Below are 55345 nucleotides of genomic sequence, written 5' to 3'. Positions count from 1 at the left end.
ACCATGGTGCGATGGGATGTGATGAACGATTGGACTCGTCCTATTTACGGCACGCCGCCGAGCACCTTGAGGCATCGCGCATTCGATTCCGTATCGGGACGAAACGCAGGCCCATGACGCCCGCTTCTCACCGCATCTGCATCGATCCGGATCAAGCCGAAACCGGTCGCACCGGGCTTCCGGCTTGGCGATGCGCCGAATAATGCGCCATACTGGTCGGCATACGATCCGATGACCGGCTCGCAGCCGGGACAAGAGACAAGGCCCATGCAAATCGCACCGAAACCGGCCAACGAGGCGGCCCGGCTCGATACGCTTCATTCGCTCTCGATCCTCGACACGCCGCCCGAAGAGCGTTTCGACCGCCTGACGCGCCTCGCGCGCCGACTGTTCGACGTACCGATCGCACTCGTCAGCCTCGTCGACGAGAATCGCCAGTGGTTCAAGAGCCATGCGGGAATCGACGTCACGCAGACGTCGCGCGACGTATCGTTCTGCGCCCATGCACTGCTCGCGGGCAATACGATGGTGATCCAGGACGCGCTGAACGACAGCCGCTTCCACGACAACCCGCTTGTCACCGGCGCACCCGGCATCCGCTTCTACGCCGGCCGGCCGCTTGCGGCGCCGAACGGCGCACCCATCGGCACACTGTGCCTGATCGATACGCGGCCGCGTTCGCTCGAGCCCGACGAACTCGCGCTGCTCGGCGATCTCGCCCACATGACCGAACGCGAGATCGCCGCGCTGCATTTCGCGACCACCGACGAGCTTACGCAGCTGACGAACCGGCGCGGCTTCGAGATCCTGGCCCGCCACGTGCTGAGCCTGTGCGATCGCCTGGGCCGTCACGCCACGCTGCTGTTCTTCGACCTGAACGATTTCAAGACCATCAACGACCGCTTCGGCCATGCCGAAGGCGACCGCGCGCTCAAGGCATTCGCCGATACGCTGACGGGCGCGCTGCGCGACGGCGACGTGATCGCACGGCTCGGCGGCGACGAGTTCGTCGTGCTGCTGAGCGCCACCGATCCGGCCGACGCCGTCGAGCCGGTCGAACGCGTGACGCACGCGCTCGCGTTGCGCAACGCGGCCGACGCGCGCGGCTACGCGATCCGGTTCAGCGTCGGGCACGTCGCATACGATCCCGCGCGCCATCACGCGGTGGCCGACCTGCTCGCATCGGCCGATCGCCGGATGTACGAGGACAAGCAGCGCGGCAAGACGGCCGGCACGTGACCGCGGGCGAACCGGGTGCGGGCCTGTGCCGCCACCCTGCCGTTCAACCGCGGCTACGCGGCTATGTCAGCTTCCGCACGGCGGTGCGCTGGCCATCGCCTCCGCGATCTGCTCGGGCGTCAGGTCGCGCTGATGCGTCGCCAGCGACCAGCGGTGTCCGAACGGATCCTCGACCTGTCCGTAGCGATCGCCCCAGAACATGTCGGCGGCCGGAATCGTGACCGTCGCACCGGCCGCGACGGCCTTTGCGATCGCCGCATCGGTGTCCGGCACGTACAGGTGCAGGCAGACCGACGTGCCTTTCAGCGCCTTCGGCCCGAGCGCGCCGTGCTCTGGCATTTCATCCACCAGCATCAGTGTCGAATCGCCAATCGCAAGGCACGCGTGTGCGAGCCTGCCGTCGGGCATCGCCAGGCGAAACAGTTCGTTCGCACCGAAGGCGCGCTTGTAGAAGTCGATGGCGGCGGCTGCGCCGGCGCAGATCAGGTGCGGCGTCAGCGTGCGCATCCCTTCCGGGATCGGTTTGACGGACGTGGACATGGGTGTCGCTCCTTCAGTCGGTTGTCGTATCGGAAAACGGGACGGACGCGCGATGCGCACGCCTCCGATGCTACGACGGACGAACCCGACGGAAATCGACATGGCCCCCGACATTTTTTTGTTTTCCTGAGGGGCGGGTCGCTCAGGCCGCGCTCACAAGGCGTCGTCGGCCCGCTCTTCCGGCACACCGAACTGTCGGCGGCATGCCTCCAGCAATCCGGCCACCGCGTCGAGCGGAAGATCGGCAAACCGGGAGATCGGCAGCATCACGCCGCCCGGCACCTTGGTGCGCGATGAATACGCCGAGAACTGGTAGCCGATGTAGCGATTTCCGGCGACGCTGATGATCCGGAACTCGGTGACGTCGCGCCATGGCGTAACCGGTTTTTCACGTGCCGAGCCGATCAGCCTGAAGCCCGTTTCGTCGACATGCAGCGCCATCTTGCGCCGCGACGAGACGAAGAAGGCGGCACTCGCCAGCGCCAGCAGCACGGCCAGCGCCGCAACCGGCCAGAGTGTCGGGTCCGCTGCATAACCGCAGAGGCTCGCCGCGGCCAGCACTGCGCAGACGATTGCCCTTTTCTTCAGGCTCCGGCTATCGACCGCCAGCGTGACCGGCAACTGGCCGATGACCGTTCCCGCGACGGGATCGACGTGCAAGCCCGAATCGTTTGTTTCGTGTTCGCTGTTCATCGCTCAATCAATTGCATCGACGGCAATCGGCCCATCGAGGTCGGGCGCCCTATCAACACGCCGGGAACGAACCGGAAGACAGGGATCGGCGACGAGCGCCTTGTCGACAAGAATTCGTTGCGGCCGGGAAAGTCCTGCGTCACCGCGCACTCACACGCTTTCATTCGCAGGGAACGGACACCGTTCGGTCAGCGTCGGTCAATTGCACACCTTGACGGTGCCATTGGTCGTGCATTGACCGACGGCCCAGTGACTCTGCCCCGCCAGATGAGGCGCCAGGCCGATACCGCGGATCGGTGTGGCCGGCGACGACGCCGGAACGGCTGCCGACGCGGTCTCGGGCGACGGCAGCGGAGCCGGCTCGGACGCGGTCTGGCAGGCCGAGAGCGCCAGACAAAGCGCGGATACCAACGGGGCGATGAGCGGTCTGGACATGGTCTCGGGCGCGTGTGCGATATTCGCTTCGGGTACTGGCTCGCCGACAGTCGCGCGGCGCATCAAACCGTTCGGCGCAACAGCACGACAGCATGGCGGTTGTCCGATACTACTCCTCGCGATCGGCGTTGTGCGAGCCGGCCTTTCGGCCAGCTGCCGCAATCGATGCGGCAGCACCTGCTACCGCCTGCGCTTGCCGCTCCGGTCAGATTTGCGGAAGATCCCGCAACGTGCGCGACTCGCTCGTTGCATCGATGTCAAGCTCGATGCCTTCCGATGCGTCGCGATACAGCACGCGTTTCAGCCGCGGCCCGATCGCGGTTGCGTCCGACTCCGAGAAAATCGCACGGACATCGTTGCCCGACGCGAGCGCGTGCGCCACTTCCGCCACCGGCGCCTCGCTCGGCTTGGCCGCCCACGACCGGTCGGCCGGATTCACGGCCGCCCAGCGCACGTGCGTCACGCGCGCGCTGAGCGGATCGATTCGGACACCATTCACCGCAAACATCGACATCGGATTCTCCTTCGAAATTTTTGCGGCCCGCCGCACCAACGCGCCGGGTCACGGGCAACCCCAGATCTCGCATACGTTACCCGCGGGGTCTGCCACGGAAATCGCCACCGTGCCATCGCCATAGTCCCAGTCGTTCAGGATGCCGACGCGGTGCGATTCAAGTCGTGCAACGGCCTCCGAGACGTGTGGCACTTCGATTGCCAGTGCGATTCCATGGCCGGTCGGACGAAACTCCGGATACGGAAACTCGCCGCCCCTGCCGGTATGAACGGTCAGCGTCGCGCCCTGAACGACAAAGCGATGCCACGGATTCCCCGCGGCCGACACACCGTCGGAATGCACCGGAAGCGCGAGCGCCAGACGGTAGAAATCCACCACCGCCCGATAGCGATCCTCTTCGACCGGCACCAGAATGCCCAGACTCGCGATCATGTGCGCCTCTTCGGCCAACGCGATTTTCGATGATACATTGGGACGCTTTGCAACCGTCAACAGACAATCGTGTACGGGAGAAACACATGACCGACGCCTGGGGAACCTTCCCTGCCAGAATGGGCGACCATCAGGCTTTCATCAGCTTCAACCACAGCTTTGCGGAAATCGCGGAAGGCGATCCGCGCACGTCGCTGCTCAGCGTGCGCGTTCCCTTTGCGCATCCGACGCCCGAAGGCCTGCCGACCGGCGACGAGTTCGCCGACCTCACAGCGATCGAGGATCTGCTGGACGCCACGATCACCGCGAAAGGCGGTGTGCAAGTCGGCCGCATCACCGTCGACGGCAATCGGGATTTCCTTTTCTACGTGCCGTTCGACGAAGAGGCGGCGGCGGAGATCGTCGACTCGCTGGCCGATCAGACGACCTACGCGCTTCAGTACGCGCACCAGGACGATCCGGACAAGGAAGCGTATTGGCAAACCCTCTACCCGACCGACGACGACTGGCAGATCATGCGCGACATGCGTGTGCTGGATGCGCTGCGGCAGAAAGGCGATGCCAGCGACGTGAGCCGGCGCGTGATGCACTGGGCGTACTTTCAGGACCCGAGCGACGCGCACCAGTTCGCGGACTGGGCCGAAGCGAAAGGCTATCCGGTCGAATCGGTCGCCCCGACCGAGGACGGCAAGTCGGCCGTACGGTTCTCGCACGAAGGCACCATGGCGCTGGCCGACATCACGCGACATACGATCGCGATCAATCGCGAGGTGCGTTCGCTCGGAGGGGAATACGACGGATGGGAAACCAGCGTCGAACAGACAGGCTGAGCGGGTCGACATGCGCGCAGCGCACGACGTGATGCAGCGCATTCGGTGCAAAAAACATCCCGGCAGCGTGGCTGCGCGCCGCCGGGACCAAGGCATCGCCGGCCGAAACCGGCGATGGGCCTGAGGGTTCGCTCAGGCACGAGGAAAGCGATTCGTACGGATCAGGCGAACGGATGCCGGGGCGCGATTGCGCAGCCTGCCGAACGCCTGTCCGGTTCCGCCGACGCACCTTCCGGCGTCGGACGGGCAAAAAGCCCCGCTCCTGCGCGAGCGAGCGGGGAAACGGTTGACCGGGCCGGGGAAGAACGGTCAACCTGCCAAATTGTGATCGGGGGCCGCGCAACAGTCTGTGCGGCAACTCACCATTTGGTGACAATCCCGCGGCAACCGGCAGGCTCGCGTGCCGCGCGGCCAGCATCACTGCGATGACGGGCAACAACACCACCGCCCCGCTGGTATGGAGACGCCTCAATCGATTTCCGGAAAGACCATGGAAGCACGGCGCCGAGATGCTCGGGCATGTCGAAAATGTCCCGATATTTCTTGCCGCCCTCGCTGGCGAAAAATCGGTCGACAATCCATTCATATCCGCCGCCGCTGAACAGCATTGCTGTGCAGCTTGTCAGGCGGGCATCGGTAATGAATGATCGCGCCAGCCGTCAGCAGCGTTCTTCATTTCATATCTGGAGTTCGATCTTGATTTGATTCAAGCGGATGTATTCAGATCCGGGTTCAGTTTCCGGTCAGTCGCGTGTATTGTCAAAGCAGGGATATTCTATTTTTTACCGTGACTCCGGTTTCGTTTTCTTATACGGCATTTCTCGACGCCGTAATTCACGAGCACGATAACCTGCGTCACGACACCTCGGTTTCGTCATCAAGGCGAACCGCTGGAAAACCAGTCGGCAACCATATCGATCCAGTCGAGATCGCTGGCGATTTCAATGACGGTCTCGCCGACGATTTCGGCAGTCGATGAAGTTGCCGCCACCGCGCCCGAAGCTACCACGCTCGCCTTCGCAATTTCCGCTGACGCACCCGACCTCGGATCCGCAAGCCGCTCCAGCCAGTCGACGATATTTGCGCGCGCATCTTCCTCATCGGCGAAGTCGTTCCGTTCGAGGAAGCGATCGAACACGATCCACGCAAGGGTCTTGCTTCGCGCATCGGATTCGAGCTGCCAGTCGACAACGCCGGTCCGGCCGGACTCCCTGATTTCGAGCGTCGCAGTGAAACAGTAATCGAGGTATTCGATCTCAAGTTTCGACGCCATGCTTTTCTCCGGTCAATCTGCCCTCTCGGTTCTTATGATGATCCGCGCCTGCCCGACTTCGCGATGCCATGTGAATCTTGCATGAATTTCGTGCGGCGTGTCATTCCCGCTGGCAGTATCGCGATATTCTCGTGACCCATCGATATCGACCACCGACGCATGACCGCATCCGCTTTGCCAACCATACCTTCTGCGCTGCCGCCTCCAGTCCCGCTGCGGGCCGCTCCGTTTTCCTATCCCGTGTATCAATCTGCTCCACTGTTGCAATCGCGCTGCTAAACTCCGGCCACAAAGACCGCTTGCACCACCAGAGGAAACAATGGCACTCGCCCGCGCACAACAGAACGGCGTAGATGTCTGGATTATCCAGCTTCCCGGGCACGTCCCCTATGCCTATGCGCACCTCAAGCGGGTATTCTCGTCCGACGACTCGCGACATCGGGTCGTGACGATCGACCTGAAGAAGCTGCTGGCATGTGCCGACCGCGATACCACGGACTACGTGCTTCCGTCAGTTCAGTACTGGGCCCCTGGCAAAGCCGCGGGTATTCGCGAGTTCCTCGATCCGGACCAGGACAGGATTCCGGACATGCCGTTCATCACGTTTCGCGAAACGAGAACGCGAATGCTGCTCGGCATTCCCGGCCTGTCGAAAGTCGGTGTCGCGTCATTTCGCAACGGCCAGCATCGCGCACGCTATCTTGCCCATGCAGGCGCGACGACGCTGCCCGTCGAAGTGCACGAGACGGAAGCCGATTTACTCGTGCGCTATTGCGGCGCGTAACGGCAAAGCGAATCCAGCCTTTACCCGGTGTGACTTCGGCGCGGCCGGGAGTCGCTGCATAGCGGGCGACCGTTCGTTCGGATGCGGACGAGCGCCTAGGCCTGTATCGCGTAGATCCGGTCGGTGACCTCCGTATGGCCGATGCGGCTCGTTTCGACTCCCGCCAACTGCCAGCCGTTGTGCTCGTAGAAACCGATCGCGCGTACGTTGTCCTCGAGCACCTGCAGGTGGACCTTGTCCACGCCGAGCGTTCGGGCCCACGCGCGAACGGCTTCGATCATGCGCTTGCCTGTACCGCTGCCGTGATGCGACGGATGAACATGAAGGCAGTCCAGCAGCACGCCGAGCGCCGGATCGACCGGGCGTTCGGCACTGACGAAACCAACGGGCTCGCCATCCGACTTGGCGATCAGCACGAGGCCCCACTCCTTTTCGTTGCGATCGAGATATTTCCGCCACCGGACCGCGTGTTCCGTCGGCACCTCGTCGGACAGATAGGCGGCCGGAAGGATATGGCTGTATGCGGTTTGCCAGCTCAGCGTGTGCAGGCGAGCGATGTCGTTTGCGTCGTGCGCTGTCGCGGCTCGAAGCGTGGTCCGGGTTTCCGGCATCGGCGGTAACTCCTTCTGCTTGCTCTATTGATCGGAATGTCTTGTCGCAAAATATACCGTGCTTTGCGGTATGCGAAGGTCGCCACGGGGCCGATGCCTTGGCGTGGCGTGAGTGCGGTGCAGTTGTGGAAGCCCCTGCGTCGATGCGTCTTCGTCAGACTCCGCGACGGCATTGCATTCCGTGGCGGCTTGTCGTCGGGACATCGGCGCGCGCGGGCAAAAAAAATCCCGACACCGTCACTGGTCGTCGGGATCGAACGGCCCTTCAAAGCATGAGGGCACGAGGAAGCCGACACATTACACGAATGAAAGACTGTTGAGCGTTGTCGGTTCGCGCCAAGTCCCTGCTCAATTCCGCCAAGTTGCCGGTTTGAAGCCGCCGTAAACGAAAAAAGCCTGCTCGCGCAGTACGCGAGCAGGCAAGAAAACGGATCAGCATTCGAGGCACGAGGGCTGTCCAGGAAAGATAACGGCACGGGGCACACAAACCTTAGCGAGAAAGGCAACGACGAACGGACCGCCCCTGAAACGGGCTGCTGCACATAATGTCGCTACCGGAAAGGCCTGAGTCGCCGAATACCCGGCATCGCGCCCCAGGCCGCCGCCATTGCTTCCCGTTGCAAGGCTTCCTATTCTTCAGCGAATAGCATCACTCCGGAGACTGCAAATGAACCGACCGAACTACCGGATACTGGATGTGCCGCTCGTCGGTCAGCGAAAGAATTCCGACGGCACGTGGCTGATGCTGGAGAAGGGAAACGAAGGTCTGCAGCCACATGGAGATATGGCGTGCTGGTATGCGGCCGCGTGCATGGTTTCGTATTACCGTCGTCCCGGACCGCGCCGTGGCCTGCCGAAGATATGGCTCAAGGATCAGGGGCTCCCTCCAACTTCGATCACTGACCTCGCCAAAGCCGAAGGTCTCATACCCCTCGAGCGGCCAGAGCACGACGAAGATACAGCGGAATGGTTAGCAACCAATCTGAAAACGTACGGCCCCATCTGGGCGAGCGGTGCTTTCCGTGGTGTCGCTCACGTCATCGTTGTCACGGGCGTTCAGGACGCGGTCGTCTTTTACAACGACCCATGGGAACCTGCCGCCAAATTCATGGACGCAAAAACGTTTCGCCGACTGCTTGGGGTCTATAAGAATTGCCTGTTGGTGAAAGGGCCGCTCGAAAAACACTATTGAATTTCGATTCGATCCACAAAGGTTGCCTGGATCCTGAATCGGGTTCACGGATAGTGCGTGCCGAACTTCGTCGTGATGACGTAGAGGCATTCCTTGTCGCCGCGAATCGCTTCCAGGCGATCGAGAAACGCGGCAAGCAGCGCAGACGCGCGGGCTTGAACGCGTCAATCCCGCGCATCACCGCACGCTCCAGCGTTCCATCGAGCGCTCCGCAAACGAAAGAACCCGGCTCGAAGCCGGGTTCAGTACACGCTGCCACTAGGTCATCAGTAGCAGCGCTGAGGGTGTGCTATCCTCATATGAAAGAATTTCGTAAAGAGAAAAATCGTTTTATGAACCGGACGGAACTCGGCAACCTGCTGACGGCTAGACTCAAGAACCGCCTATTTGCATGTAAGCAGCAATGGGAGTCATCGGCACCGATCAACTATTTCCACGTCGACGATCTGCTGCCTGTCGAAATTGCGAATAAGATTCACGCGGCATTCCCAGACTCGTCTGCACTCATGCTTCGCAAGAGCATAAGAGAGCTCAAGTACGTCTCATCTCAGATGAACGAGCACTCGCCGATACTCGAAGAAATCACGTTCGCGTTCCAGCAACCCGATGTCGTCAACATCGTCGCCGAAATTACAGGCATAAGCTTGCTCCAGCCCGACGAGCACCTATACGCAGGTGGCATTTCCGTAATGGGACCTGGGCATTTCCTCAATCCACATCTTGATAATTCTCACGATAAAGATCGGGAACGTTACAGGACATTGAATCTCCTTTACTACGTAACTCCCGAATGGAAAGTGGAAAACGGCGGCAACCTGGAACTCTGGCCATCCGGAACGAAAGCTGCCCCCACAACGATTGCCAGCAGTTTCAATCGCTTGGTCGTGATGGTAACGAATCAGCATTCGTGGCACTCGGTTTCGACGAACATCAGCAACGGAAACCGATGCTGCGTATCCAACTACTACTTCTCGTCCAGGCCGATAGGCGGCGAAGATTACTTCCACCCCACGTCCTTTCGCGGCCGCCCCGACGAACCGATCCGCGACGTTGTGTTGAGAGCGGACGCGGCCGTACGAGGACTGGTTCGAGCAGTTCGCCCGAGTGGAATCGCTAAAACAAAGCACATCTACAAGAAGGACTAAGTTCGCACTTCGGGCTGAGCAGAACGAAATCCTTCGATTTCAGCGCTCAGCTCGGGAACCGCTCTGACAAGATGCGCGACGATCGGCAAACGCCCGGCACGCTCTTTGGATAATCCATCCCTATACCTCGCAATCAAAAATCGCCAACGTATGCGCCGGCGCATGCCGCCGGATGTAGCACTCGATACCGACGTTCGGATTGCGGCCGAACCGCTCGCCCCAAACCGTCACCCGCAACGCCGGCCATCCGTTCGTCGCCGCCCCATATGCGTCGTCCAAATGAACTGCTGTCCCCATGTGCCGAAGCGCGCGACATCAAATCGCGATCGCCGAAACCGCGGCGCGCGATGTTCCTCGACCCAAGCATCGGGGTAGCCGTTCTCATGCGCAAGCGACTCAAAAAACGAAACGCGTTGACCGCCACCGCCCAACAGTCGCTTACGCACCTCGCGCTGTCGCTCTTCGAACGATTGGGCCGACCCAAGGCATTCATCGGGTAGATCACACACACGCTCCGAATCCGGCACCAGCTCGCGCGCCGTCGCCGCGTCAATCTCGTCGAGCAGAACGCGTGCACGCGCGTCGATGCGAGAAAATTCCGGTGCCAGTCCGGCAAGCACACGATGTACTTGCGGCGCGAGTTCGGCACTCCATGCCGGACCAGGCGGGAGCAGTACGCGGAGCATTCCCAGATAATCCGCCTCATCCTTCACCGCCATTTCACTGCCCCCATCACGGGAATCTCATTGGGCTGTAACCCAACGTCGTCGACTGGTTGCAGCAGCTTGTGGTCGTGCTCACCTCGCGCCCCGCTGATCGCCTGTCTGAGGTGCGATTCGAGAATGGCTACGCCGAGCGCGCCCTTGCGCTCCAGCAGATCCGACAGACTTCCCATGACGGCTTCACGTGTTGCGTCGTCGTCGGGCGAAAGCCGAATCTCGAAATCGATCCCTCGCGGCTTCGGCGCAAGCACGTACAACTCCGCCGTCACCGGCCGCTGCCTTTCATGTATGCCTTCACTGTCGTGCACGCCTGATCATTGGGAACGGAATTAGGATCGTCGTCTCGCATGAAGACAACGCCGACCGTGCCAAGCCCCATATAACGCGGCCGGCACCACGCACGCGTTACCCCGGGAACCTCAAGCGCCCACGTGCCGTAGTCGTCGCCATTTCCGCCGTCCGGCACGACGCGATAGGACCGGATGACCCGTTGGCGGAGACGCTCGATCGACTCCTGATCCGCACCGCACGATGGGCGTCGCCGCCATGTTCTGCTACCTCACCGGATTCCGCGCCGTAGAGGTACGCCCGTACCACACCTCCGGTCTGACGGATGCCGGCGTGCGCGTGGTCAGGGCAAAGCGAAAGAAAGGCGAAGCGCGGACGGAAGGTCGACAGCCTGCTCCTCTTCGCCAACCGCAAAGGGCAAATGTATTCGAAGAGCGGATGGGCGTCCGTCTGGTAAGACGCGATGTACAGCTACATCGGATCGTACGATACCGAGATCGCAAAAGAGTTTGCGGTAAAGAAGATGCGAGAAGCAGCCCAACGAATCGCAAATCGAATCAATCGACCGGTCAAGGGCGGCATGGAATTAATGCTGACGAAGCATCCAGACTACTTCTCGTTACAGGACATTCGGCCCGCCGCGATTACGACGAAACTCGCTAACCGCGATGCTGACGCATATGACTTCGCGGCGCACGCGAATCCGGGCACGACACATCGGCACTATGATCGACGGAAGGTGAAAGCCGCTGACGCGACGGAGTGAATTCCGAAATTACGTTTTCCGTTCCGAAATTCATAGCGTGGAAAGCAAAACAGGCGCCGAAGCGCCTGTTTTGTTCAAGAATTTTGGGGTGGCTGATGGGACTCGAACCCACGACGACAGGAATCACAATCCTGGACTCTACCAACTGAGCTACAGCCACCACTGGTACCGCTTTGTTTCTCCGCTGTTTTTGTTTCAGCAGCGAAGAAGCAAGATTATACGAAGTCTTTTGAATCTTGCAAAGCCTTTTTTTCAAAAAATTCTTCGGCTTCGTTCAGATGCGCGCGCGCCTCGTCGAACACGGCCAGATCGCCGCGAGCGAGCTTCTTGTTGTCGGACAGCACACGACGCCAGCCGCGTGCGCCCGGCATGCCGCGATACAGTCCGAGCGCGTGCCGCACGATCGCGCCGAGGTAGGTCCCGCGCTTCAGTTCGGCCGCACAATATTCGATCAGTTGAGCCTCGGCCTCTTCGCGCGTCGGCACCGCTGCGGTCGACCCATAGAAGCGCGCATCGACATCCGCAAGCACGTACGGATTGTGATACGCCTCGCGGCCGAGCATCACGCCATCGACATGCTCGAGATGCAGCGCGACCTCGTCGAGCGTCTTGATGCCGCCGTTGATGACGATCTCCAGCGACGGAAAATCGCGCTTCAACTGATATGCATAGTCGTACTTGAGCGGCGGGATCTCGCGATTCTCCTTCGGCGACAGCCCCTTCAGGATCGCGTTGCGGGCATGCACGACGAACGTCTCGCAACCGGCCTCGGCCACCGTGCCGACGAAGTCGCGCACGAACGCGTAGTCCTCGACCGCATCGACACCGATGCGGTGCTTGACCGTGACCGGCACCGACACCGCATCGCGCATCGCCTTCACGCAGTCGGCGACGAGCTGCGGCTCGTTCATCAGGCACGCGCCGAACGCACCGCGCTGCACGCGCTCGGACGGACACCCGCAATTCAGGTTGATTTCGTCGTAACCCCACTGCTCGCCGAGCTTCGCGGCGCGCGCAAGATCGTCACGCTCGCTGCCGCCCAGTTGCAGCGCGACCGGCGATTCGTTCGGCGTGAACGCGAGATGCCGCTGGGCATCGCCGAACAGCAGCGCGCCCGTCGTGATCATCTCCGTATACAGCCAGGTATCGCGCGTCAGCGTACGGTGGAACGACCGGCAATGGCGATCGGTCCAGTCGAGCATGGGCGCGACGGATACGCGGCGGGGAGGAAGCGAGGACGGAACAGACATGGAATTCGGGCAACAGGCCAGGCGGCGCGGACACAACCCGCTATTTTACCGCAACACGGGCCGTGCCGGCCCGACACCCGCTCTACCCGTCACCCAGCTCCGCATCGACCGCCCGCCGCGCCTCGTCCAGCACACGCTCGATCACCCGCCGTTCGGTCAGCAGCACGCCGTCGACCTTGACGAGCCGCCAGTCGATCCGCACGGCATCGCCCTGCAGCACGCGGTAGTGCGCATGCTCGCCGTCCCAGACCTGCTCGGTCTTCACCTCGATCTCGAAGCCGCGGTACGGCTCGCTGAAATCGCCGAGGTCGCTGCCTCTCGGTTCCATCGCACGCTCCGTGGCAACACGGCGCCGGCCGCCCTTGCAGCCGGCGCCGTGCGCTCAATCGTATTCGTCAGACAAAAAGGATTTACCATCCGCGGTCAGGTCGACCCTGTCGGCCGTCGCCTGATAGATCAGCCCCTCGTTCAGCAACGCATAAACGACGTCGTCGAACGCGGCGGGAACCGGCCGGCTTTCGCCGAACTGGTCGATCCATTTCAGCGCCTCGATGGCTTCCGGGGAAAGGATGGGGGTCATTCGTTGGCCTCCGGCGTAGGTGTCGTTCCATCCTAGCACTTCGTCCGGACGCCGAATATCGAGGCAAACGCGCTGCGGGAATGCCGCGCGGCGGGCGCCAACGGGCAAGGCTGCCCGCCAGCGCCGCACCGGCGCGGGAAACGCGCGCTCAGAGACGCGCGATCGATACTTCGGTCGACTTCACGAGCGCGACGACTTCCGCGCCGACCTTCAGTTCAAGCTCGTCGACCGAACGGGTCGTGATCACCGACGTGACGATGCCGAACGGCGTCTCGACGTCGACCTCGGACACCACCGGCCCGCGAATGATCTCCTTCACCTTGCCTTTGAACTGGTTACGCACGTTGATTGCAGTGATGCTCATCGGGTTGATCGCTCCGAAGAAAAAAGTCTCAGAACGGACGGCCGAAGCCGCCCGGAATTAAACGGCCCAGCGGATCTGCCCGACCGGTCGAACGTTGTCTGTTTCATGCACCGTGCCCTGATCGGCCGCACCGGGCCCGCCGGCGAGGACGCGTTTCAGCACGCGGTCTTCCAGCGCCGCAAACGCCGCCGATGCGCGGGCGCGCGGCCGGTCGAGCGGTACGGGTTGATCCAGCGCCACACGCCCCTGCTCGATGAGCAGGATGCGGTCGCCGAGGGCGACGGCCTCCTGCACGTCGTGCGTGACGAGCAGCGCGGTGAATCGATGCTCGCGCCACAGGCGCTCGATCAGCGCATGCATTTCGATGCGGGTCAGCGCGTCGAGCGCACCGAGCGGCTCGTCGAGCAACAGCAGTTGCGGCCGGTGCACGAGCGCGCGCGCCAGTGACACACGCTGCCGCTGGCCGCCCGACAGTTGCGCGGGCCAGTCGTTCGCCCGCTCCAGCAGGCCGACTTCGTCGAGCACCGCGCGTGCGTCGTCGCGCGCACCGCGCCCGAGGCCGAGCATCACGTTCTGCAGCACGGTTTTCCAAGGCAGCAGGCGCGCATCCTGGAACATGATCCGCGTATCGAGCGCGCCACCACCTTCGCCGCGCGTCACGAGCGCACCGCTGCTCGGCTGCTCGAGTCCCGCGACGAGACGCAGCAGCGTCGATTTCCCGCAGCCGCTGCGACCGACGATCGCGACGAAGCTGCCGCGTGCAATGCCGAGCTCGACGTTGTCGAGCACGGTGCGCGCGCCATAACGCTTGCTGACGCCCGACAGCGTCACCGCATCGTCGGGTGCCGGGCTTCCCGCTCGCCGCCGCGCGAGCGGAACGACCGATGCGCCGCCGTCGCGATCGAGGATCGCCGCGTCTCGTGCATCGCCGTCCGTGACACGCGCCTGCGCAAGCTCGGCCTCGAGGTCTGCGCCGGCGAGCAAGCCATAAGCGGCCGCCGAAGTCGTCGCATTCATGCCTTTGCTCCTGATTGGTAAGCGGGGTGCCAGCGCAACGTCACGCGTTCGAGCCATTTCGCCAGCACGTCGGCCAGCTTGCCGAGCACCGCGTACAGCAGGATGCCGACCACCACCACGTCGGTTTGCAGGAATTCGCGTGCGTTCATCGTCATGTAGCCGATGCCCGACTGTGCGGAAATCGTTTCCGCGACGATCAGCATCACCCACATCAGCCCGAGCGCGAAACGCACGCCGACGAGGATCGACGGCAACGCACCGGGCAGGATCACGTCGCGGTACAGCGCAAAGCCGCGCACGCCATAGCTCTTCGCCATCTCGATCAGGTTCGCGTCGACCGAGCGGATCCCGTGATACGTGTTGATGTAGACCGGAAAGAACACGCCGAGCGCGACGAGGAACAGCTTCGCCTTCTCGTCGATGCCGAACCACAGGATCACGAGCGGAATCATCGCGAGCGCCGGGATGTTGCGGATCATCTGGATCGTCGAATCGAGCGCGACCTCGGCCGCCTTCGACAGGCCGGTCGCGAGGCCCAGCGCGAGGCCGACGCCGCCGCCGATCGCGAAGCCGAACAGCGCGCGCCACGTACTGACTTTCACATTCGCCCACATTTCGCCCGACGTCACGAGCGACCAGGCCGCGCGCACGACCGCCACCGGCTCGGGCAGCACGCGGGTCGACAGCCAGCCGACGCGCGCGCCGACCTCCCATGCGACCAGCAGCGCGAGCGGCACCAGCCATGGCGCGACGGCGCGCCATGCGCGGGCGGCCACGACGGCGCCCGTCGTCGATGTTTTCGTTGTCATCGCAGACCTCTCCTCGCTCAGCTCTGGCTCGCCTTCGGCAGATAGCTGTTGCCGACGATCTCGCCGAACGGCCCCGACAGCGGGCCGGTCGCCTTCTCCACACCCTTGCCCTTGATCAGCGGGAACACGAGCTCGGCGAAGCGGTACGATTCCTCGAGGTGCGGGTAGCCGGACAGGATGAATGTCTCGATGCCGAGGTCCGCGTATTCGCGCATGCGTTCCGCGACCTGCTCGGGATTGCCGACGAGCGCCGTGCCCGCACCGCCGCGCACGAGACCGACGCCGGCCCACAGGTTCGGATATACCTCGAGCGCATCGCGGCCGCCGCGCTTGCCGCCGTGCAGCGCGGCCATGCGGCGCTGGCCTTCCGAATCCATGTTCGCGAACGCCTGCTGCGCACGCGCGATCGTGTCGTCGTCGAGGCGGCTGATCAGCCGGTCGGCGTCACGCCATGCTTCGTCCTCGGTCTCGCGCACGATCACGTGCAGGCGGATGCCGAACTTGATCTTGCGGCCGCGCGCTTCAGCGCGTGCCCGGATGTCCGCGATCTTCTTCGCGACGGCCTCGGGCGGCTCGCCCCAGGTCAGGTAGGTATCGATGTGATCGGCGGCGATCGCGTGCGCGGCCGGCGACGAACCGCCGAACCACAGCGGCGGATGCGGACGCTGCACGGGCGGATAAAGTGCCTTGCCGCCCTTCGACTGCAGGTGCTTGCCGATGTAGTCGAAGCCGCCGTTGTCGTGCGACGCGGTAAGCAGCCCGCGCCAGATGTTCAGGAAATCGTCGGTAATCTCGTAGCGCGTATCGTGATCGGCAAACAGGCCGTCACCTTCGAGCTCGGCCGCATCGCCGCCCGTCACGACGTTGATCAGCAGGCGGCCGCCCGACAGGCGGTCGAACGTCGCGGCCATCCGCGCCGCCAGTCCCGGCGAAGCGATGCCGGGACGCACGGCGACCAGGAACTTCAGACGCTGCGTCGCCGGAATGAGGCTCGACGCGACGACCCACGCATCCTCGCAGGAACGGCCCGTCGGCAGCAGCACGCCGTCGTAGCCGAGCGTGTCGGCCGCCACGGCAACCTGCTTGAAATAGTCGTAATCCGCGGCGCGCGCGCCCTCGGCCGTACCGAGATAACGACTGTCGCCATGCGTGGGGATAAACCAGAACACATTCATCTGCTGCTCCTGCTTGACTGTCCTTGCCGGAATTTGGAAAAAACACCGCCCTGCTCGCGTCGCGGATGAGCGACGCATGCATGGTGTGCGTTCGAATCGGGATGGCTCGCCGGTCAGGCCGTGCAGCGGGCGAGGACGCGATTGCACGGCTGTTTCTGGGAAATCAGTCTAGGGATCGGTACAGGGCTTTGGAACGATTTTTTTGAGCTTAGGTTTTCCGCTTTCGTGATTAGCACGACGCTGGAGCGAATATCGCGGCGGCCGGGCCCTATAATGACGCACCTTTCCGAATAACTCCGCGCGGACGGCCCCGGCCGTGCGCGCCTGCGGTGCGCTCATCGATGCAGAAAGTCATCCTGCCATTCCTGTCCGGCTTCCTGGCCGCCCTGTTCTTCCGCGAGGCCACGCTCGCACTCCTTCACACGGCCGACCTGATCGCCGCAACCGGCTTCTCCACGCAGCCGTTCGCGCCGCTCGGCATTCCTGAATTTGTCGCGAATGCGTTGATCAGTGCGTGCTGCGCGATCCCGATGGCGTGGTTGCTGCGCGTCTCACCGGAACGCGAGGCATCGTGGATCGGCGCGCTCGTGTTCGGCGGCATCGTGCTGACGGCCGCCCGCGTGTTCGCGATCGATCCGCTGCGCGGCATCTGGCCGTCGGGCAACATGATGCCCGTGCTCGCGGCCGGCTTCGCGGCGAACGCGGTGTGGGGCTTCGGTGCGCTCGTGTTCATGCGCGCCTTCATGTCGGACGACGCGCGCGACGAGTAACGCGAGCCCGATCTCCGCGTCCTTCGACCGCGGACGAATCGACATCCATCAACGAAAAGGCCGCCTGCATGTGCAGGCGGCCTTTTCATTTCGATACCGCGCCTGACTCGGCCCGGCTCGCGTCAGTCGCGCAGATTGCGCAGCGGATGCGTATCGGGCGTCCAGGGGCTGTCGAACATCGCGAGCACGTCCGCGCGATCGATGTCGGCGGCCGACTTGAAGCGCCAGGCCGGCTGGTGATCCTTGTCGACGATCAGCGCGCGCACGCCTTCGATCACGTCCCCACGCGCGAACGTCGAGCGCGTGAGATCGAGATCGCGCCGCAGGCAATCGCCCATCGTCGCGCCGCGTGCGCGTTCGACGACTTCGAGCGACACGGCCATCGACAGCGGCGACAGTTGGCTGCGCATCGCGTGGGTCGCCTTCTCGACCCATCCGTCGACCGCCGCGCAATCCTGCTCGGCGTCGAGCGACGCGAGGATCGCGCCGATATCCGGCTGCGCGAAATGCCGGTCGATCCCGGCGTGCGCATCGGCCAGCGCCGACGTGTCGGGCGTTGGCACGACCTTGTGTTCTGCCGCCGCGGCGGCCACGCACGCGACGGCCTGCGCACCGCTGTCGATGCGCGCGCTGCGCAGCGTGTCGAGCAGCGCCGGCAGCGCGGCATCGGGCAGATAGACGTCGGCGAGCTGCGCGTACAGCGCGCCGGCCGCGTCGAGCGACGCGCCGGTCACGGCGAGATAACGGCCGATCGCGCCGGGCGTGCGTGCAAGAAACCAGCTCATCCCGACGTCCGGGAACAGGCCGATGCGCGTTTCGGGCATCGCCATCTTCGTCGAGTCGGTCACGACGCGCAGGCCGCCCGTATGCCGCGCCGCTTGCGAAATGCCCATGCCGCCACCCATCACGACGCCGTGCATCAGCGCGATGTAAGGCTTCGGGTACGTGAAGATCGCGTGGTTGAGCGTGTATTCCTCGATGAAGAACGTGTCGACCGCATCGCGGTCGCCGCGCTGCCACGCGTCGTGGAAGAAGCGCACGTCGCCGCCCGCGCAGAAGGCGCGCGGGTGCGGGCTGTGCACGACGACCGCGACAACCTCGGGATCGTCGCGCCACGCGTCGAGCGCCTGCTGCATCAGCCGGATCATGCCGACCGACAGCGCGTTCAGCGCCTTCGGCCGGTTCAGTTCGAGAAAGCCGATGCGGTTCGCGACATACGCGAGCACGTCGGGCTGGGCGGATTCGGCGGAAACGGCAGCGGAAGTGGAATCGGTCATGAGGGCCATCCGGCATACGGCAGTCGCACGTTCAGTGCGCCTGCATCTTCGAGAACAGGTTCAGCACCACGACGCCCGCGATGATCAGCCCGAGACCGATCACCGCCGGCAGGTCCGGCACCTGACGATAGAGCAGCATCGCGACGAGCGTGATCAGCACGATGCCGGCGCCCGACCAGACTGCATAGATGATGCCGACGGGCATCGTGCGCAACGTGAGCGACAGGCAGTAGAACGCGATGCCGTAACCGACGACGACGAGCGACGACGGCCAGAAGCGCGTGAAACCGTCCGCCGCGCGCAGCGCCGACGTGCCGATCACTTCCGCGACGATCGCGATCGCGAGCCATGCGTATCCCGGAAGCTGCATCGCTCAGCTCCTCGCGAGGGCCAGCACGGCGTAGTCCTGGCCGAGCTCGGCACACAGCGCTTCCACGACGAATTCGTGGTCCGCGCGCTGCGGCAGCCCCGACGCGGTGATCGAGCCGATCACGCCGGCGCCCGCGACGGTCAGCGGAAAGGCGCCGCCGTGCGGCGAATATTCGCCGATCGGCAGCCCGTGCTTGTCCGCCAGCGTCGCGCCGGCCTGCTGCATGCGCAGGCCGATTGCATACGAGCTGCGCCGGAAATGCGCGACGACGTTGCGCTTGCGGCGCACCCAGTCGGCGTTGTCGGGCGTCGCGCCGGCGAGCGCCGCGTAGAACAGCGGCTGGCCGAACGTGACGATGTCGATCGCGATCGCATGGCCGCGCGATGTCGCGAGGGCATGCATCCGGTTGCCGAGCGCCCACGCGCGGGCCGGGTCGAAATGGGGAAACACGAGCGCCTGTTCCTGCGCGCCGATCGATTGCAGATCGTGAGCGATGTCCATGAATCCGTCGATGCCGTAATGAGAATCGCAACGGCGCCGATGCGATCGCGCAAGGCGCCGTTGCCGAAGAGACGAAACAAACCGTTCGATTCTAGCGCACGCGCCCACCGTCCCGTCCCCACAAGACGCGACACGCGATTGTCAGAAAGTGCTTGCACGCGTTCGGGTAACTCCTTATAATTCATTTCTTCGACGGACGCGGGGTGGAGCAGTCTGGCAGCTCGTCGGGCTCATAACCCGAAGGTCGTAGGTTCAAATCCTACCCCCGCAACCAAACGCCCAGAATTACGCAAAAAGCCCGGCTCCGCGCCGGGCTTTTTGTTTTTCCTCGCACGATCCCCTTCCCCACTTCACGCGCGCCCTGCGCTTCGCGCAGCACCCCGCCCGCATGCGCGGGCGTTCGAGAATGCCGCGCCCCGGTGATACACTCGCATTCACCTCGTCCCTTCCACTCGACATGAAATTCTGCTCCGTCTGCGGTCACGAAGTCATCGCGCGCATTCCTCCGGGCGACAACCGCGAGCGCTTCGTCTGCGATCACTGCGGCACGATCCACTACCAGAATCCGCGCAACGTCGTCGGCACGGTCCCGGTCTGGGGCGATCAGATCCTGCTGTGCCGCCGCGCGATCGAACCGCGCTACGGGTTCTGGACGCTGCCCGCGGGCTTCATGGAAATGGGCGAGACGACGGCGGAAGCCGCCGCGCGCGAAACGCTCGAGGAAGCCGGCGCGCGCGTCGAGGTGCAGAACCTGTTCACGCTGCTCAACGTGCCGCACGTGCACCAGGTTCACCTGTTCTATCTCGCGCGGCTCACCGATCCCGCCTTCGAAGCCGGCGAGGAAAGCCTCGAGGTGAAGCTGTTCGACGAAGCCGACATCCCGTGGGACGAAATCGCGTTCCCGACCGTCAGCCAGACCCTGCGATTCTTCTTCGCCGATCGCGCCGCGGGCGACTACGGCGTGCACACCGGCGATATCTTCCGCTCGCTGCGCAACGGCTGAGCCCGCGACCCATGGTCCCCTGGCTCGGCCCGGACGATCCGTTTCCGTCCATCGAACGCGCGCTCGGTCCCGCGACCGGCGCGCCCGGGCTGCTCGCCGCGAGCGCCGACCTGCTGCCGTCCCGCCTGATCGACGCGTACCGGCGCGGCATCTTCCCGTGGTACTCCGACGGCCAGCCCGTGCTGTGGTGGAGCCCCGACCCGCGCATGATCCTCGTGCCGGCCGAATTCAAGGTGTCGCCGTCGCTGCGCAAGACGCTGAAGCGCGTGCTGCGCGGGCCCGAATGGGAAGTGCGCGTCGATCACGATTTTCCGGGCGTGATGCGCGCCTGCGCGCAGGCGCCGCGCCGCGGGCAGCGCGGCACGTGGATCACCGCCGAGATCATCGACGCGTACACGTCGCTCTATCGCTCCGGCAACGCGCACAGCATCGAGACGTGGCATGACGGGCGCCGTGTCGGCGGCCTGTACGGTGTGTCGTTCGGGCGGATGTTTTTCGGCGAATCGATGTACGCGGATGCCACCGACGCATCGAAGATCGCACTGGCCGCGCTCGTCGCCCACCTTCGCGAGCAGGGGCTGGAGATGATAGACTGCCAGCAGAATACGTCGCATCTAGCGTCGCTCGGCGGCCGCGAGATCGCACGCAAGGCCTTTGTCGCTCACGTGCGCAGCGCGGTAGCCGAACCGCCGATTCCGTGGCAGTTCGACAAGCGCGTGCTCGCCGCGCTGACGGGCCCCGCCGAAACGGCGGCGCCCTCCGGGATCGAGCGCTAGCGCGGCACTCCTTCCCTGCATCGAGAGCTGCCCATGACTCACCCGACTGAGCTGCCGCTTTCACCGCTTTCGGCGCTGCAATTCTATGCAACGGCGCCCTATCCGTGCAGCTATCTGGACGGCCGCATCGCGCGCTCGCAAGTCGCGACGCCGAGCCACCTGATCAACTCCGACATCTACACCGAACTCGTGAAGGCCGGCTTCCGCCGCTCGGGCGTCTTCACGTATCGCCCGTACTGCGACGGCTGCCGCGCATGCGTGCCGGTGCGCGTGCCGGTCGACGCGTTCGTACCGTCGCGCACGCAGCGTCGGATGTGGAAGCGGCACCGCGCGCTCGTCGCGACGGTTTCGCCGCTGCACTACGACGAAGAGCACTACGCGCTCTACATGCGCTACCAGTCCGCGCGCCACGCGGGCGGCGGCATGGATCGCGACAGCCGCGACCAGTACGAGCAGTTCCTGCTGCAGAGCCGGATCAATTCCCGCCTCGTCGAATTCCGCGACCTCGACGCGCCGGGCGGCGAGCCCGGCAAGCTGCGCATGGTCAGCATGATCGACATCCTTGGCGACGGGCTGTCGTCGGTCTACACGTTCTTCGAGCCCGACGACCGGCACACGAGCTACGGCACCTACAACATCCTGTGGCAGATCGAGCAGGCGAAGAGCCTCGGCCTGCCGTACGTGTACCTCGGCTACTGGATCCGCGAGAGCCCGAAGATGGCCTACAAGGCGAACTTCCACCCGCTCGAGGGGCTGATCGACGGCCGCTGGAAGACGCTCGATCCGGAACGGATCGACCTGCCGCCCGTCGACGCGGCACTGGCCCGCGCGCCGTTGCCGGGCGGGCATTCCGGCTCGGGCTGACACGCCGCCGCGGGGGCGACGAAGCGAAGCGCGCCCCTGCCGCGCAACTCCCGGTAAAATAGCGGGTTGTCATTCATTCCGGCCGTCCGCCCAATTCCCGTGTTCAGTTCCCTCTATCCGCTGGCCCGCGCATCCCTGTTCAAAATGGATGCGGAAGACGCTCACCACCTCACGCTGCGCGCGCTCGGCGCGGCCGGCCGCACGGGCCTCGCCTGCGCGCTGTCGGCCCGCGTGCCCGACGCGCCGCGCACCGTGATGGGGCTCACGTTCCGCAACCCGGTCGGCCTCGCGGCCGGTCTCGACAAGGACGGCGCGGCCATCGACGGCCTCGCCGCGCTCGGCTTCGGCTTCATCGAAGTCGGCACGGTCACGCCCCGCCCGCAGCCCGGCAACCCGCGCCCGCGGATGTTTCGCCTGCCGCAGGCCGACGCGCTGATCAACCGGATGGGCTTCAACAACCACGGCGTCGACCAGTTCGTGAAGAACGTCCAGGCCGCCCGCTATCGCGGCATCCTCGGCCTGAACATCGGCAAGAACGCCGATACGCCGATCGAACGGGCCGCCGAGGACTACCTGTACTGCCTCGAACGCGTGTACCCGTTCGCGAGCTACGTGACGATCAACATCTCGTCGCCGAACACGAAGAACCTGCGCCAGCTGCAGGGCGCGGGCGAGCTCGACGCGCTGCTCGCCGCGCTGAAGGACAAGCAGCAGCGCCTCGCCGACCTGCACGGCAAGCTCGTGCCGCTCGCGCTGAAGATCGCACCCGATCTCGACGACGAACAGGTCAAGGAAATCGGCGACACGCTGCTGCGCCACAAGATCGAAGCGGTCATCGCCACCAACACGACGCTGTCGCGCGCGGCCGTCCAGGGCCTGCCGCATGCGGACGAAGCCGGCGGCCTGTCGGGCCGCCCGGTGTTCGACGCGTCGAACGAGGTGATCCGCAAGCTGCACGCCGAAGTGGGCAGCGCAGTGCCGATCATCGGCGTCGGCGGCATTTTCTCGGGCGAGGACGCCCGTGCAAAGCTCGCGGCCGGCGCGGCGCTCGTCCAGCTCTATACGGGCTTCATCTATCGCGGCCCCGCACTCGTCGCCGAATGCGTGAAGGCCGTCGCCCGCGAGCCTGTCGCGTAAGTAATATAGGCATAAACAAACGATATTTATCGATCGATTGCGTTTTTGCTATCATCGATCGCACTATCAGAACAGAAGCCCCCACCGGGGCAAGGAAGCTCACACGATGAAATTTTCGCTGCTGAAGAAGCTGCTGGTTGCCGGCATGATCGGCACGTCGTTTGCCGCCGCCACCGCGCATGCGGCCGACCTCCTCGACCAGGTGAAACAACGCGGCACGCTGCGCATCGGCCTTGAAGGCACGTTCCCGCCGTTCAACTCGAAGAACCCGCAAGGCGAACTCGTCGGCTTCGACGTCGACATCGCGAAAGCCGTGGCCGCGAAACTCGGCGTGAAGGCCGAATTCGTGACGACCGAATGGAGCGGCATCATCGCCGGCCTGCAGGCCGGCAAGTTCGACGTGATCGCCAACCAGGTCGGCATCACCGACAAGCGCAAGGAAACGCTCGACTTCTCGCCGGCGTACACGTATTCGTCAGCGCAGCTGATCCAGCGCAAGGACGACACGCGCCAGTTCAAGTCGCTGGATGACCTGAAAGGCAAGAAGCTCGGCGTCGCGCTCGGCACGAACTACATGGACATGGCGAAGTCGGTGCCCGGCATCGACGTGAAGACGTACCCGGGCGCGCCCGAGTACCTGCGCGATCTCGCGGCCGGCCGCCTCGACGCAGCGCTCAACGATCGCCTGATGCTCGCCTACCTGACGAAGAATTCGCAGCTGCCGCTGCGCCCGGGCGCGAACGTCGGCTCGGCGAACCCGTCGGGCATCCCGTTCAAGAAGGGCAACCCGCAGTTCCAGAAGGCGATCGACGACGCGATGGCGCAACTCGAGGCCGACGGCACGTTCACGAAGATCTCGGACAAGTGGTTCGGCATCGACGTGACGAAACCGATCAAGTAAGCACGCCTGCATTTCCCGCCTGACGGCGAGCCGAACAGGGCGGCATCAGCAACGATGCCGCCCTTTGTTTTATTCGTCCGGTTTATGATTGCGCTTCCGCGCAAGCATTCGATTCGTATTCCATGTCGACAACGTCCCTGCTCGTCCAATCGCTGCCGGTGCTCGCCCAGGGCGCCGTACTGACCGTCAAGTTCGCCGTACTGTCGATGGTGTTCGGCCTGCTCGGCGCCGTCATGCTCGCGATGATGGGCATTCGCCAGAGCGAACCGCTCGAAGGCTTCGAACGCATCTGGGTCAACGCGCTCGCGTGGCTGGCGCGCGCGTACGTGAGCCTGATGCGCGGCACGCCGCTGCTCGTGCAGATCTTCGTCATCTACTACGGGCTGCCGAGCCTCGGCATCTCGCTCGACCCGACGCCGGCCGGCGTCATCGCGCTGTCCGCGAACGTCGCGGCTTACATGTCCGAAAGCATGCGCGGCGCGATCAACGGGATCGCGCGCGGCCAATGGCTGGCCGCGTACAGCCTCGGGCTGTCGTGGGGGCAGACGCTGCGCTACGTGATCGGTCCGCAGGCGCTGCGCATCGCGGTGCCGAGCCTGTCGAACAGCCTGATCAGCCTGATCAAGGACACGTCGCTCGTGTCCGTGATCACCGTGACCGAACTGCTGCGCAGCGCGCAGGAAGTAATTGCGGCGACCTATCAGCCGCTGCCGCTCTATCTTGCCGCCGCGGCCGTGTACTGGATCCTGTGCCAGATCCTCGAGTGGGTGCAGCGCTGGTACGAAAAACGCCTGTCGCTGCCGTCGCGGCACTGAGCGCACGCCATCCGCCGGGCACGCGTGCCCGGCGCCCCACTTTCTCCGCCTACTCGCCCGAATAGCGCACGCCGAGCGCGGCGCGCGCCGCATCGGTCATCGCGATCATCTGCCGCGAATGGTCGTGCGTCATGATCGGGCTCTCGGTTGCGCCCGCGCGCAGCAGGTCGCAGAAATGCGCGGTCTCGTAGTTCAACCCGCCGCCGTCGACCGGCGCGTCGAGTTCGACCGACCGCCCGTCCGCGTAGCGGATCGTTGCGCGCGCGGGATTCCACCACTTCTCGTGAATCGTCACGTGGCCGCCCGCCGCGGCGATCAGCGCATCACCGCGTCCCATCACGTCGAGCCCGCAAAAGAGCTGCGCGATCCCGCCGTTCGCATGCACGCTGTTCAGGCTCGCGAACATGTCGACACCCGTCGCGCCGACGCGGCCGAGCGTCTGCACGTCGAGCGCCGCGCCGAGCCAGTCGACCGCGAGAAATGCCTCGTAGATCCCGATATCGAGCAGCGCGCCGCCCGCGCGATCGAGGCGATAGACAGGATGGTCGTCCGGTACCGACGACGAAGCGCAGCCCGCCCGCACGAGCCGGATCTCGCCGATCGGATCGTCCCGCAGGTGCGCGCGCAGCTGACGGTACAGCGGAAAGAACGGCGGCTTCATCGCTTCCATGAAAAGCCGCCCGGCGTCGCGTGCCGCACGCAGCACGGTGTCGAGTTGCGCCGCGTTCAGCGTCGCGGGTTTTTCGCACAGCACGGCCTTGCCGGCGGCAAGTGCGGCCAGCGTGTACTGCGCGTGACTGTCATGGAGTGTCGCGATATAAACCGCGTCGATATCGCTCGCGAGGAGCGCCTCAAGGCTCGTGGCAGGCGTGCCGCCGCACGTCCCGCAAAAGGCTGCCGCTGCGTCGGCGCGGCGGGCCCAGGCACCGGCGAGCGTGGCACCCGGCACGTGTGCGAGGCTTTGCGCGAAGCGGCGCGCAATGCTGCCCGCACCGACGATGCCGAAGCGCACCGGGCGTTGGTCGTTGTCGTTCATCCTGATCTTCCGTGTCGGTCGTATGACGGTGACCGGCACGCTGCCGGTCGGCCGTCATGATAAACGGCTCGCCAGCACTCGGATGAGCGACACGAACAACGTCAGGCACGCACCGGCACGTCGACTGAGAAATCGCGCGAGATTTCGTCGGCGCTGAAATCGATCAGCGCCAGCGAAGCCGCTTCGGCCTCGCGCGGATCGCGCCGCTCGATCGCGTCGACGACACGCGCATGCGCCTTCACGGCAATCTCGTGCGCCCCCTCCTTCTGCACGACGCGCGGATTCACGAGACGCACCGCACCGCGCACGATCGCCGCCATCTGCTGGAAGAACTGATTGCCGCTCGCCTGCACGATCCGCGTGTGCAGCAACTCGTCCGCCGTGTCGTAGCCCGTGTCGCCGGGCTGCAGCACCTTGAACGCATCGAACGCCTCGCGGATACCCGCGATGTCAGCCGCCGTCGCACGCACCGCCGCCTGCGCGGTCGCACGTGGTTCGATCAGCATCCGGAATTCGATGACGTCGCGCATGAACTGTGGATCGGGTTTTGCCCGAAACCGCCAGCTCACCACGTCTTCGTCGATCATGCGCCAGTCACGCATCGGCCGCACGCGCGTGCCGACTTTCGGTCGAACGTCCAGCATGTCGCGCGCAAGCAACATCGACAACGCTTCCCGCATCACGGTGCGACTCACATCGAACTCTTTCGACAGCACATCTTGCGGCGGCAAGATGCCGCCGTACTTGTCTTCGACGATACCCGAGACAAGCCCATCCATCACTTTGGCGACCAGTGACCGGTCTTTGCCCTGCTCCATAACACCTCCCCGTGCGTCGATTTGCGAACACCTGCTCCGCAGTTCCGCCGGCCCTGGTTACTACTGTTCTTATGATCTATAAGTTGATGAGTTCGGGGATATTTCGCTATCTGGTAAACACCTGACAGGGTTATCCCTCTTTTTGACGGGGTGATTTATAAGGCTTCAAAAAAGGCCCGGGAAGCGCACTGCGCTTGCCGGGCCCCGGTTTCCACAAGATTTAAACATTCAATCCATTACGGATGTAACACGCCGTTACGGACTGCTTTTCATTTCTTTCAATTAGCCGAATACACGATCGTTTCAACGCCGTTTTCCGTGCCGAGCAAGCACAGATTTGCACCGCGCTCGGCGAACAAACCGACCGTCACGACGCCCGGCCATGCATTCACCTGTGCTTCGAAACCGCGCGGATCGGCGATCTGCAGCCCCTTCACGTCGATGATCTCGTTGCCGTTGTCGGTGATGTAGGGTGCACCGTCCTTCGTCACGCGCAGCACCGGCACGCCGCCGAGCTCGGTCACGCGCCGGCCGATCGCCGTGCGCGCCATCGGCACGACCTCGATCGGCAGCGGGAACGCGCCGAGCACCGGCACGCGCTTGCTCGCGTCCGCGATGCAGACGAACGTGTCGGCGACCGACGCGACGATCTTCTCGCGCGTCAGCGCGCCGCCGCCGCCCTTGATCATCGCGCCGCTCGCATCGATCTCGTCGGCGCCGTCGACGTACACCTGCAGCGAATCGACCTCGTTCAGGTCGAACACCTTGATGCCGTGCGATTTCAGGCGTTCGGTCGTTGCGACGGAGCTCGACACGGCGCCGCGGTAGCGCGACTTGACGACGGCGAGCGCGTCGATGAAGCAGTTGGCGGTCGAGCCGGTGCCGACGCCGATCACGGCGCCTTCCGGCACGTTCTGGATCACGTAGTCGGCGGCGGCCTGGCCGACGAGGCGTTTGAGTTTGTCTTGAGTCATGGAGTGGGAATGCTGCGGGATTGCGGAAAACCGCCAGTTTACCGTACTCGGATGACAGCCCGCGTTTTTCGGCGCGCGGTGCGCCGCGGGTTCAGGGCGCGCCCGCCGCGGGCGCGTTGTCCGCCGGTTGCGAGCCGGGGAAGTATTTGTCGAGCAACGCCTGCGCGATCGCATCGCTTTCGGCGTCCGGATTGCCCGCGTAGTCGGACGGCCGGAAATGCATCTGGAACGCCGCGAACACGCGTCGCGTACGTGCATCGAGCACGCCGTCGGTCGGCACGTCGTAGCCGTAGCGCGCGAGCTTGAGCTGCAGTTCGCGCACATCGACCGGCGCGTGCGGATCGCGGCCGCCGAGCCGCGCGGCAACCGTCGCATCGTCCGGCCATGCGCCGACGCCGGCCTGGGCCAGCGCATGCCACGGAAACAGCGGCCCCGGATCGATCTTGCGTTGCGGCGCGATGTCGCTGTGCCCGACCACGCGCGTCGGCGGAATCGCGTAGCGCGCGACGATGTCCTTCGACAGGCGGATCAGCGCGTCGACCTGTTCGGGCGGATACGGCTGCCAGGTGCGATTCTGCGGATCGAGCGGGCCGCGGTTCACGTTCTCGATGCCGATCGACGCCGCGTTCAGCTCGGTCGTGCCCTGCCACTCGCTGACACCCGCGTGCCATGCGCGTTGCGATTCCGGCACGAGCTGGTAGACGACGGGCATCCCGCGTTCGATACGCGGCTGCGGCGGCACGACGTAATGCACGCTGACCGAATCGCCCGTCAGCGTGCGCAACGATTTCGCTTCGTCGCTTTCGGTGTAATGCATCACGAGAAAACGGATCCGCGAATCGGCACCGCGCGCGTGCTGGCTCGTGTCGGCGTAGTAGGTGCCGCGTTCGACGAGCGACGGCGACGTGCAGGCAGCCAGCAGGCATAACACGGCGCAGGATGCGCCAACACGAAGCAGGGTCATCGGTCGCGAATTCCGGGGAGCCGCGTGCCGCATCGCATCGCGGCACGCGTCGTTCGGGTCGGGCCCGCGCGCATCGCGCGAGACGGGCTGCGTCAGCCCTTCACGCGCCGCTGGCGCACGGCTTCGTACAGGCACACGCCGCTGGCGACCGACACGTTCAGGCTTTCCACGCTGCCGGCCATCGGGATGCTCATCACGTCGTCGCAGGTATCGCGCGTGAGCCGGCGCATGCCTTCGCCTTCCGCGCCCATCACGAGCGCGACGGGGCCGTCGAGCTTCGTGTCGTAGAGCGTCGACGACGCCTCGTCCGACGTGCCGATGATCCACACGCCGGCTTCCTTCAGCTCGCGCAACGCGCGGGCAAGGTTCGTCACCGTGATGTACGGCACCGTATCGGCCGCGCCGCTCGCCACCTTGGCCGCGGTCGCGTTCAGGCCGACCGCACGGTCGCGCGGCGCGATGACCGCGTGCGCACCCGCCGAATCGGCGACGCGCAGGCACGCGCCGAGATTGTGCGGATCGGTGACGCCGTCGAGCACGAGCAGCAGCGCGGGGCCCTGGATGCCGTCGAGCAGCTCGGACAGGTTTTGCGCGAGCGGGACGTCCTCGACGCGCGCGACGACACCCTGGTGACGCTCGGTATGGGCGAGGCCCCACAGGCGCGTTTCGTCGGCCGCGATCAGCCGCACGCCCGCTTCCTTCGCGGTGTGCAGGAAGTCCTGCATGCGGCGGTCGCGGCGCGTCTGGTCATACAGCACCTCCGCAACCGTCGATGCATCGTGCCGCAAACGTGCGGTCACCGCATGAAAACCGTAAAGAACCTTCAGACGTGACATGACTGGAACAACCTTCGATCAAACGTGCGGCCGCGCGACGCGCGCGGCCGCGATCCATGGAAAAGGAAAGCGCCGCGTTGCCGGCCGATGACCGGTGACGCGGCGTCTCTCGATACTGCAGGGCGTGCGCTTGCGCCGCCCCGAACGCTCAATACTTCTTGCGGGCGCGTGTCTTCTTCGCGGTCGGCTTCGCCGCCGCACCGCCACCACCACTACCGCCATTACCGCCCTTCTTCTTCGCGGCGGTACGCGCGGCGCGCGCTTCCTGTACCGCGACGCTCGGTGCGCTCGCGGCCTTCTTGCGACGCGGTGCGGAGTCCTCCGCCGGCGGCAACGCACGCACGCGCGGGCCGTTGCCGTTGCGATCGGCGCCTGCGGCAGCCGGCGCGGGCGACGGACGCGGCGCCTTCACCGGCGTATCGCGCACGAGACGGAAATCGATCTTGCGCGCGTCGAGATCGACACGGCTGACCTGCACGCGCACGCGGTCCGACAGGCGATAGCGGATGCCCGTCCGTTCGCCGCGCAGCTCGTTCTTGATCTCGTCGTACTGGAAGTAGTCCGAGCCGAGTTCCGTAACGTGCACGAGCCCTTCGATGAAGAGCGTGTCGAGCTGCACGAAGATGCCGAACGACGTCACGCCGTTCACCATCCCGCCGTACTCCTCGCCGAGCTTGTCGCGCATGAAGTAGCACTTGAGCCATGCCTCGACGTCGCGCGACGCTTCGTCCGCACGCCGCTCGTTCGCCGAGCAGTGCAGGCCGAGCTCTTCCCAGATCGCCGTGTTCGGGCGCGAGCGGCCGCGCGTTTCGTCGTCGGCCTGCTGCATCGCGCGGGCGCGCGGCGACAGCGCGGTGTTCAGCTCGAAGCCGTCCGGCGCCTTCGGCACGTACTTCTTGCCGGACAGGATCGCGTAGATCGCGCGGTGCGTGAGCAGGTCGGGATAACGGCGGATCGGGCTCGTGAAGTGCGCATACGCCTCGTACGCGAGACCGAAGTGGCCGATGTTGTCCGGGCTGTAGACGGCCTGCTGCATCGAGCGCAGCAGCATCGGCTGCAGCATCTGTGCGTCGGGCCGGTCGCGAATCTGCGCCATCAGCGCCGCGTAGTCGCTCGCATGTGGCTTGTCGCCGCCGCCGAGCGACAGGCCCATGCCGCGCAGGAACGCGCGCAGGTTCTCGAGCTTCTCCGGCGTCGGCCCCGCGTGCACGCGGTACAGGCCCGGATGCTTGTTGCGCTTCAGGAAATCGGCCGCGCAGACGTTCGCGGCCAGCATGCACTCCTCGATCAGCTTGTGCGCATCGTTGCGCTGGCGCGGCACGATCTGCTCGATCTTGCCCTGCGAGTTGCAGACGATGTAGGTCTCGGTCGTGTCGAAGTCGATCGCGCCGCGCTTCTGCCGTGCGGCGAACAGCGACTTGTAGACGCCGTACAGATCCTGCAGGTGCGGCAGCAGGTCCGCGCGACGCGCGGCCTCCGGCCCCTTCGTGTTCGACAGCACGGCCGCGACTTCGGTGTACGTGAGGCGTGCAGCCGAATGGATAACGGCCGGATAGAACTGATACGCCTTGATTTCGCCGCGCGCGGTGATCACCATGTCGCACGCGAGCACGCAGCGGTCGACCTGCGGATTCAGCGAGCACAGGCCGTTCGACAGTTTTTCCGGCAGCATCGGAATCACGCGGCGCGGGAAATAGACCGACGTGCTGCGTTCGAGCGCGTCGGCATCGAGCCCGCCGCCCGGCTGTACGTAGTGCGACACGTCCGCGATCGCGACGATCAGACGATAGCCGTCGCCGCGACCGACCTTGACCGGCTCGCAGTAGACGGCGTCGTCGAAGTCGCGGGCGTCCTCGCCGTCGATCGTCACGAGCGGCACGTCGCGCAGGTCGACGCGGAACCGCAGGTCGGTCGGCCGCACCTTGTCGGGCAGCGCGGCGGCCTCGTCGAGCGCCGGCTGGCTGAATTCATGCGGCACGCCGTACTTGCGCACCGCGATTTCGATTTCCATGCCCGGATCGTCGATATCGCCGAGCACTTCGACGACACGGCCGAGCGGCTGCGAATGACGGCTCGGAAAATCGGTCAGCTCGACGACCACGACCTGCCCGACCTTCGCCTTCTTCACGTTCTGCGTGATCAGGATGTCGTGGCCGATGCGCTTGTCTTCCGGCGCGACGATCAGCGCACCGTTCTCGTTGAGCAGGCGGCCGATCACGCGCTTGTTCGCGCGATCGGTGACTTCGACCACATGCCCTTCCGGGCGGCCGCGGCGATCGTAGCCGACGATCCGCGCGAGCACGCGATCGTTGTGCATCACCTTCTGCATTTCGCCGTTCGGCAAGAACAGGTCGTCCTGGCCGTCGTCGCGGATCACGAACCCGTAGCCGTCGCGATGCCCTTGCACGCGTCCGGCGACGAAGTTCGACGGATGGGTCAGCTGGTAGTGGCCACGCTTGTCGAGGCGGATCTGGCCGTCGCGTTCCATCGCGGCGACACGCCGGAAGAACCCCTCGCGCTCCTGACGCTTGATCGACAATGCTTCGGCGATGTCGTTGGCGGCCAGCGGCGCGTCGCTCGTACGCAGCACGCCGAGAATCTCTTCACGGCTCGGAATGGGGTACGGATATTTGCTCAAGGGTTTGTCGATGATTGTTCTCGTTGCGTTGACCGATGGTGCACGGCATCAACATAGAGGTGTCCGTCAGACAGTTCTATATTGACGGCGGCGGACCATTCTATCATCCGCCTGTGTCACCAAATAACGGGGAATGCCGCGGGCAGGCGCGACGGCGGCCGGTTTGCGATGCGTCGCAAAAAAGTGTTGACACGAATAATTGGGGCGCTATAATTTCGCTTCTTTGCAGCAAGCAGCTACTGCAAAACGTGCCCAGGTGGCGGAATTGGTAGACGCACTAGGTTCAGGTCCTAGCGGTGGCAACATCGTGGAGGTTCGAGTCCTCTCCTGGGCACCATCTGTATTTAAAAAGGTCGGCTTCTAGCCGGCCTTTTTCATTTCCGGCCCAGGAAAGCAAAATACCCGGGCGCCTTGCACGCCCGGGCTAACATCTGCCCCCTATTCTCCGAATAGCGCATCACTTCCGGCACGACGGAAGCTGCATCACAGCATCCGCTTCAGCACGTCGTTCTTCGACACGAAATGATGCTTGAGCGCCGCACCCGCATGTGCCGCCACCAGCAAGGCCAGCGTATAGCAGCCGATCCGGTGGCGTACGAACCAGTGTTCGGTCACCGGCCCCGCGCTGAACGGCGTCTTCACGTAAACGACCCCGAACAGCCAGTATCCGTCCGGCACCATCACGAACCCGCTGAACAGGACGAACGCGACGAGCACGTAAATCAGCGAGTGCACCAGATGCGCGATCGCGCGCTGACCCTGCGGGACCGACTCGACGTCGGGCGGCGTCCGGCGGAAGAACGACCATACGTAGCGCAGCGGAAACAATACGATCAGGCAGCTCGCGAGCGACATGTTGAGCGTCGACACGAAGCGCCAGAGACCCGGATCGGTGATGAAGTGCAGCGCGAAGCCGGCCGCCATCGTGTACAGGATCACGACCGCGAAGATCCAGTGCAGCGCGCGGGAGAAGCGATCGTATCGGCCGTCGGCGGACAACGTTCGCTGCGTATGTATCGGGTAAGCCACCTGCATGATTCATCCTTTATCGGTTGTCGGTTCATGGTTGCCATGGATAAGTGGATGAAATTATCGAGGTCGAATCCGATGCCGATAATCAATCTCAAGGATTTCAAAATATCCGGCGCGACAACGCACCGCCCTGCCGGCCGCCATCAGCGCATCTCGATCAGGAATGTCATCACGCTGTCGCCGGAGCCCGCCGTTACGCGTTCGCCGTACTGGTAGTACTGCGCGATGAACGGCAATGTGGTCGCCCCGACCTTCGCGTCGCCGAGGCTGTGCCACGCGTTCAGCATCACGGGCACATCGTCCTTCAGCACGCGAATCCCGACACCTTGTGCCGCGTCGTCGCCTTGCAGCTTCAATATGTCCGTGGTGCCCGGCACGGTCTCGCCGAGCAACTGGATCGACAGCGGCGTCGGCCGCGGATCGCCGTACGGGCTGCACGTCAGGTCGATCGCGAATTCGCGCGATGCACGAGCCGCGCCCGGACCGTCGAACGCGGTCGCGGGCACGGCCCCGAGCGGAACGACGAGGTGCTTCGAATCGGTGTTGACCGTGCATGCGACGCCTCGCACGTAGCTGCTCGTGACGTGTTTGCGCACGACGTTGTGGTCGGGATCACCGATCGCAGCCGACGCGTCGATGCTCAGCGCCTGGCCCTGCAGGAAGCCGGGCGTCACCGGCCCGGTCTTGACGAGTTCCATGTCGATCACGTACTCGCGCGCACTGCCGTCGCCCGGGTGCACGCCGAGCAGGCCGTCGGTGTTGCCGCCGAGATTTTCTCCATCGCGCGTCACGCGCAGCGCAAGCCCGGGCAGGTTGGTTGCCCACAGGTTCATGCCCGGCAGCGCACCGAACTCGCTCGAATACCGCAGATTGCGCGGCTCGGCATCGTTCTGGCCATTCAGCGAGCAGGTGACGGTCAGCGTGAACCGGGTCGACTCGACGACGCCGCCGACCTCGACGAGGTCGGCGGCCATCGGGCCGAATTCGATCGGATTGAAATCCTCGGGCGCGCTCAGGCAGGTGGCGAATGCAGGCGCCGTGCCGAACGTCAGCGCGGCAAGCGCGGCCCAGCGACACAGGCGCGTGGCAAATCGGGAAGTCACGGGTTTCATGATCGGGATGATGGCGAGGAAGAAGCGTCGGCCCGGAGCGCGGGATGCGTGCGCGAGCAGACGACGTCGAGTTCGGGGAAATGGCGAGGCGCGATCGATGCGCCCATGTCGTACGACAGCCCGCAACGCTCGTCCGGACGCGCGCCCCAGCGCACGAGCAGATCGCCGGCGCGCTCGACGCCGGTGACGAAACCCTGGCCGTTCGGGCCGACCATGCCGACTTCCTTGCCGTCCGTTGTCAGCACGGCGGCGCCGAACGGCACCGGCTTGCCGGTGTCGTCGGCCACGTCGAGCATCAGGCGCCCTGCCTCGACTTCGAACGGCGCCAGCACGACCGCCCCGCGTGTCGGCACGACGTGCACGATCGCGTTGCGAATCTCGAGCTGGCGATCGAGTTCAGCCGTGCGCAGTGCAACGCGATTCTGTCGGTACGGCACGACATGCGGCACGACCGCATAACCCGCGCGGTCGGTGCGTACGCCGGCGTGCGCGATCACACCCACGTTGGCCGCACCCTCGCTGCGCACGAGCGCGACGGTTTCGCCGAGCGGCTGCGACAGCGTGACGCCGCCGCCATGCACGAGCACGCCGCCCGCCGCGCTGACGGACGTCTGCGAGCCGCTGCGCGCCTGGTTGTGAGTGGCCGCGAACTGGCCGGCCGACGCGCGATAGTTCAGGTTCACCGCGCCGCCCACGCCGTTCGCCGAACGATCGGCGTCGACGCCGTAACTCAGGCGATCGTCGGCCAGCAGCGTGCCGAACACACCCGCGCGCTGCTCGGTGCCGGCCGTACCGGCGATCAGCGTCGCACTGCCGTACGCCCGCGCCGCCGCACGCGCGCCGCCCATCGGAATCGAGAGGTTCAGCGACACCTGCCGGCTGCTCGCACCACGCGCGCGCGATTCGTTGCTCAGGTTCACGTTGTACGACACGCGCGAAACGCTGCCCGCGTAGCCGAGCTGCACCAGCCGGTCCTGCCCCGCGCCATCGCGGTACGTACGCCGGCTCGCGCTGACGTACAGCGAACCCGCCCGCCCGAGGTTCTGCGATACGCTCAGATCGCCGCGGCTGCGCTTGCCGGCGCGATATGCCCAGTTGTCGACCGACGCCGCGTAACGCACCGCGATGTCGGACAGGCTGCGATAGCCGGCCGAATAATAGTGGTGCGCGGCGCGCAGTTCCGTGCCGGTCGACGCGAACGCCTTCGCGAACATCACGCGCGCCGCGCTGCCGGCCCCCGCCCGCCCCTTGTGGTCACGGTGGCGCGCATGCACGAGATCGACTGAAACCGCGCCGACCCGCGGCATGTTGCGCGCCACGCCGGCCGCCAGTGCGGCATACCCGCTCGCGAACGTCGCGCCGCCGTAGACCGTGATCTCGCCCGGCAAGCCGTAGGCGGCACTCGCCGACGTAAACCATTGCGGCCGGTCGGAATCGGCGCGCAGGCGCCCTGCGGCCGCGCGATACGACCACGCGTTCTGGCGCAGCAGCGTCGGAATGCTCGCCGACGACTGGATGAAGCTGCGCGCTTGCCCGTCCGCCTCGACGATCGTCACGTCGAGATCCGCGTTCGATGCGACCGCGTACAGGTCGTCGATCTCGAACGGGCCCGGCGGCACGTAATTGCTGTAGATGAGATAGCCGTTCTGGCGGATCTCGACCTTCGCATGACTTTGCGCGATGCCGCGCACGACGGGTGCGTAGCCGCGCTGGCTGTCCGGCTGCATCGTGTCGTCGGACGCGAGCTGCACGCCCTGGAACGCCACGCTGTCGAACACGATATCGGACGTGAAGCTGTCGCCGAGCGTCACGCGGCTGCGCCACGCGGGAATGTCGCGCTCGAGATAGGTATTCGTCAACTGCGTCTGCAACCCCGACGCGTTGCGGTTCACCATCGCGCTGCCGCGCAGCCGCCATGCGCCGAGGTTCAGCCCCGCGCGCACGCTGGCGTAGGCTTCGGTCGCCTGGCCGGACGGCAAATCGCCGTAACGCCGCTGCGCGGCGTTGATGCGGTAATCGAAACGCATCGCGTCGATGCCTTCGTCCCATCGCGACGGATCAACGGAGCCGCGCGGCACGCGCTTCATTTTCGCCTGCGGCACCGTCAGCGACAGCATCTGGCGATCCGGGTCCACCGTGACGGTCGCGTCCGGCATCGCATTGCGCGGGTCGACACACACCGCTGCGCGGTCGTTTGCGCCGTCGTTTGCGCCAGCTTCGGCAAGCAGCTGAAACGCCGCCACGTTCACGCCGAACGCATCCAGTTGCGCGGTGTTCACGCAGGGCCGTACCGACTCGTCGCGGGCATCGCGCTCGAAACGGACGTCATGCGGACCGTACGATTCACCATTCACCGTCACCTCGACCGGATGCACGCCGGGCAGCAGCACGTTCGCTTCGGAGAATGCGTCGAGATCCACATCCGCCTGCGTGTTGCCGAACGCGAGGAATGCGGGATTGAATGCCGTCTGCGCGTGCGCGGACCCACCGCCCGCGATCGGCAAGCCGAGCGCGGCGGTCGAGGCGAGCGCGAGCACGCATCGGCGCAGCAGGTGAAGGCGTCGTGTCATGAACGAAGGCGCGGCCGCGCCGGACGAGCGCGGGCCACGTGTATGAAGTCGGGGTAATCGAAAGGATCGGAAACTGCGGTGTGCGAAGCGGCCGTCGGCACGCTTCGCACGCCACGTCGCATCAGGCGTCGTCGGCCGGCATCGTCACCGTGACGGGCGGCGTCACGGCGCCGTAGTCGTTGATCGTGCTGAACGTCAGCGCACCCGGCTGCGTCGCCATCGCCCGGATCGTGCGCAGCGGGTAGGTTGTCGTTTGCAGCGGCGGCGCCATCTCGAGATCGACGTCCTCGGAGGCGCCGGCGTCCACGCCGATCTTCGCGAACGTGACGTGATAAGGCGTCGGATTGTGCACCGACAGCAGCGCGCCGTCGCCCGACGGCACGATGCGCCACGTCAGCGCCGCGGGCGCGTCGGCGGCCGAGCCGGTCAACCCCTGCGGCCGGTAGAACGCCTTGAGGCGCGTCTGGATCGCGATCTGCAGCACGTTTTCCTGCTTCGGCGCAGCCGGGATCTCCTTCACGTTCAGCCACAGCATCGACTCGCGGTCGGCCGGCAGCGCATGCTTGACGCGCATCACGCGCAACAGGTTTTCCTTGCCGGGGTCGAGCCGCGACAGCGGCGGCGTGACGAAGAACGGCGCCTTCGCGCTGCCTTCCCCCTGCCCGCCATCGATCCATGCCTGCACGACATACGGCTGGCCGTCCGTGTTCTTCACGGGCACGACGGCCTCGCGCCTGTCCTCGTGCAGGATCACGCGCGTCGCGCCCACCACGATGCCCGCGAACGCGCCGTGGGTCACGCACAGGCCGAGCACGCACGCGAGCATGCGGTGCACGAATCGAGTCGTCATCGGTCGATCCCCTGCGCTCAACGGTAATGCAGCGTGAACGACGCCGTGCCGTTCGCCTCGCCCGCCTCGGTCTGGTCGGAAGTCGAGACGTAGTTCGCGGCGAAGTTCAGCACGTTGCTGCCCGGCGTCAGCTGGAGCGTGTCGGTCTCGCTGTTGATGCCGATCGGCTCGCCGTCGTCGTGCATCAACTGGATGCCGACGCCTTTCGCGTCGTCCGTGCCGCCGCTGCCGATCGCGAGCAGCGTCGGATCGTCGCCGTGCGCCATGCCTTCGAACTGCGCACGCACGCCGTTCAACTGGTCGTCGCACGCGCTCAGCGCGATCTGGAACGGCACGCGACGGCTCTCCTGGCCTGCCGCGGCAAGCTGGTCGACACCGATCGCACCGAGCGGCACCTGGATATTGCTGTTGTCGATCTGGCAGGTCGTCGCGACGATCTTGCCGTGGAAGTTGATCGTGCCGTCCGCCGCCAGCGCGGACGTCGATCCGAATGCCGCCATCAGCGCGACAAACACGAGATGCTTTTGGTACTGTTTCATCGAATGCCTGAGAAGAAAGGTGAGGATGTCCGTTGCCAGTCCGTGACAGCGGAACAGCGAACCCGTCGAGTTCGCAGGCATTATTCCGGCCGCGCCGTGGCGGCCAAACAAATCTGGAAGAATCCTCAATGCGCGATCGCGATCGCGCGCAGGCAAGCCGAACACGCCGCTCGAACCGGCGGCGGCAATCGATGAGCAGGAAGAGCCGAATGACCGGCTCGCGGAATATCGACGCCGGCGGCCCTACCCGCCGGCCCGGCTCAGGTCCGCTCCAGCCGATACCCGTAGTTGTAGACCGTCGTGATCGCGAGCCCGTTCTTCGGCCGCAGCCCGAGGCTCGACCGCAATTTGCTGACATAGGTGGCCAGCGTCGCGTCGTACTTCCGGTCGACGCCGCCCCAGATGCGCTTGATCATCATGTCTTTCGACACGATCTGCCCCACGCTCTCGAACAGCATCAGCGCGAGATCGAACTCGCGCTGCGACAGTTCGACCGGCACGCCGTCGACGGTCGCCGCATGCGCGCTCACGTCGAGCGCGAACTTGCCGACCTCGACGATCTTCGCGCGCTGCGTCTGCGGATAGTATTTGCGCACCTGCGCATTCACGCGCGCAATCAGCTCGCGCTCCCGCAGCGGCTTGATCAGATAGTCGTCGGCGCCGCTGTTCAGGCCGAACACGATGTCGTTCTCGCCGTCGTGCTGCGTCATCATGATGATCGGCAGTGCGTCGGCGAACGATTCGCGCGCCCAGCGCATCACGTCGATCCCCGACTTGCCGGGCACGTCCCAGTCGAGCAGCAGCACGTCGACGCGCTGCGAGCGCACCAGCTCGACGAAGCTGTCGCCGTCGTGCCGCACTTCCGTGTCGTAGCCCGCCTTGTTGAGCCAGCCGGCCACGACGCCCGCCTGGGTCACGATGTCTTCGAGTATTGCGACGATCATGTTCGTTCCGATCTCAGTGTGCCGCACCGTCCGCAGGCGCCGCTGCGTCGGCCGGAGCGGGCGGCAAGTAAACAAAAGCCCATTCGCCATACGCATCGCTGTCGCCGAACGCGTCGTAGCGCGCGGGGAAACCCTGGCGCTTCAGCGGCTGCCCTGGCGCCTCGCTGAACACGCCCATGATGCCGCCGTCCGGCGCTTTCACGAGCCCCCACTGCGTCGATCCGGTCAGCGGATCGGCGTACAGGCGCCGCAGGTGACGCAGCGTCGGCAGGCCGCGGCGATCCTCGAGCAGCGCGTCGAGCGACGCCGGGTAGCGGCTGCCTCCCGACGCATTGTAGTAGCCAGCGATCGCCGCGCGATACTGGTCGCCGACGAACAGCAGTTGCGCCTCGCGCTCGCGTTGCTGCACCGTCGCCCAGACCCGCGCAGCCTGCGTCATGCCGAGCCCCAGCGCCGCGACGAGCATCAGCACGCCGAGATACGCGATGCCGCGCTGCCTGCGTCGCCTGCAGCCGCGCGGCCTGTTACCAGGACGCATAGTCGCTCCCGTCGAGCGCGCGCCCTTTCGCACCGCTCTTCACGTCCGCGATGCCGCCCGTCTCGCCGGCCTGCGGCTGCCACGAGCCGCGCTTGCCGGTGAGCGGGTCGAGCGGCAACTCGCGCAGGTAGCGCCGCTCGACCAGCGCATCGAGCGTGTCGGGATCGCGGCCGTGATCGGCCCGGTAGTCGTCGATCGACTGGCGCAGCGTGTTCAGATTGTGACGCAGCACCGTCTCCTTCGCGCGGTCGCTCTGCTTCAGGTAGCCGGGCGCGACGAACGCGGTCAGCGCCGCGATGATCGCCATCACGACGAGCAGTTCGATCAGCGTGAAGCCGGCGGCGCGGCGCGCGCGTCTACCACTGGTGGTACGGGACGCCATTGAGGCCCTCCTTGCGATTGGTCGAGCGGATGTCGAACACGTCGTCGCCCGACGAAAACGCATCGGGGTCGCTCGCGTAGCTGCGCGTCTCCCACGTGTCCTCGGGCGCCCTGCCGTCGCATTCGCACATCGGATCGGCGGGAATCCTGCGCAGGAAGTACAGCCGCGCGCCGTCCGGCGACTGCTTGTCCTCGACGCCGTCGACGAGTGCACGCAGGTCGGGCGGATAACCGCTCGCATCGACGCTGCGCTCGATCCGCCCGTCGACCGCCGCCTCCTTGTACGCGTCGAGTGCCGAGCGGATCACCACCAGCGCACGGCGCAGTTCGGCTTCGTCCGCGCGACGCTTGACCAGATCGGTCAATGGCAGTGCGACGGTCGCGAGCAACGCGAGCAGCGACAGCGCGACCATCAGCTCGATCAGCGTGAAGCCGCGCGCACGGACGCGCCGACGGACGCTCATGCGAAGCTCCGCGCGCGCGACGGCAGTACCGGCGCATCGGCATACAACGGCCGTGCCGCCTCGCGCCCGCCTGCGAAGCGATCGACGAACGCCTGCAATGTGCCGATCAGCGAGCGCACCGCGGCCGTGATGCGATTCTCGCCGCGTGCCGGCAGAGCTGCGGCCGGTGCACGTGCCGGCGTCGCCCCGGCCGCCGGCACCGGTGCTGCGGCACGCGCGATCGCGGCCGGTTGCTCAGGCTGCGGCGGTGCGCCGGCCTCACCCGCGCGATCCAGTTCGTTGCGCGCGGCAGCGATCGTCGAACGCAGGCCGACACCCTTCGGCGAAGACGCGACCGCCGGCGTCGCCTTCCCGCGCGGCGCTGCCGGCCCGGTGCCGGCCGGCACCGCCTGCGCGACCTTGATCGCCGCAACCGGCGGCCGCCCCGCATTCGCCACCGTACGCATCATCCCCGCGCCGCGCGCGCCGGGTTCGACAGCCGGGCGCTTCGCGTCGTGCTCGTCCGCCTCCGCGGACGCGTCCGGCTCCGCCTCGACGGCCTCGGCCGTATCGGACACCGTGGCCGCGCGGTCGACCGCGGACTTCGCCGGCTCGATCGGCGCGTCCAGATCCGGGCCGGCCGACGACGGCAGCCGCGCCGGCGTGGCCTGCGCGGATTCGAGCGTCAGCGCTTCGGTGGTCACGCGCGACTCGGTGCCCGACAGGAAGGTCGTCACCGCCGATGTCGGCAGGTCGAGATTGCGTTCGATGTGCGGCGTGATCAGCAGCACGATCTCCGTGCGCTCGTTGCTGCGGCCGTTCGACCCGAACAGCCGGCCGATCACCGGCAGGCCCGATGCACCCGGCAGCCCGGCAATGCTGTCGGTTTCATTGCGCTTGACGAGGCCCGCAAGGATCTGCGTTTCGCCGTTCTTCGCGGTCATCAGCGTCTCCGCATTGCGCGTGCCGAGCGCATAGGCGACGAGTCCGGTCTTCGTGGTTTCCTTCGACAGGATGCTGCTGACTTCCATGTTCACCTTGACGCTCACCTCCTCGTTCAGGCTGATGCGCGGCTCGACCTTCAGCATCAGGCCCACGTCCTGGTAGCTGACCGATTCCGTGACGACGCCGTTCGCGTTGGTGGTCGTGACGATCGGCACGCGCTCGCCGATCTTGATGTTGGCCTTCTCCATGTTGCGCACGCGGATCTTCGGATTCGCGAGCGTTCTGGTCTTGCCTTGTTTCTGCAGCAGGTCGATCGCGAGCGCGAGCCCGCCCGATTCACTCGATACGCCGACGCGGTCGCGATTCAGGCGCAACAGGTCGCCGAGCGTGAGCGCACCGCCTTCCGCGGCACCGAGCGCGCTGAATTGAATCTTGCCCGGATACTGGACGCCCAGATCGAGACTGTCGTTCATGTTGACCTCGAGCACCTGTACGTCGAGCGTCACTTCGGACTGCGGAATGTCGAGGCCCATCACGACGCGCTCCGCGACCTGGATCGTCTCCGGCGTGTCGCGCATGACGACCGCGTTCACGCGCTCGTCCACGTAGACGTCCTTCGGCTTGATCATCTGCCGCAGCGCGGCCATCACCGATTTCGCGTCCGCGTGCGACAGGAAGAACGTGCGGATCGCGAACTCCGTATAGTTGCGGGCTTTTTCGGGCTGCGACGGGTAGACGAGCAGCGTGTGCGGGTCGAGCACCTTCTTTTCGAGCTGGTTGGTGCGCAGCAGCAGGTTGATCGCGGCCTCGGCGGTCGTGCGCTCGGCGAACAGCGTCGCAGCCTGGCTGGTATCCACGTCGCGGTCGAACACGAAGTTCACGCCGGACACGCGCGAGATCACGTCGAAGATGTTGGCGAGCGGCTGCTGTTTGAAGTTGAGCGACACCGGCTTGCGCAGCGCGTCGGACAGTTGCGGGCGCGCCGCGCGGCCGGCCTGCGACTGGCGCAGCAGCGTATCGCGCAGGCGTTTCGCGTCCGCGTGGTTCGGCTGCTCGGCGAGGATGCGCCGAGCGATCTCGAGCGCTTCCTGCGGCTTCTCGCCGCCGATGCGCTGCGCACGCGCGAGGTCGACCGCCATCTGCCGGTGGCGCTTGACCTGCTCGAGCGCCTGGCTGGCCTTCAGGTTGCCCGGATCCTCGGCCAGCACGTTGCCGAGGTGATCGATCGCCGCCGCATGGTTGCCCTGTGCGACCTCGCGATCGGCCTCCTTCAGCTCCGCACGCACGTAGTCCTGCCGGCTGAATTCGACGGCGGTCGTCAGCGCGATGTCGTCCGGGGCGGCCTCCTTCTGCTGCTGCAGCGTGCCGAGTCGTTCGGCGGGCGTCACGGCGGCGTCGGGCGCGGCGTTGAACGGGGTGCTTGCGCATCCTGTCAGCGCAAGCGCCGAGATCAGGAGCAAAAGACTGACTTTTCGTTTCATGATGGGTTTCGGCACATGTTGAATTCGGGGGTCATCGCATCGGGACGGGCGGCGACAGCTCGACTTCGGTGCTGTCCCGGGCCACGATCACCGTGCCCTGTTCGCCCAGTTTCTTCAGCCGGTAGCCTTCGGCGATCTCGCCGCCCGGCAGCACGGCGTCGCGCACACCGCAGCGCGATTCGCACAGCAGGAACGTCCTGCCCGCGCCTTCCAGCACGACGATGCGCTGGTGGTTCTCGCGCCATTCGCCGGCAATCTCGAACGGCGGCGCAGCAGCCGGCGGCGGCGCCGCGTCGATCGGATCGTCGAGCGCCGGCGGTACGGGTTCGGGCGCCGCGACAGGCGGCGGCTCGTCACGCGCCGGCTCCGCGCCGAGCGACGCCCAGCTCTGCGCCGGAAAGACGTCGACGATCGGCGCCTGGCCGGCGCCCACCTGCGCGACACTGCCGCCCGCGACGCAGGCGGCGGCCAGCGCGAGCGCAGTCGCGAACGGAATCAGGGGCGCGCGCATCATGTGTCCGGCCCCAGCAGGCTGACCCGCAGGTCGGCGCTCACGTTGGCACTGTCGATCCGGTCGCGTTCGATCGACACGCCCTCGACACGCACCATCGGCTGGTCCGCGATCTCGCGCATCGCTTCGCGCAGCCCGACGTAGCTGCCGCTCATCGCGATGCTGATCGTGAGCCGGCGCAGCTTGCCCTTCACCTCGACTTCGCGGCGATAAGTCGCGTGCTTGCGGTCCATGCCGCGCTGCGCCAGGATCTGGAAAATCGAGTACGCCTGCTCGCTGCTGCGCAACTGCTGCACCTGCTGAAGCGTCAGGCCGCCATCGCCGGCTTTTTGCCCCGGCTTCGGCAGCGCAGCCAGCGCCGTCGTGCGCGCGTCGCGCTCGGCCTCGAGATGCTCGCGGTCCGGCTGCAGGTAGAACGCGTGCGCGCCGACCAGCGCCACGACCATCCCGCCCGCCAGCAGCCCCGGCACGCCGAGCTTGCGGGCCGCCGCGTAAGCGCCCCAGCGCAGCCGCGCGGCGAGCGCCGAGGTGTCGATTGCTTTCAGGTTCGTCATGGGTGTTCGATACTCAGGCTGAAATGAAAGATGTTCTTGCCGTCCTCCGCTTTCGTGCGGTGCTGCAAGAGGCCGATCTTGCGATCCGGGTGACGGTCGTTCAGGCGATCGACGAAGATGTAGATGTGCGACAGTTCCGCCGCGCCGCCTTCGATGCGTGCCTCGCGGCCGGCCTTGTCGACCGTCAGCGACTTCAGCGCGATCTGCGGCGTCCACGCGTGCTCGATCCAGTCGACCACCGACAGCCCCGAGCCGGTTGCACTCGTCTTTTGCTCGGCAAGCACGCGTTCGATGCGGCGCTGCTCCGGCGTCATGCTCTTCTGCCGGCGCTGCTCGCGTTCGATCGCACGCTTGCGCTGGTCGATGCGGCTTTCGATTGCGTCGACCTCGTCGCGCAACTGATCGACGCGCGCCCACTCGCTCGCGGCGAACGCGCCGGTCAGCAATGCGCCGCACAGTGCGACGGCCGCCCACCGCGTGATGCGCGCGCGCGGCGCCGCGAAATCCAGTTCGCTCGGACGTGTCATGCCGGTTCCCCCGGCTCGCGCACGAGCACGTCATCCATGCCGCCGTCGAGCAGCGTGACGCCGTCCGCGGCCGGCAGTGCGCCATCGAGCGCGCTCGCGAAGGCCGCGCCGGCAAGCGGCTGCCCGGCCATCAGCGCCGCGGCGGCAAACCAGTCATCGAGGCGCCGGCCGCCCGCGCGCGGCAGCGTGACCACGTCGGCCCACTCGCCCGCGTGGCGAAACACGCACGTGACGACGCGCGGCTGCAACAGCGCATAGCGGTAGTCGTCGCCGCCCAGGCGGCCCGCATGCAGGTCGAGCGAGGCCGACAGCGCATCGCGCAGGCTGACGAGCCGCCAGCCGGCCGCGCGGCTCACGTCCGCGAGCGAATCGAGCAACGTATCGCAGGCCGCCACCGCCAGGCGCGCGCAGCCGCGTCGCCCGGCTTCGATGCGGATCCGCAGCGCACCGCGCTGTGCGCGAGTTGCGAACAGCGCGCGCGCATAACCGTCCCACGCGGCGTCCGACACCAGCCCGTCCTGCCAGGGCAGCACGACGCCGTGCGTCCACGGATGTCCGGCGACGACATGCAGGCGGTTCTGCAGCGGCAAGCGCGCCTTGCGCAGCCCGCCGAGCACCTGCGCCAGCGCCTCGGCGGGCCGGCCCTCGTGTGTGACGGCGGCGTGCGGCTGGCCCGTGCGCCGCGCGCGCCAGCCGTGGCCCGTCCACACGCGCAGCGTGTCGGCGTCGAGCACCGCGACGACGTCATTCCACGGCGATCGCACGCTGCACCTCCTGGAACGTCGTCAGCCGCGCGCGAATCGCCGCGAGCCCCGCGTCGCGCATCGACTGATAGTCGGCGTGATCCGCGAGCGCCTGCGCACGCTTCTCGATCGAGCGCTCGAGCAACGCGGCCTTCATCGCCGCGTCGAGCGTCAGCACTTCCGCGAGCCCGATCCGGCCGTGATAGCCGGTGCCGCGGCACGTGTCGCAGCCCGGGCCGGGCGTGACGGCGCGCTTCAGTTCGTCGAGCGCCACGTCGCGCAGGTCGGCACCGTCCGTCGCCGCGCCGCCGCAATGCGCGCAGATGCGCCGCACCAGCCGCTGCGACACGACGCCGTTCAACGCTTCGAGAAACGTCGACGGCTCGACCCCCATGTAGATGAAGCGGTCGATCACGCTGAACCCGTCGTTCGCGTGCACGGTCGACAGCACGCGGTGGCCGGTGAGCGCCGATTGCACGGCGATCGACGCGGTTTCCTCGTCGCGAATCTCGCCGACCATTACCGTGTCCGGGTCGTGTCGCAGGATCGAGCGCAGCCCGCGCGCGAACGTGAGCCCCTTGCGGTCGTTGACAGGAATCTGCAGCACGCCCTTCAGTTCGTATTCGACCGGGTCCTCGATCGTGATGATCTTGTCGTCGCCGGTGTTGACCTCCGACAGTACCGCGTACAACGTCGTCGACTTGCCGCTGCCGGTCGGCCCCGTCACGAGCATCAGCCCGTACGGTCGATGCGCGAGCGCACGCACCCGTCGCGCCGTCTGCGCGTCGAAGCCGAGCACGTCGAGGCTCACGCTGTCGCCGCGCTGCGACTTGTCGAGCACGCGCATCACCGCGTTCTCGCCGTAGGTGCCGGGAATGATCGACACGCGGAAATCGATCTCGCGGCCCTGCATCACGACCTTGAACCGGCCATCCTGCGGCACGCGCTTTTCCGCGATGTCGAGCGTGGCCAGCACCTTGAGACGCGACAGCGTCTGCGCGGCCGCCTCGAGCCCCGGAATGTGACGGATCGACTGCAGCACACCGTCGATCCGGTAGCGGATCGACAGACCGTCCGACACCGCTTCGAGATGGATATCGCTGGCACGGCTCTGCAGCGCGTCGTAGAGCGTCGTGTTGACGAGCCGGATGATCGGGCTTTCGTCCTTCGCGATGCTCGCCAGCGAGATCGACTCGATCGCCTGCGCGAGCGAGTCACCCTGCGTATCGATCGTCACGTCGTCCATCGGCCGCTCGCTCGACTCGATGTCGCCGAGCAACCGCTCGACTTCGCCCGGCGCACTCATGGCCAGTTCGACCGGCCGCGCGCCGAAGCGCGCCAGCAGTTCGTCGCGCACGTGGCGCGCGAACGGATCGGCGACGACCATGCACGGCGCGCCGTCGAGCTCGACCGGCAGCACGCGCCAGGTCAGCGCGTCATGCAGCGGCAGCAGGTCGAAGCGCGTCGGCGCCGCGCGCAGCGCGTCCGCGTCGAGCGCACCGACGCCGAGGCAGGCCGCCACTTCCGCGAGCCGCGTCGCATCCGCGCCGAGCAGGCCGTCGACGTACTGCGCGAAACCGATGCCCGATGCTTCCCATTCCGACTGCCAGCGTTGAACGATGTGTTCCGTTTTCATAGAATTTTCTCCTGTTGGACAGCGGGATCGCGAACGCCTTGCCGGCCGGGTTCGCTATCCGACGCTGCCGGCCAATTCGAAGATCGGCATGTAGAGCAGCACGACCACCGCGCCGACCGTCGCGCCCACCGCGAGCATCAGAACCGGTTCGAACACCTTGCTGAGCATCTCGATCGCGCGATCGAGCGCGCCGTCGTGAAACTGCGCGATGTGCTCGCACATCCCGCCGAGGTCGCCGCTCTGTTCGCCGACCCGCAACAGCCGCTCGGCGACCGACGTGGTCAGTTCGTGCGCGGCCAGCACGGCCGCGACCGGCCGCCCTGCGCGCATGTCGGTCAGCGCCGCCGCGAGGCGCGCGCGAAAATGCTCGGGCAGCACCTTGCCGGACAGCTCGAGCGCGACGATCGCCGGCGTACCACCCGCGATCAGTAGTCCGACGGTCCGGTAAAACCGCGTGAGCGCAAACAGCGCACAGATGTCGCGCACTTTCGGCGCGCGCCACGTCAGGCGCTGCGCGGCACGCTTGACGGCTGCCGAGCGGATCGCCAGCACCGCGCCGGCGAACGACGCCGCAACCGCGAACCCGACCGCCATCCCGTTCTCCCGCAGCAGGGTCGCCCACCAGAGCATGGCCTGGGCCGTCGCCGGCAGCGTCGCGAGCGACTCGAACACCACCGCGAAGCGTGGAATGACGAAAAACGCCATGAACAGCAGAATCGCGACGCCGACGCCGATCACGACGGCCGGATAGATCAGCGCGCCGGTGACGCGCTTGCGAACCTGTTCGATCCGCACTTCGTACTGCTGGTAGCGCTTCAGGACGACCGGCAACTGGCCGCTGCCCTCCGACGATTCGATCGTCGCGACGAGCAGCGGCGGAAAAATGGCCGGCTGCTGCGCGAGCGCCTTCGACAACGGCTGCCCCTCGACCATCACCGCGAGAATCCGGTCGATCACGTGTTTCGCGTCCTTGCCCGAATCCGCCTTGTCACGCAACGCTTCGAGCGCCTCCATCAATACGAGGCCCGCGTCGAGCAACGTCGACAGTTCCTGCAGGAACAGCGTCAGCGCGAACTTCGATGCGCGCCGGCGGCGTCCGATGCGGGTATCGCGCCGTACCTCGAGCACGACCCCACCCTGCTCCGCGATGCGCGCGCGCGCTTCCGTCTCGCTCGCGGCCTCGACCGTCTGCTGCGTGACCTTGCCGCCGGCGAGCACGCTTACCCGAAATGCGTCCATCGCTACCTCCGCCATTCGTCGAGCATCGCGAGGCTTGCGTCGCGATCGCTCGTCAGCTCGTGATACTCACGCCACACCTTGGTCGCATACGCCTTGCGGGCGGGTTCGCGCTTCGGCGAGGATCCGGCGTTGTACGCGCCGACCGCGTTCCACGTGTAGCCGTGCCGCTCGATGAATCCGGCGAGAATCGATGCGCCGGTATCGATCGACGTGCACGGCTCGTCGATCAGCCGCTTGCGCGTCACGCCGACCTTCACGAGACGCGGCAGATGCGAGCTGTTGATCTGCATCAGCCCGATGTCGTAGGTGCCGTTGCTGTTCCAGTTCATCGCGCGCGGATTCAGCGCGGATTCCACCGTCGCGATCGCGGCGAGCAACAGCGGATCGATGCCGTGCCGTTCCCCCGCTTTCGTGAAGCAATCCTTGGCCGCGGCGCCGGATGCGCAGGTGGCGAACAGCGCCACCGCCGCGATCCAGCGACGCACGCCCTTACATGCCATAGACGAGGTCCGCATCGATGCCGCTCCCGCCAACACGACCGTCCCGCCCGAGTGACACGATCTCAGCCTCGCCATCGCGGCCCGGCACGTTCCATTGGTACGCACGGCCCCAGCCATCCTTCGGCACGGCCTTCGCGAGATACGGGCCGTTCCAGCCGTCGGCGCCTTGCGGCTGCGCGACCAGTGCGTCGAGCCCTTCGTCGGCCGTCGGATAACGGCCCGTGTCGAGCCGGTATTGCGTGGTTGCGTCGCCCAGCGTCTTCATCTGCGCTTCCGTCGACTTGACCTTGGCCTTGTCGACCTGCGAGAACAGCTTCGGACCGACATAGCCGGCCAGCAGCGCGATGATCAGCAGCACGACCAGCAGCTCCAGCAGCGTGAAGCCCTGCTGGCCGCGTCGCTTCGTCCGGCTCCCATTGTTCGGTTTCATGTCGTTTGCCCTCTGTAGAAATCCCGGCGCGACGTCGCGGCCGGGGGCCGTCGTGTTGTAGACGGCGGGTGAGCCAGGCGCTTTCGGGAATACGAGTTCGATTGATGGAAAGCGCCGATCGATGAAGTCATTTTCCCGGGGGCAGGAACATGGCTCCATCTTCATCAAGGAAATCTCAAAGACCAGTTCAATCCGCCTGTTCGCATCCGTGGCAAATGAAAGAGCCGCGCGCATCGCTGCGCGCGGCTCGCTTCATCTCCTTGTCAGGTCGTTACTTGCTGCAGGCGCCCAGGTCCTTCCACACCTTGCCGGTGTGGTCGGCGCCGGTCGATGCCGGATTGCCCGGAACCTCGTCCTGGGTCCACCAGCGCGCTTCGTACGTGCGGCCGTTGTGCTGCACCTTCGCGCCGCCCGTGTAGGCCGTGCCCTGCTTCCATTCGGCCTGGCACTGCGCGCCTTCGCCGCCGCCGGATTCGCCGGTCAGCTTGAACGTGGTGGTTTCCTGCTTCAGCGTGCCGCCTTCGATCTGCGACGTCGCCACGGCCGTGTGATTGCCCGCCTTCGCATTCGCGATATCGACGTTCACGTCGCCCTGCATGCGCATCGTCGCGGACTTCGAACCGACCAGCGAATTCGACGCGTCGTACACCTTGACGGTGACGTTCGTGTCCTTCGCGTGGTTGAACTTCAGGAAGAACTTCGCTGTCGCCTTGCCGTTCTGGATCTTGAACTCGCCGTTGTTCGAAATGCTGAAGCCTTCGTCGATGCCGCCTTCCGGCTGGTGATCGATGGTCGTCTCGGTGCGCACGATGCCGCTGGTGTTCTTCGAGAACACGTCGTTCTTGCCGAGTGCCGGCTCGACACGGCCGTCGCGCTCGACGCCGGCGATCAGGTTCGCCGCCTGCGTGCGGTTGATTTCCTTCGCGAGCAGCATCGGCCACATGTTGCGCTCGCCCTGCTGCGCGGAGCCGATCGTCACCGTGGTCTTCATCGACGGCACTTCGCCGCCCGACTTGAACACGCGATTCGAAACCTTGTCGCCGACCTTCAGGTCCATCGTCGGCGCGATGCTGCCGACGTTCGACCAGTTCGGCTTGCCCGGATCGGTGCCGCCGTCGTCACCGGTAATGTTGAGGTCGGCCACGTTGTAGAACATGCCGGCCGTGTCGCCGACGTGCCACGTCGTCAGCATCACGTGATGGCCCTTCTTGTCCGACGGAATCGTGCAGTTGTGCGGGCCGATCTCGTCGGCTTTCTTCATCCCGCCGTCGACCGTGCAGAACGGCGTCAGGTCGAACTGCTCGCGCGTGAGCTTCGCGTTCGGGTTCCAGCCCTGTTTCGTCAGGTAGTACTTGAATTCCTTCGTCACGTGCGGCGCGGTGAAGGTCCACTTGAACTGCTGCGCGCCCGGCTTGATGTCGTTGATCTTCCAGCGATCGACGGCCTGCTCGTTGAGCTCGCTGAACTGCGTCACGCCGCCGCTTGCGATCTCGCCATCCGGCGCGCCGGCTGCCGGGAAGCCCTGCTTGCCCTCGACGCTTTGCGGTTCATAGGTCACCGAACCGCAGTTGAAGTTTTCGATCTTGCCCGACTTCGAGCTGCACAACAGGTTGCGCGACGGCGGCTCCGACAGGTAGCCGTGCGCAAATGCGGCTTGCGCGAAAAACATCGATGCGCAGGCAACGAGCGGCGACAGGGTGAAAAGCGTCTTTTTCGCTGTTCGAGTTCTCATCTGATTCCGTTGGTTGAAAGTTGAGTGGAAGTTGCTTCGATCGACGAATCGCGAACGATCGCCGGACAGTGCGTGACGCGTGCTTGACTGACGAAACGCGGAGTGCAGTATCGTCAGGCACGGTGCATCGGCGAATCTTCCTGAACGATCTCTCAACGATGCGTCGCGCGCCGCGCCGACCACCCGCTTTCCCGTGCGCGGCTCGCATTGAGATTGCATTCAGATTCGTTGCTGCCATCCGGTCCATGAAAAAGAATGGCCTCGCTTTTCCGGCACTCTTCTTCAACACAAGGATGGATGGCTATCAAATTGAAATCGAATAAACGGACTCCCGGCATCTTGGTTCGACGCCGCTCGCTGCATCGCGCGCACTTCGCCTATGCAGCGCTCGCGGCGGCCAGCGCATTGAGCTTCGCGAGCGCCGCGTTCGCGGCGCCCGGCACACCGAGCCTGAAGCAGTACGAAATCACGTCGCAACCGCACGGCTTCGTCGAGATCGACATGCAGAAGGCCGGTGTCGCGCCATACAAGGACATCGTCAAGCTGAACAAGAAGGTCGACGTGCCGCTGCCGTTCGACATCTGGAGCAACGGCACCGCCGTAAAGGCAGTCGCGGTGGTGGACGGCGTCGTCGATCCCGCTTCCGAAGTCCGAATGACCCCCGGCGGCACGCAAAGCGGCCAGGTGGTCGCGAACGTGAAGACACCCGGTGTGAAGAAGATGCAGGTACGCGTCATCGACGCCAACGGTGCGGCGACCGACAGCGCGCCGCTCGACGTGGTGGTGTTCGATACGATTCCCGAACTCGCGGACGACCTGCCGAACAACGCGAGCAAGAACCACAAGCCGTATGCGAACACGTCCGGCTCGGTGGTCGGCACCTACTTCGCGACCTGGTCGATCTACGACCGCAAGTTCAACGTCGACAACGTGCCGGTCGAGAACCTCACGCACATGCTGTACGGCTTCATTCCGATCTGCGGCGGCGCGGACGTGAACGCATCGCTCGCGAAGGACCTGCCGGGTTCGTTCAACACGCTGCTGCAGAGTTGCAAGGGCCTGCCCGACTACAGCGTCGCGATCCACGACACCTATGGCGAGATGGCCAAGGCATTGCCGGGCCAGACGGCGAACTCGAAGCTCAAGGGCGTGCTCGGCCAGATGATGGCCGCGAAGAAGCGCAATCCCGACCTGAAGATCCTGCCGTCGATCGGCGGCTGGACGCTGTCCGACCCGTTCTTCCAGATGCACGATCCGGCCAAGCGCAAGGTGTTCGTCGATTCGACCGAGCAGCTGCTGCGCACGTGGAAGTTCTTCGACGGTGTCGACATCGACTGGGAATTCCCCGGCGGCAAGGGCGTGAACCCGTCCCTCGGCGATCCGGTGAAGGACGGCCCGCTGTACGTGACGCTGATGAAGGAACTGCGGCAGATGCTCGACAAGCTGTCGCGGGAAACCGGCCGGACCTACGAGCTGACGTCGGCGATCGGCGCGGGCAAGGACAAGATCGACGTGGTGAACTACAAGGAAGCCACGAAGTACATGGACTACATCTTCGACATGACGTACGACTACTACGGTGCGTTCAGTCTGACGGAGCTGGGTCATCAGACCGCGCTGCACGCGCCGGACTGGAAGCCGGACACCGCGTATACGACGGACAACTCGATCCGGGCGCTGCTCGCGCAGGGCGTCGATCCGAAGAAGCTCGTCGTCGGCGCGGCGGCCTATGCGCGCGGCTGGAACGGCGTGCACGGTTATGCCGACGGCAATCCGTTCACCGGCACCGCGACGGGGCCGCACAAGGGCCAGTGGGAACCGGGCATCCTCGACTACAAGAAGCTCAAGGCCGAGATGATCGGGCCGAACAACGCCGGCATCAACGGCTACGAGTACCACTACGACCAGACGGCCGAAGCGCCCTACGTATTCAACAAGAGCACCGGCGAACTCCTCACCTTCGACGACGAACGTTCGGTCCTCGCGAAGGGCGACTATGTGCGCGCGCATCAGCTGGGCGGCCTGTTCTCGTGGGAAATCGATGCGGACGACGGCGACATCCTGAACGCGATGCACAAGGGCCTCGGCCACGGCGACGAAGGCGGCGGCGGTGCCGAAAACCATCCGCCGGTCGCGAACGCCGGTGCCGACATGACGGTCACCGGGCCGCAGACGGTCACGCTCGACGCGTCGAAGTCGCGCGATCCGGACGGCGACAAACTGAGCTTCAAGTGGGAACAGGTCGGCGGCGATCCGCTGAAGCTTGCCGATACGACGAGCGCGAAGGCACGCGTCGATGTTCCGTCCGTCAAGCAGGACACGAAGTACACGTTCCGCGTGACGGTCACCGATCCGGCGGGCCTGAAGGATACGGCGCAAGTCGTCGTGACCGCGCAGGCCGATGCCACGGTCGAACCGCCGCCCGAGGAGAATCGACCGCCGGTCGCGCAGCTCGGCGGCCCCGCAACGGCGGAAGCCGGTCAGGCCGTGACGCTGTCGGCCGAGAAGTCGACGGACCCGGACGGCGACACGCTGACCTACAAGTGGGGCGTGCCGAGCGGCATCGATGCGAAGCCGGCCGGTGCGACGCTGAGCTTCACCGCGCCCGAACTCGCCAAGGACCAGTCGTTCGTTTTCTCGGTCACGGTGAGCGACGGCAAGCTGTCGAGTACCGCCCGGCACACCGTCCTCGTGAAGGCGAAGGATACGGGCGGCGGTGAAGGCGGCGGTGGCGGCCAGTACCCGGCGTACAAGGCCGGAACGCAATACAACGCCGGCGACGTCGTGTCGAACCTCGGCAAGCTGTACCAGTGCAAGCCGTTCCCGTACAGCGGCTGGTGCTCCGGCGCGCCGAGCGCGTACGAACCGGGCAAGGGCTTCGCGTGGAACGATGCGTGGACGCTCTACGGTGATGACGAAGGCGGCAACGGCGGCGGCGAAGGTGGCAACGGCGGTGGCGGTGAAGGCGGTGGCGAAGGCGTCGGCGATCACCCGCAGTACAAGGAAGGGACGAAGTACAACGACGGCGACATCGTCTCCAACCACGGCAAGCTGTACCGCTGCAAGCCGTTCCCGTACACCAACTGGTGCTCGATGGCGGCGTGGGCATACGAGCCGGGCAAGGGCTCCGCGTGGGATCAGGCCTGGGAGGAATACAAGCAGTAAGCAACGGCATAGGCCAGGTCCGGCCGACGGCGCCATCGTGGCGCCGCGGCCGACCTGAAACCCGCGCCTCGTGGCGCCCAACGGCTGATGCCGGTCTCGCCCTCGCCTCGTGCGAGGGCGTTTTCGTTTCCGGTGCCGACCCGGGATGGAAGCGCGAATTCCGCGCGTCATCGGATTCCACGTGCCGCAGCCGACCTCGGACCGGCGTCAGCGCGATCGCTCGCGGCAACGACAGCGAAACGGCGCAACCGCTTTGCGCCGCACGCCTTGCGACGAACGATCCGGCTTCGGCGTCCATCGGGACGTGGCATGCGTGACACACGAATGCAAAAAGGCCGGCCCGGTGCGACACCGGATCCGGCCTTTCATCCGCCTCGCCTCAACATCGGTCGACGATCGCGCATCGCGATGCCGCTACGCCGTTCAGGCGGCTGCCTGTCACGCGTCGTCGAGCATTTCCGCCACGGTTCTCGGCAGACGCACGGTGAAACGGCTGCCCTGCCCCAGCGTCGACTCGACGTCGACCGATCCGCCGTGGCGCTCGATCACCGCCTTGACGAACGGCAACCCGAGACCGACTCCGCGGCTCGCGTCGCGATACGTGCCGTCGACCTGGAAAAACGGTTCGAACAACCGGGGCAGCGCGCCGGCCGGGATGCCGATCCCCTGGTCCTGCACCGCCACCGAAACCTGCCGGTCGTCGGCGTCGATCCATACGTCGACGACCGTATCCTCGGCCGAGTACTTGATCGCGTTGTCGAGCAGATTGGTCAACGCACGCAACAGCATGTCGCGGTTGCCGAGCACGAACACGTCGGCACCGTCGTAATGCGGACCCTCGACGCGGATGCGCTTCGCGTTCGCACTGTGCCAGAGCTGGTCGACCGCTTCCGTCGCCAGATCGTTCGCCGACACCGGCACGTATGCGTCCGTATCGAGGTGCTCGGCGCGCGACAACTGCGTAAAATCCTGCGCGACGCGCAAGCTGTAGTCGACAAGCTTGTGCAGGTCGGCGAGGAAATCCTCGTCGGTCGCGCCGTCGGCCTGGTTTCGCTCTTCGAGCAGCGACAGTACCGTCGAGAGCGGGTTGCGCAGGTCGTGCGCCATGTGTCTCAGCGTCAGCCGGTCACTTTC

Annotated in this window: 60 protein-coding genes, 3 tRNA genes and 1 pseudogene (2 of these 64 cut by a window edge); 17 read left to right on the top strand and 47 right to left on the bottom strand. The window is 65.6% G+C overall.

Annotated features, from left to right (window positions below; translation table 11 throughout):
• Window positions 1-5, bottom strand: partial view of a hypothetical protein gene (locus tag H3H55_RS08475; protein WP_129514480.1) — the 5' end (the start) only. 223 nt of this gene lie to the left of the window's left edge; only the first 5 of its 228 coding nucleotides appear in the window; the start codon lies at window positions 3-5; its stop codon lies beyond the left edge, outside the window.
• A 262-nt stretch (window positions 6-267) separates the two neighbouring features.
• Between H3H55_RS08475 and H3H55_RS08470 the strand changes: the two genes are divergently transcribed.
• Complete coding sequence (locus H3H55_RS08470) at window positions 268-1239, top strand: sensor domain-containing diguanylate cyclase (protein ID WP_193098292.1); 972 nt, start codon at window positions 268-270, stop codon at window positions 1237-1239.
• A gap of 66 nt (window positions 1240-1305) precedes the next feature.
• On the opposite strand, the gene H3H55_RS08465 is transcribed toward H3H55_RS08470, so the two are convergent.
• The 5 genes from H3H55_RS08465 to H3H55_RS08450 all read right to left on the bottom strand — a co-directional run bounded on the left by H3H55_RS08465 (window position 1306) and on the right by H3H55_RS08450 (window position 3913).
• Window positions 1306-1779, bottom strand: coding sequence for a VOC family protein (locus H3H55_RS08465; protein ID WP_048243853.1), 474 nt, complete (start codon window positions 1777-1779; stop codon window positions 1306-1308).
• Between the two features lie 153 nt (window positions 1780-1932).
• Entirely contained in the window at window positions 1933-2472 is a 540-nt protein-coding gene (locus H3H55_RS08460; RefSeq protein ID WP_193098291.1) for an aspartyl-tRNA synthetase, read from the bottom strand.
• A 198-nt stretch (window positions 2473-2670) separates the two neighbouring features.
• Window positions 2671-2907, bottom strand: a complete 237-nt coding sequence (locus H3H55_RS37655; RefSeq protein ID WP_319022262.1) for a hypothetical protein — start codon at window positions 2905-2907, stop codon at window positions 2671-2673.
• 205 nt (window positions 2908-3112) lie between these two features.
• Complete coding sequence (locus tag H3H55_RS08455) at window positions 3113-3421, bottom strand: hypothetical protein (RefSeq protein WP_048243856.1); 309 nt, start codon at window positions 3419-3421, stop codon at window positions 3113-3115.
• A 48-nt stretch (window positions 3422-3469) separates the two neighbouring features.
• Complete coding sequence (locus H3H55_RS08450) at window positions 3470-3913, bottom strand: VOC family protein (RefSeq protein ID WP_193098290.1); 444 nt, start codon at window positions 3911-3913, stop codon at window positions 3470-3472.
• Between the two features lie 26 nt (window positions 3914-3939).
• On the opposite strand from H3H55_RS08450, the gene H3H55_RS08445 reads away from it, so the two are divergent.
• Both H3H55_RS08445 and H3H55_RS08440 read left to right on the top strand, forming a co-directional pair.
• Window positions 3940-4683, top strand: a complete 744-nt coding sequence (locus tag H3H55_RS08445; RefSeq protein ID WP_129514475.1) for a DUF695 domain-containing protein — start codon at window positions 3940-3942, stop codon at window positions 4681-4683.
• 425 nt (window positions 4684-5108) lie between these two features.
• The gene (locus H3H55_RS08440) at window positions 5109-5330 is read left to right on the top strand and encodes a hypothetical protein (protein WP_193098289.1); all 222 of its coding nucleotides are present in this window, start codon (window positions 5109-5111) and stop codon (window positions 5328-5330) included.
• Window positions 5331-5560: 230 nt separating this feature from the next.
• Here H3H55_RS08440 and H3H55_RS08435 read toward each other — a convergent pair whose 3' ends face one another.
• Complete coding sequence (locus H3H55_RS08435) at window positions 5561-5956, bottom strand: hypothetical protein (protein WP_193098288.1); 396 nt, start codon at window positions 5954-5956, stop codon at window positions 5561-5563.
• Between the two features lie 319 nt (window positions 5957-6275).
• On the opposite strand from H3H55_RS08435, the gene H3H55_RS08430 reads away from it, so the two are divergent.
• Window positions 6276-6740, top strand: coding sequence for a plasmid fertility inhibition factor family protein (locus tag H3H55_RS08430; protein WP_129514472.1), 465 nt, complete (start codon window positions 6276-6278; stop codon window positions 6738-6740).
• Between the two features lie 95 nt (window positions 6741-6835).
• Here the strand turns inward: H3H55_RS08430 and H3H55_RS08425 are convergent, their stop codons facing one another.
• Window positions 6836-7351 carry a GNAT family N-acetyltransferase gene (locus H3H55_RS08425; RefSeq protein WP_193098287.1) on the bottom strand — a complete coding sequence of 172 codons (516 nt, stop codon included), beginning with the start codon at window positions 7349-7351 and terminating at the stop codon, window positions 6836-6838.
• Between the two features lie 667 nt (window positions 7352-8018).
• On the opposite strand from H3H55_RS08425, the gene H3H55_RS08420 reads away from it, so the two are divergent.
• Together H3H55_RS08420 and H3H55_RS08415 are read left to right on the top strand one after the other, a co-directional pair.
• Window positions 8019-8543: a papain-like cysteine protease family protein gene (locus H3H55_RS08420; RefSeq protein ID WP_193098286.1), complete on the top strand. Its 525-nt coding sequence runs from the start codon at window positions 8019-8021 to the stop codon at window positions 8541-8543.
• On the top strand, window positions 8540-9688 hold the full coding sequence (locus H3H55_RS08415; protein ID WP_226799984.1) for a 2OG-Fe(II) oxygenase: 1149 nt from the start codon (window positions 8540-8542) through the stop codon (window positions 9686-9688). The genes H3H55_RS08420 and H3H55_RS08415 overlap by 4 nt, the downstream gene beginning before the upstream one ends.
• 227 nt (window positions 9689-9915) lie before the next feature.
• Here H3H55_RS08415 and H3H55_RS08410 read toward each other — a convergent pair whose 3' ends face one another.
• Both H3H55_RS08410 and H3H55_RS37265 read right to left on the bottom strand, forming a co-directional pair.
• Window positions 9916-10407: a putative phage tail protein gene (locus tag H3H55_RS08410; RefSeq protein ID WP_226799982.1), complete on the bottom strand. Its 492-nt coding sequence runs from the start codon at window positions 10405-10407 to the stop codon at window positions 9916-9918.
• Window positions 10398-10894, bottom strand: a pseudogene (locus H3H55_RS37265) (baseplate J/gp47 family protein). Before H3H55_RS37265 ends, H3H55_RS08410 begins: the two are co-directional and overlap by 10 nt.
• 267 nt (window positions 10895-11161) lie before the next feature.
• On the opposite strand from H3H55_RS37265, the gene H3H55_RS08395 reads away from it, so the two are divergent.
• The gene (locus H3H55_RS08395; protein ID WP_193098284.1) at window positions 11162-11464 is read left to right on the top strand and encodes a hypothetical protein; all 303 of its coding nucleotides are present in this window, start codon (window positions 11162-11164) and stop codon (window positions 11462-11464) included.
• Between the two features lie 84 nt (window positions 11465-11548).
• On the opposite strand, the gene H3H55_RS08390 is transcribed toward H3H55_RS08395, so the two are convergent.
• From H3H55_RS08390 to ssuD, 8 genes are all read right to left on the bottom strand, one after another.
• Window positions 11549-11624, bottom strand: a tRNA-His gene (locus H3H55_RS08390).
• Between the two features lie 55 nt (window positions 11625-11679).
• A complete protein-coding gene (gene dusA / locus H3H55_RS08385; protein WP_264299660.1) occupies window positions 11680-12666 on the bottom strand; it encodes a tRNA dihydrouridine(20/20a) synthase DusA in 987 nt (328 codons plus the stop codon).
• 130 nt (window positions 12667-12796) lie between these two features.
• A complete protein-coding gene (locus H3H55_RS08380) occupies window positions 12797-13042 on the bottom strand; it encodes a hypothetical protein (RefSeq protein WP_193098282.1) in 246 nt (81 codons plus the stop codon).
• A gap of 54 nt (window positions 13043-13096) precedes the next feature.
• A complete protein-coding gene (locus H3H55_RS08375; protein WP_048243884.1) occupies window positions 13097-13294 on the bottom strand; it encodes a hypothetical protein in 198 nt (65 codons plus the stop codon).
• A 148-nt stretch (window positions 13295-13442) separates the two neighbouring features.
• Entirely contained in the window at window positions 13443-13658 is a 216-nt protein-coding gene (locus tag H3H55_RS08370; RefSeq protein ID WP_006400187.1) for a TOBE domain-containing protein, read from the bottom strand.
• A gap of 57 nt (window positions 13659-13715) precedes the next feature.
• Window positions 13716-14675 (bottom strand): ATP-binding cassette domain-containing protein, encoded by a 960-nt coding sequence (locus H3H55_RS08365; protein ID WP_193098281.1) that lies wholly within the window; start codon window positions 14673-14675, stop codon window positions 13716-13718.
• Window positions 14672-15484: an aliphatic sulfonate ABC transporter permease SsuC gene (ssuC, locus tag H3H55_RS08360; protein ID WP_048243887.1), complete on the bottom strand. Its 813-nt coding sequence runs from the start codon at window positions 15482-15484 to the stop codon at window positions 14672-14674. Before ssuC ends, H3H55_RS08365 begins: the two co-directional genes overlap by 4 nt.
• A gap of 17 nt (window positions 15485-15501) precedes the next feature.
• Window positions 15502-16659 (bottom strand): FMNH2-dependent alkanesulfonate monooxygenase, encoded by a 1158-nt coding sequence (gene ssuD / locus H3H55_RS08355; protein WP_193098280.1) that lies wholly within the window; start codon window positions 16657-16659, stop codon window positions 15502-15504.
• Between the two features lie 341 nt (window positions 16660-17000).
• Here ssuD and H3H55_RS08350 point away from each other — a divergent pair, with 341 nt between their 5' ends.
• Window positions 17001-17429, top strand: coding sequence for a hypothetical protein (locus H3H55_RS08350; protein WP_048243891.1), 429 nt, complete (start codon window positions 17001-17003; stop codon window positions 17427-17429).
• A 122-nt stretch (window positions 17430-17551) separates the two neighbouring features.
• Here the strand turns inward: H3H55_RS08350 and H3H55_RS08345 are convergent, their stop codons facing one another.
• The 3 genes from H3H55_RS08345 to H3H55_RS08335 are packed head-to-tail and all read right to left on the bottom strand — an operon-like array spanning window position 17552 to window position 19577.
• On the bottom strand, window positions 17552-18706 hold the full coding sequence (locus H3H55_RS08345; protein ID WP_193098279.1) for an enoyl-CoA hydratase/isomerase family protein: 1155 nt from the start codon (window positions 18704-18706) through the stop codon (window positions 17552-17554).
• A gap of 31 nt (window positions 18707-18737) precedes the next feature.
• Complete coding sequence (locus H3H55_RS08340) at window positions 18738-19076, bottom strand: DMT family transporter (protein ID WP_128843483.1); 339 nt, start codon at window positions 19074-19076, stop codon at window positions 18738-18740.
• Between the two features lie 3 nt (window positions 19077-19079).
• On the bottom strand, window positions 19080-19577 hold the full coding sequence (locus H3H55_RS08335) for a heme-degrading domain-containing protein (RefSeq protein ID WP_129514465.1): 498 nt from the start codon (window positions 19575-19577) through the stop codon (window positions 19080-19082).
• 197 nt (window positions 19578-19774) lie between these two features.
• Here H3H55_RS08335 and H3H55_RS08330 point away from each other — a divergent pair.
• The 7 genes from H3H55_RS08330 to H3H55_RS08300 all read left to right on the top strand — a co-directional run bounded on the left by H3H55_RS08330 (window position 19775) and on the right by H3H55_RS08300 (window position 25073).
• A tRNA-Met gene (locus H3H55_RS08330) sits at window positions 19775-19851 on the top strand.
• A gap of 183 nt (window positions 19852-20034) precedes the next feature.
• Window positions 20035-20580 (top strand): NUDIX hydrolase, encoded by a 546-nt coding sequence (locus H3H55_RS08325; RefSeq protein WP_011351855.1) that lies wholly within the window; start codon window positions 20035-20037, stop codon window positions 20578-20580.
• Window positions 20581-20591: 11 nt separating this feature from the next.
• On the top strand, window positions 20592-21356 hold the full coding sequence (gene aat / locus H3H55_RS08320; protein WP_048243898.1) for a leucyl/phenylalanyl-tRNA--protein transferase: 765 nt from the start codon (window positions 20592-20594) through the stop codon (window positions 21354-21356).
• A 33-nt stretch (window positions 21357-21389) separates the two neighbouring features.
• Window positions 21390-22220: an arginyltransferase gene (locus tag H3H55_RS08315; RefSeq protein ID WP_048243899.1), complete on the top strand. Its 831-nt coding sequence runs from the start codon at window positions 21390-21392 to the stop codon at window positions 22218-22220.
• Window positions 22221-22319: 99 nt separating this feature from the next.
• Window positions 22320-23357 (top strand): quinone-dependent dihydroorotate dehydrogenase, encoded by a 1038-nt coding sequence (locus H3H55_RS08310; RefSeq protein ID WP_193098278.1) that lies wholly within the window; start codon window positions 22320-22322, stop codon window positions 23355-23357.
• A 106-nt stretch (window positions 23358-23463) separates the two neighbouring features.
• Window positions 23464-24258 carry a cystine ABC transporter substrate-binding protein gene (locus H3H55_RS08305; RefSeq protein WP_193098277.1) on the top strand — a complete coding sequence of 265 codons (795 nt, stop codon included), beginning with the start codon at window positions 23464-23466 and terminating at the stop codon, window positions 24256-24258.
• Window positions 24259-24380: 122 nt separating this feature from the next.
• Window positions 24381-25073 (top strand): amino acid ABC transporter permease, encoded by a 693-nt coding sequence (locus H3H55_RS08300; RefSeq protein ID WP_048243905.1) that lies wholly within the window; start codon window positions 24381-24383, stop codon window positions 25071-25073.
• 49 nt (window positions 25074-25122) lie between these two features.
• Here the strand turns inward: H3H55_RS08300 and H3H55_RS08295 are convergent, their stop codons facing one another.
• The 6 genes from H3H55_RS08295 to rnr form a co-directional block, all read right to left on the bottom strand.
• Entirely contained in the window at window positions 25123-26109 is a 987-nt protein-coding gene (locus H3H55_RS08295; RefSeq protein WP_129514462.1) for a Gfo/Idh/MocA family protein, read from the bottom strand.
• Between the two features lie 101 nt (window positions 26110-26210).
• The gene (locus H3H55_RS08290) at window positions 26211-26927 is read right to left on the bottom strand and encodes a FadR/GntR family transcriptional regulator (RefSeq protein WP_048243909.1); all 717 of its coding nucleotides are present in this window, start codon (window positions 26925-26927) and stop codon (window positions 26211-26213) included.
• Window positions 26928-27205: 278 nt separating this feature from the next.
• Complete coding sequence (gene rpiA, locus H3H55_RS08285; protein WP_193098276.1) at window positions 27206-27901, bottom strand: ribose-5-phosphate isomerase RpiA; 696 nt, start codon at window positions 27899-27901, stop codon at window positions 27206-27208.
• Between the two features lie 91 nt (window positions 27902-27992).
• On the bottom strand, window positions 27993-28865 hold the full coding sequence (locus tag H3H55_RS08280) for an N-acetylmuramoyl-L-alanine amidase (protein WP_193098275.1): 873 nt from the start codon (window positions 28863-28865) through the stop codon (window positions 27993-27995).
• Window positions 28866-28957: 92 nt separating this feature from the next.
• Window positions 28958-29701 carry a 23S rRNA (guanosine(2251)-2'-O)-methyltransferase RlmB gene (gene rlmB, locus H3H55_RS08275; protein WP_048243915.1) on the bottom strand — a complete coding sequence of 248 codons (744 nt, stop codon included), beginning with the start codon at window positions 29699-29701 and terminating at the stop codon, window positions 28958-28960.
• 148 nt (window positions 29702-29849) lie between these two features.
• Window positions 29850-32339 carry a ribonuclease R gene (rnr, locus tag H3H55_RS08270; RefSeq protein WP_193098274.1) on the bottom strand — a complete coding sequence of 830 codons (2490 nt, stop codon included), beginning with the start codon at window positions 32337-32339 and terminating at the stop codon, window positions 29850-29852.
• A 250-nt stretch (window positions 32340-32589) separates the two neighbouring features.
• On the opposite strand from rnr, the gene H3H55_RS08265 reads away from it, so the two are divergent.
• A tRNA-Leu gene (locus tag H3H55_RS08265) sits at window positions 32590-32676 on the top strand.
• 146 nt (window positions 32677-32822) lie between these two features.
• Here H3H55_RS08265 and H3H55_RS08260 read toward each other — a convergent pair.
• The 19 genes from H3H55_RS08260 to gbpA form a co-directional block, all read right to left on the bottom strand.
• Window positions 32823-33368: a cytochrome b gene (locus H3H55_RS08260; protein ID WP_319022261.1), complete on the bottom strand. Its 546-nt coding sequence runs from the start codon at window positions 33366-33368 to the stop codon at window positions 32823-32825.
• Window positions 33369-33514: 146 nt separating this feature from the next.
• On the bottom strand, window positions 33515-34474 hold the full coding sequence (locus tag H3H55_RS37650; protein ID WP_193098272.1) for a fimbrial protein: 960 nt from the start codon (window positions 34472-34474) through the stop codon (window positions 33515-33517).
• 5 nt (window positions 34475-34479) lie between these two features.
• Complete coding sequence (locus tag H3H55_RS08250) at window positions 34480-37053, bottom strand: fimbria/pilus outer membrane usher protein (protein ID WP_193098271.1); 2574 nt, start codon at window positions 37051-37053, stop codon at window positions 34480-34482.
• 121 nt (window positions 37054-37174) lie between these two features.
• The gene (locus tag H3H55_RS08245) at window positions 37175-37903 is read right to left on the bottom strand and encodes a molecular chaperone (protein WP_193098270.1); all 729 of its coding nucleotides are present in this window, start codon (window positions 37901-37903) and stop codon (window positions 37175-37177) included.
• A 17-nt stretch (window positions 37904-37920) separates the two neighbouring features.
• Window positions 37921-38442, bottom strand: a complete 522-nt coding sequence (locus H3H55_RS08240; protein ID WP_193098269.1) for a fimbrial protein — start codon at window positions 38440-38442, stop codon at window positions 37921-37923.
• A 260-nt stretch (window positions 38443-38702) separates the two neighbouring features.
• Window positions 38703-39386 (bottom strand): response regulator transcription factor, encoded by a 684-nt coding sequence (locus H3H55_RS08235; RefSeq protein ID WP_129514453.1) that lies wholly within the window; start codon window positions 39384-39386, stop codon window positions 38703-38705.
• Window positions 39387-39399: 13 nt separating this feature from the next.
• Entirely contained in the window at window positions 39400-39924 is a 525-nt protein-coding gene (locus H3H55_RS08230) for a hypothetical protein (protein ID WP_048243928.1), read from the bottom strand.
• Window positions 39911-40306: a type II secretion system protein gene (locus H3H55_RS08225; RefSeq protein ID WP_129514452.1), complete on the bottom strand. Its 396-nt coding sequence runs from the start codon at window positions 40304-40306 to the stop codon at window positions 39911-39913. The genes H3H55_RS08230 and H3H55_RS08225 overlap by 14 nt, the downstream gene beginning before the upstream one ends.
• Window positions 40281-40769, bottom strand: coding sequence for a prepilin-type N-terminal cleavage/methylation domain-containing protein (locus H3H55_RS08220; protein WP_048243931.1), 489 nt, complete (start codon window positions 40767-40769; stop codon window positions 40281-40283). The genes H3H55_RS08225 and H3H55_RS08220 overlap by 26 nt, the downstream gene beginning before the upstream one ends.
• Window positions 40766-43174, bottom strand: a complete 2409-nt coding sequence (locus H3H55_RS08215; RefSeq protein ID WP_193098268.1) for a secretin N-terminal domain-containing protein — start codon at window positions 43172-43174, stop codon at window positions 40766-40768. The genes H3H55_RS08220 and H3H55_RS08215 overlap by 4 nt, the downstream gene beginning before the upstream one ends.
• Before the next feature lie 31 nt (window positions 43175-43205).
• Entirely contained in the window at window positions 43206-43685 is a 480-nt protein-coding gene (locus H3H55_RS08210; RefSeq protein ID WP_226799978.1) for a hypothetical protein, read from the bottom strand.
• On the bottom strand, window positions 43685-44239 hold the full coding sequence (locus H3H55_RS08205) for a hypothetical protein (protein WP_193098266.1): 555 nt from the start codon (window positions 44237-44239) through the stop codon (window positions 43685-43687). The genes H3H55_RS08210 and H3H55_RS08205 overlap by 1 nt, the downstream gene beginning before the upstream one ends.
• Window positions 44236-44766: a hypothetical protein gene (locus tag H3H55_RS08200; protein ID WP_193098265.1), complete on the bottom strand. Its 531-nt coding sequence runs from the start codon at window positions 44764-44766 to the stop codon at window positions 44236-44238. Before H3H55_RS08200 ends, H3H55_RS08205 begins: the two co-directional genes overlap by 4 nt.
• A complete protein-coding gene (locus H3H55_RS08195; RefSeq protein WP_226799976.1) occupies window positions 44763-45530 on the bottom strand; it encodes a hypothetical protein in 768 nt (255 codons plus the stop codon). Before H3H55_RS08195 ends, H3H55_RS08200 begins: the two co-directional genes overlap by 4 nt.
• Window positions 45511-47145, bottom strand: coding sequence for a GspE/PulE family protein (locus tag H3H55_RS08190; RefSeq protein ID WP_193098264.1), 1635 nt, complete (start codon window positions 47143-47145; stop codon window positions 45511-45513). The genes H3H55_RS08195 and H3H55_RS08190 overlap by 20 nt, the downstream gene beginning before the upstream one ends.
• A 54-nt stretch (window positions 47146-47199) precedes the next feature.
• A complete protein-coding gene (locus H3H55_RS08185) occupies window positions 47200-48384 on the bottom strand; it encodes a type II secretion system F family protein (protein ID WP_193098263.1) in 1185 nt (394 codons plus the stop codon).
• Between the two features lie 2 nt (window positions 48385-48386).
• Entirely contained in the window at window positions 48387-48899 is a 513-nt protein-coding gene (locus H3H55_RS08180; protein WP_193098262.1) for a lytic transglycosylase domain-containing protein, read from the bottom strand.
• The gene (gene gspG / locus H3H55_RS08175; protein ID WP_193098261.1) at window positions 48874-49314 is read right to left on the bottom strand and encodes a type II secretion system major pseudopilin GspG; all 441 of its coding nucleotides are present in this window, start codon (window positions 49312-49314) and stop codon (window positions 48874-48876) included. Before gspG ends, H3H55_RS08180 begins: the two co-directional genes overlap by 26 nt.
• Before the next feature lie 271 nt (window positions 49315-49585).
• Window positions 49586-51046 carry an N-acetylglucosamine-binding protein GbpA gene (gbpA, locus tag H3H55_RS08170; RefSeq protein WP_193098260.1) on the bottom strand — a complete coding sequence of 487 codons (1461 nt, stop codon included), beginning with the start codon at window positions 51044-51046 and terminating at the stop codon, window positions 49586-49588.
• A gap of 339 nt (window positions 51047-51385) precedes the next feature.
• Here gbpA and H3H55_RS08165 point away from each other — a divergent pair, with 339 nt between their 5' ends.
• Window positions 51386-54211 (top strand): glycosyl hydrolase family 18 protein, encoded by a 2826-nt coding sequence (locus tag H3H55_RS08165; protein ID WP_319022260.1) that lies wholly within the window; start codon window positions 51386-51388, stop codon window positions 54209-54211.
• Between the two features lie 438 nt (window positions 54212-54649).
• On the opposite strand, the gene H3H55_RS08160 is transcribed toward H3H55_RS08165, so the two are convergent.
• Window positions 54650-55345, bottom strand: partial view of an ATP-binding protein gene (locus H3H55_RS08160; protein ID WP_193098258.1) — the 3' portion only. The gene runs 1608 nt beyond the window's last position; the window shows 696 of its 2304 coding nt (coding positions 1609-2304); its start codon lies beyond the right edge, outside the window; it ends in the stop codon at window positions 54650-54652.

Source organism: Burkholderia sp. Z1 (genome assembly GCF_014893795.1).
GTDB lineage: Bacteria > Pseudomonadota > Gammaproteobacteria > Burkholderiales > Burkholderiaceae > Burkholderia > Burkholderia theae.
This window is presented reverse-complemented; position numbering and strand designations above follow the sequence as displayed.

Coding starts and splice junctions, on each gene's coding strand:
- H3H55_RS08470 (WP_193098292.1), top strand. CDS start 268: ATGCAAATCGCACCGAAACCGGCCAACGAGGCGGCCCGGCTCGATACG.
- H3H55_RS08465 (WP_048243853.1), bottom strand. CDS start 1,779: ATGTCCACGTCCGTCAAACCGATCCCGGAAGGGATGCGCACGCTGACG.
- H3H55_RS08460 (WP_193098291.1), bottom strand. CDS start 2,472: ATGAACAGCGAACACGAAACAAACGATTCGGGCTTGCACGTCGATCCC.
- H3H55_RS37655 (WP_319022262.1), bottom strand. CDS start 2,907: ATGTCCAGACCGCTCATCGCCCCGTTGGTATCCGCGCTTTGTCTGGCG.
- H3H55_RS08455 (WP_048243856.1), bottom strand. CDS start 3,421: ATGTCGATGTTTGCGGTGAATGGTGTCCGAATCGATCCGCTCAGCGCG.
- H3H55_RS08445 (WP_129514475.1), top strand. CDS start 3,940: ATGACCGACGCCTGGGGAACCTTCCCTGCCAGAATGGGCGACCATCAG.
- H3H55_RS08440 (WP_193098289.1), top strand. CDS start 5,109: ATGACGGGCAACAACACCACCGCCCCGCTGGTATGGAGACGCCTCAAT.
- H3H55_RS08435 (WP_193098288.1), bottom strand. CDS start 5,956: ATGGCGTCGAAACTTGAGATCGAATACCTCGATTACTGTTTCACTGCG.
- H3H55_RS08430 (WP_129514472.1), top strand. CDS start 6,276: ATGGCACTCGCCCGCGCACAACAGAACGGCGTAGATGTCTGGATTATC.
- H3H55_RS08425 (WP_193098287.1), bottom strand. CDS start 7,351: ATGCCGGAAACCCGGACCACGCTTCGAGCCGCGACAGCGCACGACGCA.
- H3H55_RS08420 (WP_193098286.1), top strand. CDS start 8,019: ATGAACCGACCGAACTACCGGATACTGGATGTGCCGCTCGTCGGTCAG.
- H3H55_RS08410 (WP_226799982.1), bottom strand. CDS start 10,407: ATGGCGGTGAAGGATGAGGCGGATTATCTGGGAATGCTCCGCGTACTG.
- H3H55_RS08395 (WP_193098284.1), top strand. CDS start 11,162: ATGTACAGCTACATCGGATCGTACGATACCGAGATCGCAAAAGAGTTT.
- dusA (WP_264299660.1), bottom strand. CDS start 12,666: ATGCTCGACTGGACCGATCGCCATTGCCGGTCGTTCCACCGTACGCTG.
- H3H55_RS08380 (WP_193098282.1), bottom strand. CDS start 13,042: ATGGAACCGAGAGGCAGCGACCTCGGCGATTTCAGCGAGCCGTACCGC.
- H3H55_RS08375 (WP_048243884.1), bottom strand. CDS start 13,294: ATGACCCCCATCCTTTCCCCGGAAGCCATCGAGGCGCTGAAATGGATC.
- H3H55_RS08370 (WP_006400187.1), bottom strand. CDS start 13,658: ATGAGCATCACTGCAATCAACGTGCGTAACCAGTTCAAAGGCAAGGTG.
- H3H55_RS08365 (WP_193098281.1), bottom strand. CDS start 14,675: ATGAATGCGACGACTTCGGCGGCCGCTTATGGCTTGCTCGCCGGCGCA.
- ssuC (WP_048243887.1), bottom strand. CDS start 15,484: ATGACAACGAAAACATCGACGACGGGCGCCGTCGTGGCCGCCCGCGCA.
- ssuD (WP_193098280.1), bottom strand. CDS start 16,659: ATGAATGTGTTCTGGTTTATCCCCACGCATGGCGACAGTCGTTATCTC.
- H3H55_RS08350 (WP_048243891.1), top strand. CDS start 17,001: ATGCAGAAAGTCATCCTGCCATTCCTGTCCGGCTTCCTGGCCGCCCTG.
- H3H55_RS08345 (WP_193098279.1), bottom strand. CDS start 18,706: ATGACCGATTCCACTTCCGCTGCCGTTTCCGCCGAATCCGCCCAGCCC.
- H3H55_RS08340 (WP_128843483.1), bottom strand. CDS start 19,076: ATGCAGCTTCCGGGATACGCATGGCTCGCGATCGCGATCGTCGCGGAA.
- H3H55_RS08335 (WP_129514465.1), bottom strand. CDS start 19,577: ATGGACATCGCTCACGATCTGCAATCGATCGGCGCGCAGGAACAGGCG.
- H3H55_RS08325 (WP_011351855.1), top strand. CDS start 20,035: ATGAAATTCTGCTCCGTCTGCGGTCACGAAGTCATCGCGCGCATTCCT.
- aat (WP_048243898.1), top strand. CDS start 20,592: ATGGTCCCCTGGCTCGGCCCGGACGATCCGTTTCCGTCCATCGAACGC.
- H3H55_RS08315 (WP_048243899.1), top strand. CDS start 21,390: ATGACTCACCCGACTGAGCTGCCGCTTTCACCGCTTTCGGCGCTGCAA.
- H3H55_RS08305 (WP_193098277.1), top strand. CDS start 23,464: ATGAAATTTTCGCTGCTGAAGAAGCTGCTGGTTGCCGGCATGATCGGC.
- H3H55_RS08300 (WP_048243905.1), top strand. CDS start 24,381: ATGTCGACAACGTCCCTGCTCGTCCAATCGCTGCCGGTGCTCGCCCAG.
- H3H55_RS08295 (WP_129514462.1), bottom strand. CDS start 26,109: ATGAACGACAACGACCAACGCCCGGTGCGCTTCGGCATCGTCGGTGCG.
- H3H55_RS08290 (WP_048243909.1), bottom strand. CDS start 26,927: ATGGAGCAGGGCAAAGACCGGTCACTGGTCGCCAAAGTGATGGATGGG.
- rpiA (WP_193098276.1), bottom strand. CDS start 27,901: ATGACTCAAGACAAACTCAAACGCCTCGTCGGCCAGGCCGCCGCCGAC.
- H3H55_RS08280 (WP_193098275.1), bottom strand. CDS start 28,865: ATGACCCTGCTTCGTGTTGGCGCATCCTGCGCCGTGTTATGCCTGCTG.
- rlmB (WP_048243915.1), bottom strand. CDS start 29,701: ATGTCACGTCTGAAGGTTCTTTACGGTTTTCATGCGGTGACCGCACGT.
- H3H55_RS08250 (WP_193098271.1), bottom strand. CDS start 37,053: ATGACACGACGCCTTCACCTGCTGCGCCGATGCGTGCTCGCGCTCGCC.
- H3H55_RS08245 (WP_193098270.1), bottom strand. CDS start 37,903: ATGACGACTCGATTCGTGCACCGCATGCTCGCGTGCGTGCTCGGCCTG.
- H3H55_RS08240 (WP_193098269.1), bottom strand. CDS start 38,442: ATGAAACAGTACCAAAAGCATCTCGTGTTTGTCGCGCTGATGGCGGCA.
- H3H55_RS08235 (WP_129514453.1), bottom strand. CDS start 39,386: ATGATCGTCGCAATACTCGAAGACATCGTGACCCAGGCGGGCGTCGTG.
- H3H55_RS08230 (WP_048243928.1), bottom strand. CDS start 39,924: ATGCGTCCTGGTAACAGGCCGCGCGGCTGCAGGCGACGCAGGCAGCGC.
- H3H55_RS08225 (WP_129514452.1), bottom strand. CDS start 40,306: ATGGCGTCCCGTACCACCAGTGGTAGACGCGCGCGCCGCGCCGCCGGC.
- H3H55_RS08220 (WP_048243931.1), bottom strand. CDS start 40,769: ATGAGCGTCCGTCGGCGCGTCCGTGCGCGCGGCTTCACGCTGATCGAG.
- H3H55_RS08215 (WP_193098268.1), bottom strand. CDS start 43,174: ATGAAACGAAAAGTCAGTCTTTTGCTCCTGATCTCGGCGCTTGCGCTG.
- H3H55_RS08210 (WP_226799978.1), bottom strand. CDS start 43,685: ATGCGCGCGCCCCTGATTCCGTTCGCGACTGCGCTCGCGCTGGCCGCC.
- H3H55_RS08205 (WP_193098266.1), bottom strand. CDS start 44,239: ATGACGAACCTGAAAGCAATCGACACCTCGGCGCTCGCCGCGCGGCTG.
- H3H55_RS08200 (WP_193098265.1), bottom strand. CDS start 44,766: ATGACACGTCCGAGCGAACTGGATTTCGCGGCGCCGCGCGCGCGCATC.
- H3H55_RS08190 (WP_193098264.1), bottom strand. CDS start 47,145: ATGAAAACGGAACACATCGTTCAACGCTGGCAGTCGGAATGGGAAGCA.
- H3H55_RS08185 (WP_193098263.1), bottom strand. CDS start 48,384: ATGGACGCATTTCGGGTAAGCGTGCTCGCCGGCGGCAAGGTCACGCAG.
- H3H55_RS08180 (WP_193098262.1), bottom strand. CDS start 48,899: ATGCGGACCTCGTCTATGGCATGTAAGGGCGTGCGTCGCTGGATCGCG.
- gspG (WP_193098261.1), bottom strand. CDS start 49,314: ATGAAACCGAACAATGGGAGCCGGACGAAGCGACGCGGCCAGCAGGGC.
- gbpA (WP_193098260.1), bottom strand. CDS start 51,046: ATGAGAACTCGAACAGCGAAAAAGACGCTTTTCACCCTGTCGCCGCTC.